Source organism: Spirosoma validum, from assembly GCF_014699035.1.
Lineage (GTDB): Bacteria > Bacteroidota > Bacteroidia > Cytophagales > Spirosomataceae > Spirosoma > Spirosoma validum.
Genome location: NZ_JACXAA010000001.1, coordinates 807,052 through 864,722 on the forward strand (window position 1 = coordinate 807,052; position 57,671 = coordinate 864,722).

Genomic DNA, 57,671 nt, shown 5'->3' on the forward strand with positions numbered 1-57,671 from the left:
ATCTACGTAGCATTCCGAACGTTTATGTTTGGCCTGTTTGCCTCGTTCGGCACCATAGCGATGCTGTTTTATAACGGCGTGATGCTGGGGTCGTTCCAGTATTTTTTTTACGAACGTGGCTTACTTCTCGATTCAGTGCTTAAGATCTGGATTCACGGTACGCTCGAAATTTCGGCGATTGTCATTGCGGGCTGCGCGGGGCTGACGGTTGGGAATAGTCTTCTGTTTCCAGGAACCTACTCAAGACTGGAGTCCTTCAAGCGGGGCGTCAAGCAAGGGTTGAAAATTGCAATTGGGCTGGTACCAATTTTTATTACGGCCGGCTTTCTGGAAAGTTTCATTACACGTCTGACCTTACCGGCTGTTGTAAGCGGAGGTATTATTCTGCTGTCGGCTGCTTTTATCATCTGGTACTTCATTCTATACCCAATCTCACTTAACCGCAAAATCGTGTCATGATCCGTCTCTTTCAGCAACGTGACTTTGGCAATAAGATCAACGCTACGTTTCAGTACATTATCGAGAACTTTCGCAGTTTGGGGCTGTCGCTGCTTTACATTGTTGGACCAGTTGCGCTGGTGGCTGGTATCGCAACCGGGGTGGTACAATCGAACATGATGAGGCTGATAGGTGAATCAGCTAACGCTAAAACCGACAACCCGTTCTATGCTTTTCAGATGTTAGGTTTTTTCGCATCACCTTCGTTCTGGCTAGCGATGTTTTTCAGCCTCATGGCTAATCTGGCCGTTATCCTGACTACGTACGCGCACATGAAGGTCTATGACCGTGCAGACGGCAGGGAAATAACGGTGCCGGATGTCTGGGCCGAAGTCCAGCCTGTGATTGGCCGGGGAATTCTGATTTCGATTCTGAACTCGATTATTATTGGATTTGGCATTCTTTTCTTCGTCATTCCGGGCCTATATCTCGCCGTTGCTCTTTCCCTGTCATTAGCCGTTATGTCGTTCGAAGAAACTGATTTCGGCTCAACCTGGACCCGTTGTTTCCAGCTCATCCGCGATAAATGGTGGTCTACGTTCGGTTTGATTTTTGTTATGAGCCTCATCGTCGGACTCATCGGGCTTGTCTTTGCAGTACCGACCGCAGTCATCGCCTTTTTGACCAGTGCCAAGATGCTTCCCGATGTTTCAGTCGTTTGGCTTGTATTGGGCAACGTTATTAATCTGGTTGGAAAAACAATTCTGAACGTAGTGATCTATACAGCCGTTGGGTTTCAGTACACGAATCTGGTTGAACGGCAGGAAGGTCGCGGGATGATCTCAGCCATCGACTCCATTGGCACTACGCCCACTCAGCCCCGTTCAACGGATGATGAAACGTATTAACACTCAATTTTGCAGAAATCCACGGCGATTTGTCTTTCCGCTTCATGTAGTACTATTTATCACGACATTGCTTTTTTTCGGCACATGTGATCTGTACGCTCAGAAAGCCGCTGCGCCAGACGATCGTGCATCCACGCATGTACGTTACCCCGCACCTGATCATCTGCGTGATCTGCAAACGGACCACAACTATCAATATGGACATGAAGCACCCCCGCCCGAAAATCCGATAGCGCGTTTATTTGCCTGGCTTTTTGGAAAATTCGCTAAGTTTCTGGCTAGTGATGCCTATCAAAACGTTTGGCAGTACGTTGTTCTTGCGGCTATAGCAGGTCTGGTTATCTATCTGTTAATAAAGGCGGAAGCATTAAACTTTCTGTTTCCGAAGAAAGCGCTATCTGATCGTCTGAATTACGAGAATCTAGCTGAAAACATCCACGAAATCAACTTCGATGCTGCTGTTGACGAAGCGGTTACTCAGCGAAACTTCCGACTGGCAGTCCGACTGCTGTATTTACAAATACTTAAACGACTAACTGACAGCAATCTAATTGATTATAAGTCTGACAAAACCAACCGTCAATACGTGTATGAACTAGCCAAGTCACCCGTTCAAGCTGATTTTGAGCAGTTAACACGCCAGTTCGAATTTGTGTGGTATGGTGATTTTCCGGTGGATGATAGTCGTTTTCAACAAATTAGTCAACATTTTCGGGAGTTTAACCGGACGCTTTCTTCATCAACTCCTGTAAACTAAGAATCGATTTTGCCGAAGCCGAATAAATACCTGCTTATCCTGCTCGTGACTGTAGTGGCCTACGTGCTTTTTGACTATTACCGGCCAAAGCCAATCGACTGGAAGCCAACGTACCGAAACGACGATAAAATCCCGTTTGGCACGCAGGCTTTATTTGAGTTACTGCCAGACGTGATGAAGCCATTATCGGTAAAACCAGTTCGACTGCCCGTTTATAATTTTCTGACCGAAACCGATCTTTCGACGCGAAGTAATTATCTGTTGGTGTGTCATGATCTTACTATTGACCGCTCCGAATTATCGAAACTTCTGGCGTACGTTAAGCGGGGAAATAACGTATTTATATCGGCCTATGTACTTCCTGATTCACTGGGAATAGCGCTGGGGTTTAAAGCGGATGAAAAGAATCAATCTAAAGCGGATACTACGTTACGTCAGAACTTTACGAATTCGCAATTACGGAAAACGAGTGGCTATAATTTTTTCCATGATGACGGCCGTAATTTTCTGATTATCAAAAAACCACAAAACACAACGGTACTGGGACGTAACGCGCGCAACGAGCCCGTTTTCATTCGCATTCAATATGGGAAAGGCCAGTTTTTTATCCACAACTTACCGCTGGCGTTCACAAACTACTATGTACTGGACCCAAAAACATCGGACTATGCCTTCAAGGCCCTCTCCTATTTGCCAGTCCTGCCTACGTACTGGGATGAGTATCAGACACAGGGCCGGTTTGATGAAGATCAGCAATCCATTTTCCGATACATTCGCTCGCAGCCTGCCCTGAACTGGGCTTATTATTTAGTAGCGTTTGGGCTGATTTTCTACGTAATTTTCGCGGGTAAACGAACGCAGCGCATTATCCCGGTGATCGAACCCCTGGCCAATACGTCGCTGGATTTTGTTAAGACCGTTGGGCGCGTGTATTTCCAGCAAGGCGATCACCATAACCTGGCTCAAAAAAAGATTCAGTATTTTCTGGCCGAACTTCGCGAACGCTATGGACTGAACACAACGACTTTAGACAAAGATTTTACGGAAACATTAGCTCAAAAGAGTGGCGCGTCGATTCAGGAAACGGCTGACTTAGTACGGCTTCTGCGTGATGCGCAAAAAAGTATTTCGCTTTCAGAGTTTGATTTACTAACACTCAATAAAGCAATAGAGAACTTTAAACAGTCAGAACCAGGATTGAGCTGATTTTAGGATTCATATGATTTTGCTTTGGGCAAGTGATCAACAAAATCCGTTTAAGCTGTGGAATCCCGGTTCAAAATCAGTTATGGATACATTCGATTCCCGATTAGACCTTACTCCGCTCAACACAACTGTCGACGCGATTCGCGCTGAAGTCGGCAAGGTTATCGTTGGGCAACACCAGACGGTTGATTTGCTCTTAACGGCGCTGCTTGCTGATGGGCACGTTTTGATCGAGGGAGTACCTGGGGTAGCAAAAACATTAACGGCGAAGCTGCTGGCAAAAACCATGTCGGTCAATTTCAGTCGCATCCAGTTTACGCCCGATCTGATGCCGTCCGACGTATTGGGCACATCCGTTTTTATGCCCAAAACGGGCGACTTCACGTTTCGACAAGGGCCTATCTTTTCTAACCTCGTACTGATTGACGAAATCAACCGCGCTCCGGCGAAAACACAGGCAGCCTTGTTTGAAGTAATGGAGGAACGGCAGGTGACGAACGACGGGACAACGTATCATCTTGACGAGCCATTCATGGTACTGGCTACGCAGAACCCCATTGAGCAGGAAGGTACGTATCGACTCCCCGAAGCGCAACTGGATCGATTTCTCTTTAAAATCGTAGTTGGTTATCCAGACGCAGCCGAAGAAGTTGATATCCTCCGGGGTCATCATCAACGCCGGAATTTGACGGATGCACTCGATGCAGTCAGCGCGGTGCTTTCCGCCGAGCAGCTGGCTTCGTTACGTAGTCAAGTCCATCAGGTGCACGTCGAGGATAATTTATTCGATTACATTGCGCAGATTGTGCAGTCTACGCGCGCGAATAAATCGCTTTACCTGGGGGCGTCACCCCGAGCATCGGTGGCGTTACTAAATAGTGCAAAAGCACTTGCTACGCTCCGGGGTCGCGATTTCATTACGCCCGAAGATGTGCAGGAACTGGCCACGCCCGTGTTACGTCACCGCATATTGCTTACGCCCGAACGAGAAATGGAAGGAGGCACAGCCGATGAAGTCGTATCGCAGTTAGTCAAAAAGATTGAAGTGCCCCGGTGAGAAATGAGTCATGAATGATAACTGATTTTGCAAGAGTAGCGTTTGATCGTAGATTCCTTAAGCTGACTTGTCTAAGGAAACGATGGCTTTTTGTCCTTCAGGCTCCATTATTCATTATCAGTCACTCATCCAGCTTCGCTCAAGCGCTAACGCGTGATCAGTTCGTGGGTACGTGGATCGGTGTTCATTCAGAATGGGATACTGACTTTACCTGCCCCTTAGCAACCTATATCCAGTTAGATGCCGACAGTACGTATCATTTCGGCATGGTCGATGGCTCAGCAGGCAAACGCACCTCGACCTGGGCATTTCATGGCGAAAGCATGCGTTTAGATACAATTCGTTTTGCACCCGGACTCGTTTCTATCCAGAACAATTTACTGCGAATCGGCGCTAATTACCCCATGGTTTTTCGCCGGTTTACTGACGTAGCGATAGACTCTATTCTTGTACACAAACAGTTGAGTGGACGTGTTTGGCAATCAGATAGCCTGACTATTTATTTTTATACCGATGGCAAAGTAGCGCTGGAAAATCCTGCAACCAAGCAACGTACTGCTCACTACTGGCAAGTAAAACGGTTTGGTCAATCCATCTTTTTAGTCATTCAGGGAAATCAGTACACTCGTGATCGAGGCTATAAGCCACTTTGGCAGATCGTTAGCTTATCCCCCCATCAACTGCAGGCTACTGGCTGGAACGGATGCGCTGTCGCTAAAGAAACGTTTCGGTTGGTTCGAAATTTACTGCCCGGCGAGACGTGTCGCCCCAACGGTTTTCAGCCTTGCTCCAATTGTTTTTCGAGCAGATGGAGAGAGGGATCACTGAGCCGTTCAGATAAGCGGTACGATCTGGTCCATCTGTTCAGGAAGACCTACCAACCCATTAGTCAACCGGGTGAATCAGGGCTAATTCGAATTCGATTCGTTGTGAATTGTGAAGGCGAGCAAGGATTGTTTGAGCTACGCGGTTTTGATGAGAGTTACTGTCCTAGAATGTTTAACCCTCAAATTACCAACCAATTAGTTGCTATTTGCCGCAACCAGGTAGCGACCGACCCGTCACTTCGCAAACCAAATAATCCCGATGAGTGGCTGCTGGACGTAGCGGTTTCCCTTACATTTCGACTTCAGGATGGTCGTTTAACCGATATTCTGCCATGAAGCGACTCTGTTACCTCTACTTGTTTCCTATATCGGTGATGGCTCAGCAGAACGGTGAGCGACTTTTAAATGCGTTTGCCTCAGAACTGGCGGGTAATCGATCTGCGCAAAAGCAGTTCTTCTTTGCAGAAAGGCGAGAAAAGGCGCGTATGGATACGTTATCGGCCACTGCAGACAATTACCGCTATCGTGCGCTTAATTACTTATGGCGTCGTGATTACGAACAGGCAGTCGTGTGGCTGGAAAAAACGTGTGCGTTGTATCCAAAAGAACACGGCTTCGTCGGCGAACTCTATCTTTCCGAGTTACATGATTACCCTCGGGCACTTGCTCACTTCGACGCTTACGACGCACTGACGCCTGCTTTCAACGATATGATCAGTAATAGTCCCGTAAGTTATTTGCGTGGATTAACGTATCGTAGCCTCGGCAATCACGCTAAAGCGCTTGAGCAATTCTCGACTGGCATTGATTCACTGGTGGCTAAGCATGGCACGGAATGGGTCAACTACCGACATTACGTTAGTCGGGCCGTTAGCTACATGGCTATGCAGCAGCCTGATAAAGCTTTGTTGGATCTAGATCACGCAGCTAAAAATTTTAACCGGTCGGCACTTGTACACTATCAACGTGGACGTGCGCTCCTCCAACTGAACCGAACGTCAGAAGCCCAGACAGCCTTTCAGGATGCATCTTTTTTTTACAAAGCATTCCGGGCGCAACGAACGGGCGATTATCAGGAAGACGTGTTTAATCCTATTTATGAGCCTGAAATTGACTCAGCTCTCGCCAATCTAAAAACCCAAAGCCGTTGACTCTTTTTCGCTCTCTCTTCGTCGCAACGCGCTTGTGGTTTTCCTTGATAGCCATCGTGCTCTTATTTGTGGCGGCCTATGCTTTCCCAATTTTGTTCCCGTTGATGCAGGTTGTCTTCGCTGTTTTTATCATTCTGATAGGTATAGATGGCTGGCTCCTGTTTCGGAAGAATACAACCGGTAAGCCTGCCTTTTTCGCACGACGTGAATTACCAGAACGCCTATCAAACGGCGATGAAAATCCGCTGACAATTTACCTGGAAAACCGCTATACGTTTCGGGTCGATGTGGATGTGATTGATGAAATTCCATTCCAGTTTCAACGGCGGGACGTATTGTTTCGAGCCCGACTCAACCCACGAGAAACGCAGGCGATCCGCTATGAACTGCGCCCCACACGCCGGGGTGAATATAGCTTTGGCGCTGTAAACGTGTTCGTTCTGTCGCCATTGGGGTTGCTGAAGCGCCGTTATAAATTTGAGCAGGGTAAAACGGTAGCCGTTTATCCGTCGTTTTTGCAGATGCGTCAGTACGAATTACTGGCAGCCACAAACCGTCTAAGCGAAGTGGGTGTCAAGCGTATCCGACGTATCGGCCACAGCATGGAATTTGAGCAGGTGCGCCCCTATACAACTGGCGATGATATCCGGACGATCAACTGGAAAGCTACTTCCCGGCGTGCCCATTCGCCGAATACAGCGCTCATGATCAATGCGTACCAGGATGAACGGTCACAGCCGGTTTACTGCCTGATTGATAAAGGGCGTGTTATGCAGTCCCCATTCGATGGTTTGTCGCTCCTTGATTACGCCATTAATGCCAGTTTAGTGCTGAGTAATATTGCGCTCATGAAACAGGATCGGGCTGGCATTCTAACGTTCTCCGATCATATTGGCCAACTCCTCCCTGCCGACCGCCGATCGGGACACATGCTCAAGATTCTTGAACTGCTTTACCGGCAACGAACGCGTTTTCTGGAGACCGATTATGAAAACCTATACGCCAGCGTTCGGGCACACATTCGTCAGCGAAGTTTGTTGCTGCTATTCACCAACTTTGAGACTGTAAGTGGCATGCACCGACAATTACTGTACTTGCGCCGATTAGCCAAGGATCATTTGTTATTGGTAATTTTCTTCGAAAATACAGAGTTACGAAACCTATTGGATACGCCAGCTGCCGATACAGAACAGATTTATTTCAAAACGATTGGCGAGAAATTTTCCTTTGAGAAGAAGCAGATCGTCAAGGAATTAGCCCAGTACGGTATTCAAACCATTTTGACTGCTCCTCAAAATCTTACGGCCAATACGATCAATAAGTATCTAGAATTGAAAGCACGAGGAATGATTTAATATAGACTGGCCGAGCTACCGCCTTAATTATTCCCCAAGCTCCCTTTTACCGATTCGTAACCAGATTTCAGTCGCCCCATCTCTTTCGCCAGGAAAGCTTGCAGCTGACGATTAAACTCTTCCTTTTCGTCTTCGGATAGTGACGCGTATAAATCTTTTAATTCCTGATTGATAGCGGTCCGTTCAGCGTCTGTAGCGGCATTTATAGACCGGTAGTGGTATTTTCTAAAATCGTATTGCATGTTACTCTTCAGGCAAATTGGCAAAAATTTCTTTCAATGGAACCTCAAAACCATCTATACTAATTGGTTCATCAGGAACTGTATACGAGATTTCTATCCAGACATTAGCTTGTTCAGTATGTCGGCATACAATCACTTCGTGGGCAAATGGGTCTACAAATACAATTTCCTGAACAGTTTCCATCTGCTCGTATTTCCGACGCTTGGTGCCTAAATCATAATTATAGGTTGATTTCGAAAGCACTTCGATAATTACATACGGATTGATAATGATTGATTGAGATTTATCCTGAAAGACAGGCTTGCCTTTTATAACCAGAACGTCGCCATTATAATGGCCTTTTCGCCCGTCTTTTCGAATGCCAGCATTACTACCTAGTACGTAGAAAGGTTTCCCCAGATAAAAACCCGTGAGCAAATAATTTATCCGGCTTACTAAAAGTTCGTGGATAAAAGCGGCTAAGCCCATTATGATAACCTGTTCATTACAATACTCGACGCGGTATTCTGTTTCGGGTAAGAAGTCTTCAAATTCTTCCCAAGATGCAGGAATACTGACTACTTCTCCAGCCTCAAGTGTTTCCACCTGCTCCTCACTCAGCCGTATTTTCTCTAGCGTCTGCATATACTACATCCGTCTGCTTTTTAGTAAAGATAACAATAACCTGTTATAAGCAAAAAGCCCTTCCTGTGAGAAAGAGCCTTAGTTTTACTTTGTATCGTTATGATTTCATCATCTCCTGATGCGCTTTCAATCGCTGCTTCTCAATACGTCCCGACACGATGATACTGACTTCATAAAGCAGTGTCAGTGGTAAGGCAACCAGTACCTGGCTATAAATATCGGGCGATGGTGTAATGATACCCGCTACGACCAGAATAACGATCCAAGCGTGTTTTCGATACTCACGCATGAACTTTGGCGTCAGCACACCAACTTTCGACAGAACGAAGGCGACCATTGGCATCTGAAAAATGAGCGCACAACCCAGGGAGAGCGTTACCAGTATGCCAATATAAGACGTAATGTCGAACTGGTTTTTGATTTCAGGCGTAATCTGAAAGTTAGCCAGGAAGTTGATCGCTAGTGGTGAAACAATAAAATAGCCAAAAAGCAACCCTGTCAGAAAGAGTAAAGAAACGAAGAACACGGCACCACGAGCAGCCTGTTTTTCCTCCATCCGCAGACCCGGTTTGATGAACCGCCAAACTTCCCAAAAGGCGTAGGGAAAGGCAAAACACAGTCCAATAATAGCCGATGAAGTCATCGCCATAGTAAACTGGTCTGACACGCCTAGTGATTGCAATTCAAAGTTGAGTTTCTTCACACACAAATCTGCATACCCTGTTGTGTCCGCTAGTTTACACATCATTCGATACGTCCAGAAATTGGGATTTTTCGGTCCCATAATTACGATTCTGAAAATATCGTCGATGTAGATAAAAGCCAGAATAGCAAATATCAAAATGGACCCAACGGCCCGGATGATGTGCCAGCGGAGTTCTTCCAGATGGTCCAGAAAGGACATCTCCTTGCCTTCGGACTCGATCTCTTCGTCAGTCAGTTGATCTAATGGCATTGTTGTAATTGCGAATGATTGAATGATTGAATGAGCGAATGAATGAGTAAAACGTTGTGTCAGCCATTCACTCATTCAATCATTCACAATTAACTTTTGTAGAGGGGAAATGCTTTCATCCACTCGTTGATTTCTTCTTTAACGGTCGACAGAATCGCTTCGTTGTCGTGATTCATCAGCACTTTGTCGATATATACGACAATTTGCTCCATGTCCGATTCTTTCAGGCCGCGTGTTGTCATAGCCGCCGTTCCTACCCGGATACCAGAGGTCACCATGGGCGATTTATCATCGAACGGAACCATATTTTTGTTAATCGTAATATCGGCTTTAATCAATGTATTCTCAGCCAATTTACCCGTCAACCCTTTCGAACGCAAATCAATTAACATCAGGTGGTTATCCGTACCGCCCGAAATGATCTGATACCCTCTGTTCAGTAAAGCAGTTGCCATTGCCTGCGCGTTGGCCTTCACCTGGACCGCGTAATCGTAGAAATCATCGCTTAAGGCTTCTCCGAAACCAATGGCTTTGGCGGCAATAATGTGCTCCAGTGGGCCACCCTGCGTACCTGGGAAAACACCGGAATCCAGCAACGACGACATCAGGCGCGTTTCACCTTTCTGGGTTTTAACACCAAACGGATTCTCGAAATCATTCCGCATCATGATGATACCACCGCGCGTACCACGTAGCGTTTTGTGCGTCGTAGTCGTCACAATGTGTGCATACTCCAGCGGATCGTTCAATAAGCCTTTAGCAATCAACCCAGCCGGGTGCGATACGTCGGCCAGCAAAATCGCGCCTATTTCATCGGCAATGGCGCGAAGGCGGGCGTAGTCCCAGTCGCGGCTATAAGCGGAAGCACCGCAGATAAGCATTTTAGGCTTTTCCCGTTTTGCGGTCTCTTCTACTACGTCGTAATTAATAACCCCGGTTTCCTGCTCAACGCCGTAGAAGGTCGGACGGAAATATTTACCCGAAATATTCACAGGCGAGCCGTGCGTTAAATGGCCACCGTGTGACAGATTAAATCCCAGAATGGTATCGCCTGGTTGCAGACAGGCCAGAAAAACAGCCGTATTGGCTTGTGCACCCGAGTGCGGCTGCACGTTTACCCACGTAGCGCCGAAAAGTTCTTTAGCCCGGTCAATGGCGATTTGCTCAATCTGGTCTACTACTTCACAACCACCATAGTATCGTTTGCCGGGCAGACCTTCCGCATATTTATTCGTTAACACACTTCCAGCCGCTTCCATAACGGCAGGCGACACGAAGTTTTCGGAAGCAATCAGTTCGATTCCCGACTCCTGCCGGTGTTGTTCTTTAGCAATCAAATCAAACACCTGCGTATCGCGGGTGGTAGAGGTGACGGTCGTCATCAGAATGAGCGTTTTATTTAGTTAATAGCCAGCCGATTACTGAACAGCCAGGCAAATAAACTGGCCAACAGCCAGACAGCTACACAAAGGTACGTAAGATGAAGAAGATTTTGTGGACCAAACAGACAAAACTGCTCTATATCTATAAAAGCCATACGAAGGGTTGTGGATTGTACAGATATCGTTCAGGCAGTGGTGATGTATACTTGTGATTCGCAATTGTTTATACGGTAAATAAGATTCATTTCTGTCTTATGAACTAAACTTTCATTCGTTTTAAAAAGAGCCACTTCTTGCTATGGAAGCCCTAGCCGATAAAGCCCTCCTGCTGAGTCAACTTGACGAACCGTATACGCTTAATCCGGAAGCGATTGCATTCTATCGACAGAATGGTTACGTTAAGCTCAAACACGTGTTGACTCCGGCCGTTCTAAGTTATTACGGCGACATCATTACCGATCTGGTCTTTAAGCTTAATACGCTCGTTAAACCTATGGAGGACCGTACGACCTATGAGCGGGCTTTTCTGCAGATTATGAACCTCTGGCGGGAAGACGATCAAGCCAGAGAATTCGTTTTCTCGAAACGACTAGCCAAAATCGCTGCTGATCTGATGGGGGTTGAGGGCGTACGAATTTATCACGATCAGGCACTTTATAAAGAACCGTCGGGTGGTATTACCCCCTGGCATGCCGACCAGTTTTATTGGCCATTGGCATCTCCCCATGCCGTGACCGTCTGGATTCCATTACAGGATATACCGATGGAAATGGGGCCACTGGCTTTTGCCGAAGGTAGTCAGCACGTTGAAATTGGGCGGAATATCGAAATTAGCGATGAGAGTGAAAAAACATTGGAGGTTACTTTACGAAAGCGGAATTTCAAGGTTCATGATACCCCCTTCGAACTTGGCGAAGTGAGCTACCACGCCGGCTGGACGTTCCATCGTGCTGGCCCGAACACCTCAGATCGTCCGCGGAAGGTGATGACGATGATCTACATGGATAAAGACCAGATTATAACACAACCACGTAATAAATTCCAAACGGCCGATCATGTCACATGGCTCAGTAGTGTTCCTGTGGGCAGCAAACCGCAGGATGAGATGAATCCGATATTGTTTAGTTATTAGACAGAAATCGACCATCAATGGTGGTCAGATGATAGCGGTTCAACATTTACCACGATCATCTGACCACTATTGGCTTTTTATGGAAATATTTTTGCGGTATTTCTGTTGTCCTATCAAATCAACAGTTACCCAACGCGGTATGAAGTCTATTTTCGCATTCGTTGCCTGGCTTTTTGTGAGTTTAACGGCAACGGCGCAGATTCGTAAAGATCCAACTCTCTGGTCAGCCAAAATCGATAAACAACCCGCTAAAGTCGGTGATGTTATCAGCGTACGTATTCAGGTAAGTATTGCCGATGGCTGGCACATGTATTCCAATGATCTTAACCCTGATATTGGTCCAGTGCCTACTTCACTTAAATTTCCAAACTCTGATTCCTATAGCCTTGTCGGAAAAGCTGTGCCTGTAGGCGTCGAAGAAGTTTACGAGGAAGTCTGGGGAGCGAAGGTCCGCCAGTTTTCGAACAAAGCAGTTTTTCTCCAAAAGATTAAAGTTTTAAAACCTAACGCTACGTTCGCCGGAACGGCGGAATACCAGGTTTGCTCTACAAAAGATGGAGTATGCTTGCCTCCAGCCGAAGCTGAATTCACGACCGACATCAAGGCGACGGCAATGGCAACAACCCCGGCTGCTACTACGACAGCGGTTGCGTCCAATCCCAAAATTACATCCGCTGTTACCGAAACCGTTAACGTAGCAGCGACGCCCGAATCCGTCTCCGCTAACGTAGCAGAAACAAACAAGCAGCCTGAATCTGCTGTTAAAGAGACGATTAACAGGCCAGAAGCGGTCGTAAGCAAAACAGCATCAGAGTCTGGAGATGGCTCGCTGGGAGGTTTTTTGTTAGCCGCATTTCTGTCAGGTTTGGTGGCCTTATTAACGCCCTGCGTGTTTCCGATCATTCCAGCAACCGTCAGCTTTTTTACGAATCAGCAGGGTGGCCAATGGAAAGCATTGCTCTATGGGGCTTTCATTATAGGCATCTACGTTCTGGTTGGCACAGTCGTATCGCGTTTTAATGGTCCGGCTTTTGCCAATTTCGTTAGTACGCACTGGTTGCCGAATATTCTTTTCTTCGCGACTTTCTTCATTTTCGGATTATCGTTTCTGGGATTATTTGAGATCGTTCTACCAAATTCTCTTATAAATCAGGCTGATGCTCGTTCGGAAAAGGGAGGGATTGTCGGTATTTTCTTTATGGCGTTTACGCTGGTTCTGGTCTCATTCTCCTGCACCGGACCCATTGTCGGAAGCCTTCTGGTAGCATCGGCAGGGGGCGAAGTGATCAAACCCATTTTGGGCATGGCAGCCTTCTCGTCGGCGTTTGCGATTCCTTTCACGCTATTTGCAGCTTTTCCACAATGGCTGAAAAACCTGCCTCGCTCGGGTGGCTGGCTCAATTCAGTGAAGGTTGTGCTGGGTTTTCTGGAACTGGCACTTGCACTGAAATTTTTAAGCGTAGCCGACCAGGTCTATCACTGGGGCTTGCTCGACCGCGAGGTGTTCTTATCCATGTGGATTGTCATATTTGCCCTGATTGGCTTCTACTTTTTAGGAAAACTTCGCCTGCCGCATGATAGCGAAGTCAAATACATCAGTGTGCAGAAGCTGTTACTGGCGATTGCTACGTTCTCGTTTGTCGTTTACATGATTCCAGGTTTGTGGGGCGCCCCTCTGAAAGCTCTATCGGGTTATTTACCTCCTGAAACGTCGCAGGATTTCAATCTGCATGGACAACGGGGATCTAGCAATGGACAAAGTGCCGGACCGCAAATCGCAGAGAATATCAGATACGCTAATCTGTTTCATCTACCGCATGGGCTGCAGGGTTTCTTTGATTACAAACAAGCACTGGCCTACGCTAAAAAAGTAAACAAACCTGTCTTTATCGACTTCACCGGCCACGGCTGCGTTAATTGTCGCGAAATGGAAGCTCGCGTCTGGTCAGATCCGGCGGTAATGGCGCGGCTACAAAATGATTTTGTTTTAGCAGCGCTCTACGTGGACGATAAAACCGAACTGCCCGAAGCTGACTGGTATACCTCTACGTATGATCAGAAAGTAAAGAAAACCATTGGTGCACAGAACGCTGACTTGCAGATTACGAAATACAACAACAATGCTCAGCCGCATTACTGTCTGGTCAAAAGTGATGGTACGTTGCTGGTATCTCCAAAAAATTACGACCGTGACGTAGCAAACTTCGTAGCGTTTCTGGATTCGGGGAAGGCAAAGTTTAACCTGTAGCCTGAACGGCCACGTCTGGGTGAAAGAAATGCAGTTTTACCCCCGGACGTGGCCATCCAGGCTACAAAACAAAAATCCCCGCCAGAATCTGGCGGGGATTTTTGTTGAAGCGCTACGTCCGTTAAACTACAGGCTCAGGCCGAACGTTCTGGTTTTGTGCCTGTACCAATTCTAAATCTGGTTTCGACTGGTCAGCTACGGTTACGCGACCACGCTCTTTGCGAACAATGCGCGAGAAAAGTGAAATCTCCTGATCGAACAGGAACCGGAAGAACAGCCGCACAAACGACGTGTGATATTTTAACGTATCGTAATACTCAGGGGCCGATTTCTTGATTTCCGGTAGTTTATTCCAAGGAATAGACGGAAAATCGTGGTGTTCATTATGAAAGCCTACATTGAGGTTAGGTACATTTAATCGGCCGTAGTAACTGTAGGTTTCCTGCTGGGGATCGAGTGTCAGGAAATGCTCCTGAATCCAGCGCGCACCCAGTGGATGGAACCCAACCGAGAAGAATAGGCACAGACCTAGAAATATCAGCGCTTTCCAACCGAAGAGCGTTACAATCAATACGTCGAAGGCAAGTTGAACAACCGTGTTCGTAATGACCCATTTGTCAAACACAGCCAGTTCCTGCATCCTGAGGGTACGAATGCCCTGGAAAATCGGAAAAAACAGCAGCCAAAGTGCTTTACCAATCGAGTAATTATTGATAAGGCGGGCCTCATACCAGTCTGGCAAATCAGCATCCAGCTCATGAACACCCTGAAAGGCGTGGTGCTTGATGTGAAAATTTTTGAACGAGAGCGCCGTAGGAAATACTGTTGGCAGATTGGCAAAAATAGCCGCCCACATATTGGCAGCCGGTTTGCGGAAAATCAGATTATGAGCCGCTTCGTGGATACAGACGAACAAGGTATGGGCCGGGAAAGCACCAATAAACCAAGCCGCTGCTACGACGACCCACCAGGATTGATCACGAACAAGATAAGCCAGGCCAGTCATCATTGTTACGCACCCCAAAATAACCCAAAACGTCGTCGGATTTTTCTGACCGATCAGCTTCTTAATTTCGGGGTGCGATTTAAGAATCAATCGGGTACGAGTGCGATGAGGTTCAGTAGCGTTTGAACGAACAAAATCGGTGAACTTTGACATAGATGAGGTGTCGCTAAACAACGGGGCCGCCCGCGCGGTCTGAAAAAAGTGAACAGTAAAATTAATACAATTTCAACCAGTAACGCTACAACTACATCCGAAAATTCCCTGATTTTAATCCTATTCTCATCTATAACAAGAAAGGCGAAGCTAAGAAGCCTCGCCTTTACTGATTCAGGTTGATTCAACAAAAAATAGATACTATTAACGTAGTGAATGGTGAGATGGAACTTAATAACCTATCGGAAACGAATAGCCCAGCGACACTGCCACACCGCGGTTCCGAACATTAACATTGACAACAGGCAACTGAATTTGACGGGTGAAGCCCTGTGTATAACGACCCTCGATAAAGAATTTTCCGACACCAGCGTCCATAGACAGCCCTAACCCACCAACCGCCCCAATATCCCAGCGGCTCAGCATATCACCATAATTAACGTCGACGTCAATGGGCTGGGTCGTGATCAGTGCGGTGGCACGAGTGCGAATACGACCATCAAGGGCGTAACTCACAGCTGGGCCCGCAATCAAATACGGCTGCACAGGGCCATCACTCAGGTTAAACTTAGCTAATAATGGAATTTCAATGTTTTGTGATTGATACGCTATAGTTGCGCCAAGTGGTAAATTAAACCCACCCAGGTTAATATCGAGGCTTTGTTTTACGGAAACACCTTTCTGAACATAAGATATTTCGGGACGGAACGATACGCGATCGCTTAACGGAATATCCAGAAAAATAGCGCCAGTTGGACCAGCCGTTGGATGAAAGCTAGGCGTTAAACTGCCGAGATAATCGGGTTTAGAAGCAAACCCCCAGTTTGCTCCACCTCGAATACCGAGCTGAACTTGGGCAAAAGAAGTTTGGGCAACAAACAAACCTAAGAAGGCAATGACACCGGCAAGCACAATTCGTTTCATGGTTCTGAAGGGAAAATAGAGTGAAAAAGGGAAACCTGAATCTGTTTGTGTAAAGTGTCGGCAATAGGCTAAACGATTTTGTTAACGAATACAGTGGTTAGAGAAGTAGCCAGGCAAAAGGATTAATCCCGTCTAAAAAAATTTACGCATTCTGACTAAATCTGCGGATTTAGTCAGTGTTTTCGGACCAGGCAGGTCTGTCAATCAGCCAGTTGTGTTTTTTCTTGAAAACATTGCAGTAGCCTTGTAACTTTACTCACTACCTACGATCCTAAATCTGACAATGAAGTACATAAAGCCGACCAAATTCAGCTACCTGCCGAAGTTCCTGATGCCGTTGGATCTGCTTGGACTGTTTGAATGTGACCCTTTTGGCAACTCGCTCTTATTCAGGCGAATAATAATCGGTTTGGTCGGTTGGTTAACGTACGCCCGCTATACGGTCGTGAACCGGATTCAGATTGAAGGCACAGAGAATTTAGAAAATCTGCCAATTAACAATGTCCTGTTTCTTTCTAACCACCAGACGTATTTTGCGGATGTCATCGCATTTTTTCAAATTTTCTGTGCGGTAAAATGGGGGTTTCAAAACACCATTGTGCCTCCTGTATATCTACTTGGGCCGCGAGCGCGTCAATACTACGTAGCAGCTTCTGAAACGATGCAGAAGGGCTTTGTTCCCCGGGTTTTTGCCGCAGGTGGCGCGTTAACCATTGAGCGATCGTGGCGGGCAGAGGGGCGTGAGGTGCAGCGGTCCGTTGATACGTCGGCTAATGACAAAATTGCGAAAGCGCTGGCGCATGGCTGGGTGGTTAGTTTCCCCCAGGGTACTACTACACCTTATGCTCCCGTTCGAAAAGGGACAGGGTACCTCATCAAAAACAATGAGCCAATCGTTATACCTGTTGTGATCAACGGCTTTCGTCGGGCTTTCGACAAAAAGGGATTACGATTCAAAAAACGGAACACGCTGTTGACCGTACAATTTAAAGCGCCCCTCTCCTACAGCGCCGACGATACCGTTGATGATCTCGTCGCTAAAGTACGGCATGCCATTGAGCAGGATTCACCGGAATGGGCTCAGGAACAGAGTTAATCAATCCTAACGTGCCCCAGGCTGAAGACCCACGCTACGTTCGCACTAGCTATAGATTCCTAACACTCTACCTGACGTAGCATGAGACCTTTTTTCGCAACAATATCCAGCCTAAGAATCAGTCTGGCATCGGCGTTTCTGTTGGCAGTTACGCTGTCTGTTCCCAGTTGTAATAGACCCGATAAAAATTCGTCCGGCAGTGATTTTGCCCGCGTCGTGCAGGATACGAACCCACCCGTTGAGCCTTTATCGCCGGAAGCCAGTATCAAAAAGATTCAACTACCGCCGGGATATCATGTGGAGTTGGTAGCCAGCGAACCGATGGTTCAGGAACCCGTTGCGATAGCCTGGGATGGCAACGGCCGTATGTACGTAGCGGAAATGAATACGTACATGAGGGATGCGAACGCGACTGGCGAATATGCACCCACAAGTCGGATTAAACGTTTGGAGGATACGGATGGCGACGGAAAAATGGACAAATCAACCATTTTTATCGATAGCCTTGTCTTACCCCGCACTATTTTGCCGGTGGGTGATCAGTTGCTGGTAGGCATTACGAATATTCAGCATATCTGGAGCTATCGGGACACCGACGGCGACGGAAAAGCCGACGAGAAAAAGATAGTCTTTCGAAATGACGCGATTGATTCCCGAAACCTCGAACACCAGAATGGCGGCTTAGTATGGAATATGGATAACTGGATTTACCCCAGCCGCGACAATCTCCGCTACAAATACAAAAAGGGCAAACTGCTGGCCGATACGTTGGTCGACAACATGATCGGCCAGTGGGGCATGACCAGCGACAATTATGGACGACTGTTTTACTCAGAAGCGGGTCCTGGCTTGCCCGCCGTACAGATTCAGCAAAACCCAGCCTATGGCGCACTGAACTTTGCCGATCAGTATTCAGACGATTTTACGAAACCCTGGCCCATTATTGGGAATGTCGATGCGCAGGGTGGCCGGGAAGCCTTACGTCCGGAAGACAATACACTGAACAAATTTACGTCAGGTTGTGGCCAGTCAATTTTCCGGGGAGATCGACTACCCGCCGATATGCAGGGCGATTATTTTATTCCAGAGCCTGTGGGACGTATCATCAAACGGGGGAAAGTGATTAACCGCGATGGCAAAATTTACATCGAAGATGCTTATAAAGAGAAAGACTGGCTGGCATCTGCCGATATGAATTTCAGGCCGATCAATACGTATACCGGCCCTGATGGCTGTTTTTATATTGTCGATATGTACCACGGCATCATTCAGGAGAGTGAATGGACGAAGCCGGGTTCATACTTAGGCAAGGTTATTCAGCAGAAGGGATTGTATAAAAATCGGGGGATGGGCCGAATTTATCGCGTAGTACACGACGATTTCAAGCGCGATACGCGTCAGCCCAATATGCTAAATGAGTCAGGCAATCAACTTGCTACGTACCTGGATCATCCGAATGGCTGGTGGCGCGACAATGCCCAACAATTGCTAATTTTCCATAACGATCAAGCTGTTGTACCGGAGCTTAAACAAATAGCGATTGGCGAAAAAGGGCCGTTACTAAAACAACCTAGTTCGCTGGCACGTATCCACGCTTTGTGGACACTGGAAGGCTTGGAAGCCATCGACAAACCAACTCTCTTTAAGGCATTTACAGATTCCGACGCGCAGGTACGTAAAGCAGCGATCTGGATTAGTGAGTTTTATTTAAAGAAACATGATCCAGAAGTGATCGAGAAATTAGCCACGTTAAAAAACGATTCCAGTCCGGATGTACGTATCCAGTTAGCCTTGTCACTACGTAGCCATAAAATGCCGCGTACAGATGCGCTGGTTAGACAGTTGTTAGCTGATAATGCGAAGAATGAGTTGATGCAGTTTTCGTTCGCTACGTTTACCACGAGCCAGAAAATGCAGCAGGCCGAATTGGAACGTACCCGTAATTTAAGCCCTGCCGACCGGGAGTTGGTAACGAAAGGCGCTACGATCTTTAAACAGCTTTGTGCTACGTGTCACGGTCCCGACGGAAAGGGAATAAACGTTGCCGGGAGCCAGACGATGCCCGCTCCGCCCCTGGTTGGTTCACCACGCGTAAAAGGCGATAAAATTTTGCTGATCCAGTTATTATTGAATGGCATGAGAGGGCCCGTAGACGGCAAAACGTATACCGATATGATGCCAGCGATGGGTAGCAACGATGATAAATGGATTGCGTCGGTATTGAGCTATATACGTAACAGCAGCGAATTAGGCAATAAGTCGTCGGTTGTTACGCCAAACGAAGTAGCGGATGTTCGCGTCAATACGCCCGTGATTCCAGGTGGAATGACTCAGCAGGAACTGGAGATTTTCAAACTAGGCCGCGCGGAACGAACCAACTGGAGCAAACCCGATGCTAAATCGGATAAATAGTTATGAACCTACTTTTGAAGAAAATCCTTCTAGGATGCCTCTTTGTGCTGTATACGCCCTGGCTTCTAGCCCAGGAACCCATGTATACGAACCGCATCGGAATGGAATTTGTGCTGATTCAGCCGGGTAGCATGGTTGTTGGTCGGTTTCAACCTCCTTATCCGAAACCGTCCCAAACCGCTTCAACACGGAATGAATCAGGTATGCAATGGAGCCAGAAAGACTATCAGCTTGCGGAGAAGCTCGTTAAACAGGATACTCGGCCTGGATTTTCAGTGAAAATCAGTCGTCCGTATTACATCGGTAAATTTGAGGTAACACAGGCTCAGTGGAAACAGATTATGGGTACAAATCCATCAACGTTTCAGGGAGATAAAGTTAGGGATGATGCCGATCAGCATCCAGTCGAGCAGGTTATGTGGCAGGATACTCAGAAGTTTATAACAAAGCTCAACTCACTGGACAAAGATCATCACTATCGTTTGCCTACCGAATTTGAGTGGGAATATGCTGCCAGAGCCGGTAATGAAGATGATATTTCCTGGAAAAACATTCAGGCAGCCGCGCAAATGGGTTCTGCTACGACTGGGAAAGTAGGACAAAAAGCACCGAATACCTGGGGTCTTTACGATACTTTAGGCAATGTCTGGGAGTGGGTTCAGGATTATTACAACGAGAAAATCTTCGCCGATCCTTCGCCACCCCGCTCGGGAAAGCAGCACGTATTAAAAGGCGCTTCATTTGTCGGCGATGTAAAAAACGCTACGTATATGACGCATGCGGCCGGTCCGGGGAATGGGTGGGATGTCGGGTTCCGGGTTGTCATGGAAGTGAAGTAATCCATTCAGAACGTAACAGCCATGCATGTAGTAAAGCAAATTGGTCTTCTGCTATTCTTTCTAATCACTAGCCTGGCCAACGCTCAGACTGGAAAAATTCCGGCAGGTTTTACGCCAATTTTTAATGGAAAAGACCTGAAAGGCTGGCATACAAGCCGAACCTCACATCAGGGCACAACGGGTAATTTTTATGCAGAAAATGGCGTCATTACGTTGAAGCAGCATCCGTACGGACAGGGCGGCATTTTATTGACTGATAAGAAATACGGAAATTTTGAGCTGTATCTGGAAGCTAAAGTTGACTCGTTCTGCAATGGGGGAATCTTTATCCGTTCCACGGAAAGCGGTATGGCTTATCAAATCGAATTAGCAACACCCGGTGGATTAGGTAACTTGTTAGGCGAACGAATGAATGTAAGCAAAGGCGCTCAAGCTACAACCATTGCCAAGGTCTGGAAAGCAAACGATTGGAATTCGTTCCGTGTTCGTATGGAAGGCGACGTTCCCCGAATTCGGTTGTGGGTAAATGGCGAACTAATGTGGGACGTAACAGAACCCGTCAATGATTTCGCAGCTGGCGCCACAACCGGTATGGTTGGGTTGCAGGCACACTGGTCAGCGGTTTATTCACCAGCCGCTGAAGCCTTTAATATGGCTGGTTCCTGGAAACCCGGCGCAGCTCACCGCTTCCGCAACATTGCGATTAAAGAACTTTAACGTAGGTAGCGTGGGTCTTCAGCCCGCGTAGCCGTCAGGCTTAGTTGTACGCTTATTCTTTTACCCTAACGGCTACGCGGACTGAAGACCCACGCTACACTCTTAGTCGCTACTACAAAAGCCACCGGAAGAAAATATACAGCGTAAACGAAAGCAGTATTGAAACGGGCAATGTAAGCACCCAGGCCAACGCAATGTTCCGTATCGTGGAAGCCTGCAGGTTTTTAACGCCTTTACTCGCCACCATACTCCCCGCAATTCCCGACGACAATACGTGGGTGGTACTAACGGGTAATTTGAGCCAGGAGGCAACCCCAATCATCGTGGCTGCCACTAATTCAGCCGAAGCTCCCTGCGCGTACGTCAGGTGTTGCTTACCAATTTTCTCCCCTACGGTTACCACAATCCGACGCCAGCCAATCATGGTGCCTAAGCCCAGCGAAAGGGCGATCATCAGAATAACCCAGAAGGGTGCGTAGTCCGTAAACCGACGTAAGCCACTTTCCTCGCTGAGACTCTTGTTGAGTACCGCCATTTGACTGGCACTGATATTAGCCCCTTCGTCGGCGGTAATCTTACGCATATTGCTGTTGATCAGCAGCAAATCTTTCCGTACATCCAACCGCTTTTCGTTCGGAATTTTATTGTCAACCAGAGGACCGTTGATTAACTGTTTGAGATCGCTCAGTTCAGCACGAGTTTGCGTTAGTCGATCACGATTAGCGGGCGAGAGTTGATTTGGATTCAGCACCGCAATGGTCTGTTCGATACCCACGATATTCGTTTGCATCAGACGCGGATCCAGGTCGGATTTCACCGCAAAGTGATAAGGCACAACACCGATCAGGATAAGCATAATCAGACCAACACCTTTCTGGCCATCGTTGCTGCCGTGAAAGAAACTGACCAACGAACAGGTTGCAATCAGCACACCCCGAATCCAGGTTGGTGGCTCGCTGTTTTTCTTGGGCTCTTTAAAAAGCTGCGCCTTCACATCTTCGGCTACTACCCGACGTAACACGAACATCAGAACGATGGCCAGACTGAAACCCAACAAAGGCGATAACAGCAATGCTTCCCCTGTTTCGATGGCTTTATCCCAGTTAACGGCGGCTCCGGTTGTATTATCAGGTAGGGTCGAGAACGCAAGACCTACGCCCAGGATTGAACCGATAAGTGTGTGCGAACTGGAACTGGGAATACCAAAATACCACGTACCGAGGTTCCAGATAATGGCGCTCAGGAGTAACGCCAATACCATCGCTACGCTGTGATAGACGTTTTGATCAACCAATAACTCTACTGGCAGCAGGTTTACAATACCCATTGCGACGCCAATACCGCCCAGCAAAACACCGGTAAAATTGCAGATCCCCGACCACACAACAGCGACAGTCGGCTTTAGCGAATTGGTGTAAATAACCGTAGCAACGGCATTAGCCGTATCGTGGAAACCATTAACAAACTCGAAGGCACAGGCAGCGAATAAGCTGATGAAGAGGAGGATAAAAACATCCGTTTCTAATCCAAACATAGGTGGGGTATCTTCTGAAAACAGGCAAACAGTAGGTCTGTAAGCCAATGACTGCCACAAAAGTACGTCAAACTACGTACAGCAGTATTACCAAATTGTTAAGACACGTAGCGTAACCGGAAAGCGACGCCAATCTGCCCAAGTCGAGCCAACAAAAAAGCGACTTCTCAGCCGCGTTTTTCATACTACTTTTTACCGGCTAATTGTCCACAAGCGGCATCAATATCCTTGCCCCGGCTCCGACGTACATTGACGGTTACCCCTTTGCTATCTAAGTAACCAGCGAATTTATCCAGCGTTTGAGAATCCGTATTTTTGAAATTAGCCTCGGCAATCGGGTTGTATTCAATGATATTTATTTTGGCAGGAACGCGCTTCGTGAATTTCCAAAGCTCCTGGGCATCCTGCAACGTATCGTTGAAATTGTAGAAGAGAATGTATTCGAACGTAATGCGAGTACCCGTCTTTTTGTAAAAATAGCCCAGCGCATCGCCCAGCGCCTGAAGCGTGTTGCTTTCATTAATGGGCATGATCTGGTCACGCTTCTGGTCGTTGGCCGCGTGGAGTGACAGGGCCAGATTGAATTTCACCGCATCGTCACCAAGCTGACGAATCATTTTGGCAATCCCCGCCGTCGACACCGTAATCCGCTTCGGCGACATGCCCAGGCCATCGGGCGACGTAATACGATCTACCGATTCCAGTACGTTTTTATAGTTTAATAACGGCTCACCCATCCCCATGTAGACAATGTTCGAGAGGGGTGCGTCGTAATTTTCCTTCGCCTGGCGATCAATCGCTACGACCTGGTCATAAATTTCAGACGCGTCGAGATTGCGTTTACGATCCATGTAGCCCGTTGCGCAAAATTTACACGTCAGCGAACACCCTACCTGACTTGACACACAGGCCGTCATCCGATCCACATCGTCATTACGTAGCGCCGGAATCAAAACACCTTCAACCAGATTGCCATCAAAAAGTCGGAACGATGATTTAATCGTACCATCGCTGCTACGTTGTTCCTGATCAACGGTCAGCGGCCGAATCTCGAAATGTGCTTTTAGCAGCTCCCGCGTCGGCATTGACAGGTTTGTCATCTGCTCAAACGACAAGGCTGATTTTTTCCAGAGCCATTCCTGAATCTGCTTAGCCCGGAAACCTTGCTCGCCGTGCTGCGTGAGCCAGTCTTTTAACTGTGAAGATGATACTTTGCGGATGTCTTGTTTTTCCATTTTTGAATGAGCGATTGAGCGAATGAATAGTGACTTGCGTTAGCTATTCGCTCATTCACTAATTATTTTTCTGCCCGCCATTGCTTCCCAGCCTCAAGGCCTTTCGGTACCCATACAGCGGCTTTGTCCATTACAATCGGAGCAATCGGCCGAATGTACGGATAGAGAAACGCGCTTTCAGTATGGTGAGTGGGAATTTTGACGTTCATATAGCTTAACAACCAAAGGATTACACTAATTCCAAAGATCCATGTAAAAAGTCCTACTGTTGCTCCTGCTACGCTATCGAACGTACCAAGTATAGAATATTTCAACGACCGTCGAATGGCAAAGCCCATTTGGTTGATCATCAGCACCGTCGGGAAGAAAATTATTGAGAAGCCCAGCCAGGGTAGAATTTTTCGGGCGATTTCACGACTGATATACGGACTGAGCAACTCAATTCCGAACGACAGAAACTTAAACCCGACAATCATGGCTATGACAAACGCAATAACCGCAACGATCTCTACCAGAAGACCTTTGCGGTATCCGTTAAAAGCCCCCCAGGCAAGGGGAATCAGCATCAGAATGTCAAGTGTATTCATAGCAAAGGGCATGGGGTTCGGGGCAGAGGGTAAGAGGAGTTTTACCCTCTGCCCCATGCCCTTTGCCCTATGCTAGTAACGTTTTTACCATCGCCGAGATAGCTTTACCATCGGCTTGCCCAGCGAGTTCTTTTGTCGCTGCGCCCATTACTTTACCCATATCTGATGGAGCCGATGCACCAACGCGGGATATAATGGCCTGGAGTTTTTCTTTCAGTTCATCCTCCGATAATTGCTTAGGTAGATAATTTTCAATGACCGCAATTTCAGCTTCTTCTACGGCTAATAAATCAACACGGTTCTGCTGCCGATAAATATCGGCAGAATCTTTCCGCTGCTTTACAGCTTTGGTAAGGATACGGGTTTCGTCTTCGGGTTTAAGATCGCCGGACTGGCCCTCTTTGGTTTCTTCGAGCAAAATCATCGACTTCACGGCACGTAATGCGCGAAGTTTATCCGAATCTTTAGCCAGCATAGCCTGCTTGATATCGGCGTCAATTTGTTGTTTCAGAGACATGTATTCTAAGGATGAATGATGAATTAAATAGAATGAATGTTCGTACCACGAACCATCTACTTCCTGACAAAGTTACAAAACCAGGAATCGTTAATCATTTCTAATTTATAATCGGACCGGCGCACCGGTCATTATTTCTGATCGTGACTCGCTTATCTGTCAATATCAATAAAATCGCTACGATACGTAATGCCCGTGGCGGCAACAATCCAGATCTGGTAAAAGTAGCGCTCGACTGTGAACGCTTCGGCGCACAGGGTATTACGGTTCACCCCCGTCCCGATGAGCGCCATATTCGGTATCAGGACGTACTGGATTTGAAAGAAGTGGTTACGACTGAATTTAATATTGAAGGGAATCCCGACGAACGGTTTATTGAGTTGGTCAAGCGCGTCAAACCGGATCAGGTTACCCTTGTACCGGACGCGCCCGACGCCATTACGTCCAATGCAGGTTGGGACACCATTCGCCACGCCGATCACCTTCGGCAACTCGTTGATACGTTTAAAGCCGACGGTATTCGCGTATCGATTTTTGTGGATGCGGATGAACGCATGGTCGAAGGAGCCAAAGCTGTTGGTACAGACCGTGTTGAACTCTACACCGAACCGTATGCGGCCCATTACGCCGAAAATCGCGATGCCGCGATTGCACCCTTTGTACGAGCCGCGCAACGAGCGAACGAGTTGGGCATTGAACTAAATGCAGGACACGATCTGAGCCTGGAAAACCTGCGCTTTTTTGATGAGCAAATTCCTGGTTTAAAGGAGGTCTCTATTGGCCATGCCCTTATCTGCGACGCGCTTTATTTTGGATTAGACAACACCATCCAAATGTACCTACGCTGCCTGGACAAGAATCAGTAGCATATTAAGCGGGTTGGCCTGATGTTGCTAAATAATACTATCCTATCCTAATAAAATCAGGCTAATCATTTCAATCAACAAATCCTATTGGATCGCTGGAGCGGTTCAGCCGGCCAGTGGTGTTTTGCGATAGATGGAACGTAGCGTTAATGCTAAATCCCCTAATCGAACCGTATCATCAGGCGAATTATAATCCGTAGTAAGCCATTGATTAGGTTCTGTTGTTCGGGCGACAACGGAAACAGCCATTTTTGACTGGTCAACAAAAAGCACGTACTGTAATGAAGAAATGGTTTTATAGCAATCCAGTTTGCCAGCTTTATCAAAGTTCTTAGTTGATTTTGACAACACTTCAACAATCACCTCTGGGTTTTTATAGCTAACTGTCGATAAGCGACCACTTGGTAATTTTAGATAATCGGGTGAGCCTTTTAACACAGACAAATCAGCATTAAATTCCGACTGGCAATCTGGAACAAAGATTTTTACATTACTGGCTAAGACTGTATAATCGTCCAAATTGTCATAGTAAATACTCAATAATGCGATTAATCTTGATACTAAACCTTCGTGCAGTAAGCTTGCCTGCCCTATCGAAATAATTTCTCCTTCGTAATAGTCAATGTTATAAGGAACCACTTCTGCCAGTTCCAGATACTCCTCCCATGTAGCCGAGACACGAATGATGTCTGGCGCTTCATCACGTTCTTGAAGCGTTATTGGAATTTTGGGGGCAACTGCTTCCATTTTTCAGAGGAGATCTATTAACGTAAATATACTTATTTTTTCTTTGAGGCACTCATCCGTCGGATCACCTCGCGCTTCTTAAATCCCAGATGCCAGACAGCAAATGGAGTTGTTTGTTTGCCAAAGCAAGCTTCGCAAATTGGGTTATCAGCCGGAATGGCCGCGTTGTAAACGAATGATGTATCGCTGGTTTTCTGGATGTTAGAAATTGTTGGCTGTTTCTGCTTCGTACTGTACAGATAGGCATCCAGTATTTCGCGCTCTTTCGGATTCAAGGCTTTATTGTGTATGTCAGCAGCACCCAGTAGGCGAATATCCAGGACGTAGCGTTCGGCGATGGCTTTGGTACGGGGCAAGTTTTGTAACTGACATAATTTACTACGTTCAGCCGGGTCGGTTGTTTTCTGGAGCTGAGTTGTTAACTCTTTTTGCACGGTGGCGCTGACTTTTTCACCCAGGTTGTCGATTGTCTCAACTAAATCAGAATCTTTGATACGTTTAATTTTCGAATCGGCCATTTCTTCCTTCAGCTCGTTCGTATAGTGCACCCGCTCAGGATTACAGGCAAATAAAAGGCTGATTGACAGACTACATAGAAGCAAAGAACGTATCATAAACAGGAACTTAATGCGGTTACGTTTCGTCATTTGTATACAAAAACGTTCCCACGAGCCGCTTGGTTGCACCTTGCAATAATAACGCCTAACTCTCGGTAGGCCGAACCACGCGATTTTCGTAATTTTGTTTTTATAATCTGTCAAACCATTTTATTGTTCTCCGTCCCCTTGCTACGTGTTATGGCCGGAATGACAAATCCCTAACTATATGCTTGACCAGTTAGAAGCCATTCGTGAACGCTTCAACGAAGTATCTCAGCAAATTGTGCAGCCTGAGGCCGTTTCGGACCAGAAGCGGTTCATGAAGTTGAGCAAAGAATATAAAGATTTAGAAAAGATTGTCGTGCAGTATCAGGCGTATACGCAACTGCTCGAAGAGATCGAAAATGCAAAGCAAATCATCGCGACCGAAAAAGATGAAGATTTTCGGGAATTAGCGAAAGCTGAACTGGATGAACTGTTGCCGCGTCGGGAAACATTGGAAGAAGCGCTCAAAGAAATGCTGATGCCCAAAGATCCGAACGATAGCAAAAACGTCATTCTCGAAATTCGGGGCGGCACCGGTGGCGACGAAGCGGCTATTTTTGCGGGCGATATTTTCCGGATGTACCAACGATTCTGCGAGAAAATGGGTTGGCGTATGTCGCTTGTCGATTTCACCGAAGGCACATCGGGCGGTTATAAGGAAATTGTCACCGAGATTGAAGGGGAAGATGTGTATGGCAAGCTCAAGTTCGAGTCGGGTGTACACCGTGTACAGCGCGTACCGGCCACCGAAACACAGGGGCGGATTCATACATCAGCTGCCAGTGTAGCCGTTCTGCCTGAAGCCGAAGAAGTAGACGTTGAAATCAACATGAACGACATTCGCAAGGATACGTTCTGTTCGTCGGGAGCGGGTGGTCAGTCGGTTAACACGACGTATTCGGCGGTTCGGCTTACGCACATTCCGACGGGCTTGGTCGTACAGTGTCAGGACGAACGCTCACAGCTGAAAAACTTCGACAAGGCGCTGACCGTGCTACGTTCCCGGTTGTATGAAATTGAGTTGCAGAAGCACAACGATGCCATTGCTTCGCAACGCAAAACGATGGTTGGTAGTGGCGACCGTTCCGACAAAATCCGGACCTACAACTATCCGCAAAGCCGCGTAACTGACCACCGCATTGGCCTAACAGTTTATAATCTTCCGGCCGTTATGGATGGCGACATTGGCGACTTTATCGAACAGCTGCGCATCGCTGAAAACGCCGAGCGTCTGAAAGAAGGCGCAGCAGCTTAGGCTTATAATGTAAAAAACAGCGTGTATAGTGAAGAGTGGATTTATATCTGTTCTTCACTATACACGCTGTTTTTTGCTCCTTTTTATTCCACTCCCTTCACCCGCATCGGCAATGTGTAAACAGATTCCGTAGCGGTAATGAATAACGTAGTGCGGTCTTTTCCGCCGAAGCAAACGTTGCCAACCCAACGAGACGGTACGGGAATATTGCCCATTTTTTTACCAGTTGGGTCATAGACAGTCACGCCCTTGCCCGATATGTAGAGATTTCCCTGACTATCCAGTGTCATCCCATCCGATCCCTGCGAAACAAAAAGCTGGCGATTGGTTAACGTACCGTCTGGATTGATCTGGTATTTATACGTTTTGCTATCCCGAATGTCCGCAACGTATAACGTTTTCCCATCGGGTGTACCCACAATACCGTTAGGCTGTTTCAAATCGTCATCAACGATTACCGCTTCTTTCTTTCCTTTTGGTAGGTAATACACTTTCTGTCCGTCGATATCCGGCTTTTTTCGCTCCCAGTAGTCGCGCTGGTAATAAGGATCTGTCATATAAATACCACCTTTGGGGTCAATCCACAAATCGTTAGGGCCGTTCATGCGTTGCCCTTTAAAATCGGTGAGCAGCACCGTAACTTTTTTGTCTGGACTAATCGACCACAGTTCGTCTTTTTCATCCGCGCAGGAAATTAGGTTGCCTTTCTTGTCGAAATACAAGCCATTCGAACGGCCCGCTTTATCCATATAGAGCGACAACTTGCCATACGTGTCGTACTTCCAGATTTTATCGTTTGGCTGATCGGTGAAGTAGATATCCCCCTTTTTGTTCACGGCCGGACCTTCCGTAAACGTAAACTGCTTCGAGATTTGCTGCAACGTAGCACCCGGCGCTACAACGGACACTGAATCGCTGATACCGGCCGAATTTGACTGACCAAATCCATTGGTTGTTATTGCCAGTACAGCCGTTAAGGCAAGGATGGAACTTTGAAAATTATTCATTGATAATGGAGAAATAAGTTGACTAGCAAATGGAAACGATGGTTTGTCGATCATTCCTGTTTTACTCGTCAAATTGAATGCTGGTTAATTTGAGAATTCGATCATTTGGTTTTGTTCGTTTGATAGCAAAGAAATAAACGTCGTGTTTACCTGAAATGGGCTTATCAACCTTCCCGGTTATGGTTTTTAGTTTATCAAACGAATCGGTTGGTCCATAGGCCGTTGTGCTAATAATTGGTCCCGCCTGCGAGTCGATGCGCACTTCTATTTCACCCGATTGATCGCCTGATCCATATTCGTACGTAAACTGTTTAATCCCAGTTAAATCGATATTTTTCAGAAATATATACGACTTGTGAGCACCCGGGGAGAGATTATCCTTAAACCGCGCGAACCCAACATGGGCATCAGCATAAACGGCCATAACTTTGGCGTTACGTAACGTAACGACATCAGTACCTGTAAGCGGCCCAATCACTTTGCCACCTTTGTCCGTATACGATGCCACCATTGTATACTGGCCGCGTAAATCATTTTTCGGATGGTCCTTTAGTGACAGACTACTTTGGTTAGGCAGCGTAACTAGATCACGCTGTTTATCGGTCAGTGAGAAAATATACTGAACCATCTCCTGAGCATCCGATGAACTCAGTTGCGGATGTGCGCTCATTACGTGCTCTTTCCCCCAATTGCCACCGCCCCCATTGATAATCTTTGTTGCCAATTGCTCCACTGATCCCGTCTGACTCTTGTACTTCTGCGCAACAGCTATGAATGATGGTCCTACCGAAACCTTATCGACAGTATGACAGGCTTTACAATCGCTGCTCGCCATTAGCGTTTTCCCGAGCGAATTGGTTTCGATCACAGACAGCGTCGGTACCTTTGTCGACGTATTCTCCAGCGTACTTGGCTGAGGATTATAGGCATACATAACTTTAATCCGTTTTGGGTCAATCGCTACGTCTTCCTTGTCCTTAACTTTGACAGCGTAAGTGAATGGCTTGTCTTTCCAGAAAAAAGATTTATTTCCAGTACTTGTAATCACTACGTTCGGTTTCGTATTCCCAACTTTAACTAGTAACGTATCACTGCCCATCATACCGGCCCGATCCGTCACTTTCAGAATAGCTTTGTACGTACCCGGTTTTGTGTAGGTATACGTAGCGTTGGGCGTTGTGGCGCCAACGTTTTTTCCATCGAACAACCATTGATACGTAATCTGGTCGTCATCGTCAAGGTCTTTCGTTCCCTGACTGGCGAACGTAACACGTAACGGAGATTGACCATCTGCTTCGCGTAAAATTGGGAGTTTCCGACGTTCAGACGTCAAAAAAACGGATTTATCAACCTGAGCCTGTGCGGCTGAATCCACAATGCTTGCCTGGACAATGGGAGCTCGATTACCCGTATTGTATTCAATTTTCACCAGACGAGCGTCTTCATTATCAGCGCCATAAACGGAACCGTATTCGAGCATGTACATAACGCCATCTGGTCCAAACGCCAGATCAATCGGTCGCCGGAAATCACCATTTCCGGCCATGAACGGCTCACTACGCACGTAATTCTCCTTTTCGTCGAAACGTAACGCCATAACCCAGTTTCGCATCCAGTCGAAGACGAACAAAGAACCATCGTAGTAATCAGGAAATTTGTTTGGTGACGTAGCATTTTTGTTGAATGTGTAAAATTCACCCGCCATTGCGCTACGTCCGCCCAGACCTAGTTCAGGAAATTCATCTGAAGCTGCGTACGGATACCAGATCATAGCAGGTGTAGCCGGTGGCAACTGGTTCAGGCCCGTATTATTCGGTGAACTGTTAACCGGTGCAGCCGGATCGAATTTAGGGCCAGCGGTTTTAGTCGCAAAATCCCATTTCGGATACGCGTAATTATTCCCTACGAAATAAGGCCAGCCAAAATTACCGGCCTTCTTCGCCTGGTTAAACTCGTCATAACCCCGTGGTCCCTGAACGCTTTCTTTCCCGGCATCGGGTCCAATTTCGCCCCAATACACAACCGATGTTTTCGGATTAACCGCGATACGGTACGGATTTCGGCACCCCATTACGTAGATTTCGGGACGCGCTTTAGCGCGGTCCGACGGGTCGGTTCCTTTCGGAAACAGATTTCCATCAGGGATGGTGTAATTTCCGTCTGCCTCGGGATGGATACGTAGCACTTTCCCTTTCAAATCGTTGGTATTGGCCGCTGACCGCTGCGCATCCAGGCTGTAATATTCTTTTCCAGGTCGCTCATCAATTGGCGCATAACCATCTGACGGGAACGGGCTGGAACCATCGCCGGTAGACAAGTACAGGTTCTCATCTTTATCCCAGGCTAGCGAACCGCCATGATGTGAACCACTGTTTTTCTGAACCGGCACTTTCAGTAGGATTTTCTCGGATGCTACGTCCAGTACGTTCTCGGGGCTTACTTTAAAACGTGACAACTGAAAACCCAGTGTCTCTTCGGTTAATCCACCGGGAGCGTAGTAGAGATAAATGTACTGATTCTGAGAAAAATGCGGATCAAGCGTTATGCCAATCAAGCCCGTGCCGCCCATGATCGTAACCGGGAATTTGTGTATCAGCGCATGCTTGTTCGTATGCGTGTCATATACGGACAAATTGCCTGACATTTCCGTAAAAAACACCCGTCCGTCAGGCGCTACGGCTACCTCCATTGGCGCATTCAGGTCGTTAACCAGGACCGTTTTTACGAACCGGTTCTGCTCCGGCGTTACTTTTGAATAAGATTTGCGATAGTCCAATGGTTTATTGTTACCTATAGCGTACTTAATTCCTTCCAAAATGTGCGACAGAAAAAGCGGTTCGCTAAAACTCTCGTCGGTATGGCCGCCACCTGTGTAAAAAGCCCGTCCACCGTCGAACTCGTGGTACCAGCTAATGTGGTGATTAGCGCCATTCGTGCCCCCATCGTACGAGCTTTCGTCCAGATCAGCCAGGACTTTAATGCCCGAGTAAAACGATCGATAGTTGTACCATTCGTCGATACGTTCCCAGCGGTCAGGCAGCATCTTCGTAGCTTGGAACGATTTATCCGTTACGTCAACTGTGGCTTTGCGCACGTTCGGATTGTGCGGGTGGCTGGAGAAATGAGCGCCCATCAGTTTGGCGTACCAGGGCCAGTCGTACTCAGTATCAGCGGCAGCGTGGATACCAACATAACCACCCCCAGCCTGAATGTAGCGCTCAAAGGCAGCTTGCTGCTCCCCGTTCAGTACGTTTCCGGTAGTGCTGTTGAAGATAACTGCCGCGTACTTTTTCAGATTATCGTCGGTAAACAAAGCCGCATTCTTCGTTGTATCGACCTGAAAGCCGTTCTCCTGACCCAGCTTTTGGAAGGCTGCAATCCCAAACGGAATGGACGTATGTTTCCAGCCTTTTGTTTTTGAAAATATTAGGACACGGGGCGTATCTGCTGACTTTTTGATGGTCATTCCTGTATAAAGAAATAACGTAAAGCCAAGCAGGCTAAGGGTACAAAATTTACCGATAAAAGACATGGTTCCGGAAAAGGCTGGGTACTACTTTTCTCTGAAAGTCTGCAAGTAAGATCTTATACCGGTTTTCCATCCAGGATTCATTTTTACTACGTTTTTTCAGGTGTGAGCCATTTACCCACAGTTGGAGGAGTGTACGAATGCATCTGTTGTAATAAGTCTTCGATCGTATTGCTGATTAGCATCATATCCCGATTTACCTGTTTAAGCAAACCATTGGCTACCATCGTATCTGCTAGCGTCAATAGCCCGTCGTAATAGCCATTAATATTCAATAGAGCGATGGGTTTTTTATGCAGACCCAGTTGACCCCAGGTCAGGACTTCAAAATATTCTTCCAACGTACCGTAGCCGCCGGGCAGTGTAATCACCCCATCTGACAGCTCGTGCATTTTTGTTTTGCGCTGATGCATTGACTCCACCAAAATCAGCTCTGTCAAGCCTTCGTGAGCAATTTCTTTCGTTTGAAGGAATGTAGGCAATACACCGACTACCTCTCCTTGCAGAGATAGCGCTCCATCAGCGACAGCGCCCATTAACCCTACTTTAGCCCCTCCATAGACTAGTCCAATATGACCCGTAGCTAACTGCTGGCCAAGTTGATAAGCTAATTCCATAAACGCAGGATCATTACCGGGACTAGAGCCACAAAAAACGGCAATTCTTTTCATGAGATTTTAAATTTTACAAGTATATGAGTACCAATTAAGCAAAACAAAATAGTTCAATATCAGTATTTTATATTCGTCAAACGAAAAAAGCCCGACCATTTCTGACCGGGCTTTCATTAGTTACGTTACCTTATCCCTGGATGTTATCAGAGCTCAGTTTAGCCCCTAAGTATTCACGGTTCAGACGAGCAATGTGATCGAGTGAAATTGATTTAGGACACTCAACAGAGCAGGCACCGGTAAAGGAACAGGCCCCAAACCCTTCAGAATCCATTTGCGCTACCATGCGTTCGGCCCGCTCTTTGTGCTCCGATTTACCCTGCGGCAAAATGGCCAGTTGGGAAACTTTAGCCGATACGAATAGCATAGCTGAAGCATTCTTACAAGCGGCAACACAAGCACCACAACCGATACAGGCCGCTGCGTCCATGGCTTCATCAGCAATCGTACGCGGAATCAGAATCTCATTAGCATCAACCGCTGACCCAGTATTAACCGATACGTAGCCACCTGCCTGAATAATTCGATCAAAGGCCAAACGGTCTACTATTAAATCTTTGATAATCGGGAACGCGCGTGCTCGCCAGGGTTCAACCACAATCGTATCGCCGTCGTTGAACGAACGCATGTGTAATTGGCACGTTGTTGCCCCCGTTTGCGGCCCGTGTGCCCGACCATTGATATACATCGAACACGTACCGCAGATCCCTTCGCGGCAGTCGTGGTCGAACGCGACAGGCTCTTCTCCTTTCCGGGTCAGCGAATCGTTCAATACGTCGAACATTTCCAGGAACGACATATCTTCCGATACGTTATCTAATTGATATTCTACCAGCTTACCTGGCGTATTACTATTTTTCTGTCTCCAGACTTTCAGTGTAATTTTCATCTTACAAAAGTTGTAAGGTTATAAAGCTGTAGAGTTGTAAAATTTATGGTCAATGTGCCACTACTTAACTTTACAACTATAGGCTCCAATAACTTTATTTATAACTCCGCTGTGTCAGTTTCACGTTCTCGAATTCCAGTGGTTCCTTGTTGAGGAGTTCCGGTTTGTCTTCACCCTGGTATTCCCAGGCAGCTACGTACGTATAGTTCGCATCATCACGAAGAGCCTCACCATCAGGGGTTTGGTATTCCTCGCGGAAGTGACCGCCACAGGATTCGTTCCGGTTTAACGCATCATCTACCATCAACTCGCCTAATTCTATGAAGTCGGCTACGCGTCCGGCCTGCTCCAGACCCTGGTTCATTTCGCCGGCATCGCCTAACACTTTACTATTTGTCCAGAATTCTTTTTTCAGCGCCTGAATTTTCTGTTTAGCAATTTTCAGGCCGTCTGCAGAGCGCGACATACCACAGTACTCCCACATGATATGGCCAAGTTCCTTGTGTAAATCGTCAACAGGACGTTCGCCTTGAATTGACAGGAATTTATTGACTTGCGCCTGAATTTTCTGTTCAGCTTCTTTGAAGGCAGGTGCATCGACCGGAAGTTTGTCCGCAGGACCAATCGTTGCCAGGTAATCACCAACTGTATACGGGATAACGAAATACCCATCAGCGAGCCCCTGCATTAACGCCGAAGCACCTAGCCGGTTCGCACCGTGATCGGAGAAATTGGCTTCACCAAGCGCATACAAACCCGGAATCGAAGTCATTAGGTTGTAATCGACCCACAGACCGCCCATTGTGTAGTGAACGGCGGGGTAGATCATCATCGGCGTTTCATAGGGATTCTCACCGGTGATTTTTTCGTACATCTCGAAGAGGTTACCGTATTTGGCCTCAATGGTTTTGAGCCCATCGCGCTTGATGGCATCAGCGAAATCCAGATAAACAGCCAGCCCAGTCTTCGCAACGCCCCGTCCCTCATCACACATGTTCTTGGCGTTACGTGACGCTACGTCGCGGGGTACAAGGTTACCAAACGATGGATACCGACGTTCGAGGAAGTAGTCACGCGCTTCTTCACCCAAGTCGCTTGGCTTTATCTGGCCTTTCCGAATTTTTTCAGCGTCTTCTTTCGTTTTCGGCACCCACACCCGACCGTCGTTACGTAGCGACTCTGACATAAGTGTCAGCTTCGATTGGTAATGACCTGATACAGGAATACAAGTCGGGTGAATTTGCGTAAAGCATGGATTCCCGAATAATGCTCCTTTTTTGTGAGCACGCCAGGCGGCTGTTACGTTACATCCCATCGCATTGGTTGAGAGGTAGAAAACGTTACCATAGCCACCTGTGCAGAGCAATACGGCATGACCCGAATGCGATTCGATTTTACCTGTAATCAGGTTACGAACAACAATACCCCGCGCTTTTCCGTCCTCAACAACGAGGTCTAGCATTTCCGTACGGGTATAGAGCTTCACTTTACCGTTAGCAACCTGACGGCTTAGCGCTGAGTAAGCACCCAGCAACAGCTGCTGCCCTGTTTGACCACGAGCGTAGAAGGTACGTGATACCTGTGCACCCCCAAACGAGCGGTTAGCCAACGTACCGCCATATTCACGCGCGAATGGAACACCCTGCGCTACGCATTGATCGATGATGTTAACACTTACTTCGGCCAGACGGTATACATTACCTTCACGAGCGCGGTAGTCACCACCTTTGATGGTGTCATAGAATAGACGGAATACACTGTCCCCGTCATTCTGATAGTTTTTAGCTGCATTGATACCACCCTGGGCGGCAATCGAGTGCGCCCGACGCGGGCTATCCTGATAACAGAAAGCCTTTACGTTATAGCCCAACTCTGCGAGCGAAGCTGCTGCCGATGCCCCAGCCAGACCAGTACCGACTACAATAATATCGTACTTGCGCTTATTGGCTGGGTTAACCAGTTTCAGCGCAAATTTATGCCGTGCCCATTTCTCGGCTAAAGGACCTTCGGGGATTTTAGATTCCAGTTTCATGTGTCCAATTGTGAGTAAGTGAATGAGTAACGGTCCGACGTTTCGGTGAGTGCATAAAAACGATGCGTCAGCTATTTACTTATTCACAATTCACTCATTAAATAATATGGTGAACCTGTAAATACACATAGATTGGCATGGCCGCAAAGGCTGCCGGAATAATGATGGCAAAGAAGTATTTGCCCAGAAATTCAATAAGGGGCGTATACTTTTTGTGCCGGATTCCCAGCGTCTGGAAACCACTCTGAAAGCCATGCCATAGGTGATAGCCAACAGCAACCATGCAGATGACATACAACGTAACGTACCACAGTTCTCCAAATGCAGCTTGTACAACGCGGTATAAGTCTTTGTACTCTTTTCCATCATATTCAGCCATGGGCACTGATCCGAAGTGCATTTCGAACCAGAAAGTGCGCATGTGAATAATAATGAAAAGCAGGAGTACAGTACCCAGAATCCCCATGTTACGCGAGGACCATTCGCTGTTCGCTTCAGGTTTGCTATACGCATACTTCACTGGCCGCGATGCCTGGTTATGGCGCGTCAGAATGAACGCCATCAGGGCATGGACCAGAATAGACGTGTACAACAGGTACGATACGGTCATAATCAGCGGATTATGCGTCATGAAGTACGTATACTCGTTGAATGCCCGTCCACCGTCACCTTTAAATAGCTGGAGATTCCCAGCTGCGTGAATAATCAGAAATGAACATAAAAATAGTCCCGTCAGCGACATGATAACTTTTCGACCGAGGGAGCTGGACAAGGTTTGTGTTACCCAAGCCATAGGATGAACGACACGAAATTTAGTGGTAAACGATTGAAAAAAAGCCGGTTTGAATGGCGCATCAAAGCTAAAGCACAAACCCGATGGAAACAAGATTAAGCGCTGTTATCAGCTAGTTTATAACTTATTTACAGTCGATATAAATTGAGTAAATCGGTTACTGTACTAACCGTATGTTAAAGTTGATAGTTTACTTAATAATGGATTTTTAAAAAGAAGTTATGGTCGTACTAATTTCTGAGTTGATTACAGCTCGAAAGCTTCCTTAAATGACTGACTGTAAGATTTTTACAATTAGTAGAACAATTTCCTTTTTGAACAATCCTAATTATCCAGCTATTTTGCAGCTGGTTGTTATTTCACTCACGAATCGATACCTACGATGAAAGCATACCTATTTCCTGGCCAAGGCTCCCAATTTCGGGGTATGGGTCAGGATCTTTATCAGAACTCTCAGTCAGCGCGTCAATTATTCGATCAGGCAAATGACGTATTAGGTTATGACCTGACTAAAATTATGTTTGAAGGTTCTGATGACGACCTTAAGCAAACCATTTATACCCAACCCGCTGTTTTTCTGCATGGCGTCGTGCTGGCGATGACCACTAATTCGTTTGCTCCCGACATGGTAGCAGGGCACTCATTGGGTGAATTAGCGGCCTTAACGGCAGCTGGGGTACTTTCCTTTGCCGATGGTCTGCGATTGGCTTCTGTACGGGCAACGGCCATGCAGCGGGCCTGTGAACTGGCACCATCGACCATGGCAGCGGTGTTGGGCCTGGCCGACGAGGTAATCGAAAAAGTATGCGCTGATATTACGGAAGAAATTGTCGTGCCGGCTAATTACAATTGTCCGGGCCAGGTTGTTATCTCGGGAAGTGCCGCTGGTATTCAACTGGCAGAAGAGCGCCTGAAAGCAGCGGGTGCCAAGCGCGTTGTGCCGTTGGCGGTTAGTGGTGCCTTTCACTCGCCTTTTATGGAACCAGCCCGTACTGAATTTGCCGAAGCTGTTGAGCGTATGCCATTTAATGCCCCCCGGTGCCCGGTATACCAGAACGTAAACGCTCAGGCCGTGACCGACCCTGCACAGATTAAAGCTAACTTAATTGCTCAGTTGACCTCACCGGTACGCTGGACCCAATCGGTTGAGAAAATGGTAGCTGACGGCGCAACCGATTTTTTTGAGTGCGGGCCGGGCAAAGTACTACAGGGTCTTGTAAAGAAAATTAGCCCGGCTACCCCCGTTTCGAGTATATGACATATAAATAGTACGTTGGGAATCAACCAGAAAGCTATTTAGAGAAGCAAAAAATTCTTTTTTTTAATACGATATTTGCTTTTAACACTACGGAGCCGTTATCTTTGCACTCGCAATTGCAAAACAGCCCGATAGTATAAGGGTAGTACAACAGATTTTGGTTCTGTTTGTCTAGGTTCGAATCCTGGTCGGGCTACCTTAAAAACCCTAAGTATTTGATATACAAATACTTAGGGTTTTTTTATTTTTGGGTGTGTACGGAAAGACCTTCACATCTTTGAAACTATGAATATCTGACGTTTAATATCTTTTTCACGAAAAAGCTTTAAAGAAAGAAATCACTAAGCAGTTCATTGATGAAAACCGTATAGCTATTGGTTGGGGTAACGTTGGACCTTTAAGCCATTAGCAATCGAAAAAAGAGGTTGGTGATGTTATCAGGAGCAATTACAAAAACTTAAGGAACTCAAATGTTGGCGGCCCTAGCCTATGGCACATGGTCGCAAACGTCTTAATTGGCGATTTGGTAACTACTGATGCTCAAAAGCTGTAGGCTCAAGTTGTCGAAATAACTGGTGAATAAGAATGGAATAATAAACAGCCCATCTTCGCCGATACTCTTCATTATTTTCATCAGAGGAACATTAAGCTTCGCAGCGATATCAATTCCGATCAACTTATAAATACAATAGGCACAAGACCAGCACCGAGACAAACTGCCCAACTGATTCTATTCTATTATGGCTCATTCGTGCAGCAATTACAGCCAAATAGGTAGTTTTTGTAAGCAACCTTTCATTCGCTTTGCCTTCCTAGCATTGTTGCTTACCCTGTATGAATGTAAGCAGCCGTCGGTTGATGTATAAAACAACACCACACCAACCAGAGACGATAACTTAGTCCTTGGTAATCCCGATGGAGCCAGGACAAGTGATAACAATCCAAATGCTTACCTCATCACGCGCTCAACGCATTCGCTTTCTTTCAACAACCCAACGGGTATTGCCAACTGGTATAGCTGGCACCTTAGCGCAGCCTGGAAAGGATCAGCCACGCGGTACGCAGGTAATTTTATTCCGGAAACCCTATTGTCTTCTGGCTTGTATGTAGCCAGGCACGCAGACTACACCAACACTGGCTTTGACCGTGGTCACCTTTATTCCAGCGATGATCGGGACAGTACGGCCTTTGTGGACTGGACAACCTACAAACGGTTTGATACGGCTGACGTAGAAGCCCGGAAAGATGCCTACCAGCGGTTGACTCGGACTAAGCAAGGAAGCGAAGTAGTGGTAAATGGCAAACGAATTGGCTTTCCAGAGTTGTAAAAAATGGAGATGTCCGTAATTCGACATGCCCTTCGAATTACGTTATACGAACCAATAAAGTATTCGGCTATTTCAAAGGGTTGCATTTGAAACGTGGCTTCTATGTCACGTAATGTTTAGATTGATTGAAAAGCATTTTAGTATCTGTTTAGTGAGCTATAACTACCTGTGATTAGTAGTAGTTTACAGTAATTCGTAATCTAAAAACGAGTACTCGACTACCATACAAAACCGGCAAAAAGTGCAGAGTTGTTACGTATTGTATTCATGTTACTCCGCAATGGTCTATAAAAAGGGCTACTTGCCTGCCCCCTATTAGAAAAGGCCCTATGCCCCTTATTTTCCACTTGTTCACAGCCCACCCCCGTAAGCCCTGTAGATAAACCAGATAAAAAGGTGTTTTTTTGCCCGACGAAGTCGACTTATCATACTCCGCATCGATAAAAAAGGGATTTCTCTGCAGAAGCAGTAGTTAGGCAATCAGCACAAGAAAATAAAAGGTTGTTTTGGAATCTGCATAACCTACACTTCCTACACGTTTCAACTACGGTTTAAGACTAGCAGATGTCGTATCTAACTGAGTACTCAATAGGGCTTCCAATCTGGCTACTTTTTTCGCCAACTCCTGCGTCGATTGCCCACCTTGACGCGAGGCTTTTAACTCCGCCCGAAGCTGCTGATTATCGGCTTTTAGTTGCTGTACCTCTTTGATCAATGCCTGAATCGCAATCAGGTTTACCCCGTCGAAATCCGCCTGATTTATTGACTTGTCTTCGCCAATGGTACCCAGTGCGTCATGACCAAAAGCGGTAAAAAAATCCTGAGCCATGGGGCCATAATGACGGTATTGTTTGGCGTCCTGACCTTTGTAGTTCCAAGAGCCTAAGCGCATACTAGCTATCTTTTGTAGAAAGCCAGCCCCATCGACTGATCGGAAGTTCTCCTTACGGGTTGAGTCTGAAATAGTCGTCCAGGCGTTACCGCCTGGCGCAATCTGTAGACCGATGGCCGCCGTCTGGCTGGTAGCGCCAGAACTATATAAAATGTACCCACCCGAGAAGCGCATCATCATCTGGTTATTGGCGGAACTACGGTACGAGTGCGAGGGGTCGTGATCACCCATAGCAAATGAACCTACCTTGCCGTCAGTCGACACGAACGAACCCATGGCTGTGGTGTAATCGCCAATAGCCCGAGTCTCATCGCCCATGGCTGTGGAGGCTCGCCCACTGGCGGTCGTCAGATACCCCATTGCTGTAGAAATATCTCCGCTGGCCTGGCTATTAGAACCCATCGCTGTTGAATAAGCACCTTCAGCAGAGGAGGCACTACCCATTGCTGTGGAGGCATATCCATCGGCCCTAGTTCCATGCCCGAAAGCAGTTGCATTAGTGCCCCCAGCGTGAGTAGAATTGCCCGCTGCCAGGGCGCAATTCCCACTGGCAACAGTAAGAAGTCCCATAGCCGTAGCTTCTTCTCCGCTAGCTTGGGTGGCATCACCCAGCGCTGTAGAATAATTACCCATCGCCCAGGCCCCATTGCCAACGGCCGTTGAGTTTTCTCCATCAGCTTGTGCGCCATTGCCGATGGCTGTTGAGTTATTGCCATTGGCGGTACTCGTACGACCCATACTGGTTGTATAGTCGCCACGAGCACGGGTATCAAGTCCGCTGGCAAACGAATACGCACCTACATTATTTTTATCCCAGGAGGCAAACGTTTCACTCCCTCCCGAGACTCCTCCCGCTCGAAAAGCGCCCTTGCTACCATACCAGATGAGCTTGGGATAGAATATGTTTTGCGAACTAAGGGTACCCGTGGTATCGTACCCAAACAGGACAGTTTTGCCGTAGAGCACGTTGAAAAAGGCTCTAGGCGTAGTGATGCCTATACCCACCTGGGCATAGCTGAGGGTGACACAAAGAAGAAACGAAAGGACTAACAATAGAATTGATTTCATGGCTATGGGGCTTATTAAAACAAAGCTTACAAGGTATGAAAAAGCCCCGACTGTTTGCCGGGGCTCTCTTATTACTGTGCTGCCACGGGCTCAACCGTCGGACAGCTTTGTAGGGTTTAACTAAGCAGAAAGCTAGCCAATTGCGCCTGCCTCTTACTGCTGAAAATACTCCACCTTGTCCGCATCGATGTTGTTGTTGGCGCGGCTCTCCCCACCACCCACCACTGTCGCACTACAATTGATCATACCCGTAGTGCTGCCCGCACTAAGCTGCCCCGTCAAGCCAAAGCTGAGCTTATCGCCAGCCGCAACCGGTTGAGTAGTGGTTAGAATATAATAGTTCGCATCGCTACTCAAACTCCAGCTTCCGTTCTGTACGCTCCGACTGTTGACACTAGTTAGACTCTTATCCAGACTCAACGTCAGCTTGGCATCTTTGGTCACCTTAACCGTAATAAGTCCACTGCTGCTGACCCCGTTATTCTCCACCACATCCACTACTACGCTCATTGGGGAATTACCGTACAGCAGTCCAGGCCGGGCGTAGAGCAGCACCGTCAGATCAGGATCGGTACCCACGGTAGCTATGCTGGTAGCCGTACAGCTGTTAGCATCGGTGACCTTGACCGAATAGGTGCCCGCGCTCAGACTGCTGATTGAACTAGTACCATCGCCGGTCGGACTACCTGGTGTCCAGTCGTAGGTGTAAGTGGGCGTACCCCCACTGACGGTCACCGAAGCCGTGCCGGTACTGGCCCCTAGCTGACCCACGTTGGTATGGGTCATACTTAGCAAGGGACTATTCGCGGCTCGCACCGTGGCCGAACCGCTCATCAACTGTTGGCAGCCGGTGCTAACACTCGTGGCCAGCACGGTATATTGGCCGGTAGTCGTCTGATTGGCAAAGACAAGCCCACTACCAGTGCCTGCTACCGGGCTGGCCACAGGCGAACCATCCCGGCGCAACTGGTAGGTAACACCCGGCTGCGAGCCTGATAGTGTCACCCCCACCCCGGTACTGGTGGGGCATAGAGCGCCCCCGCCGGAGACCGTATACGAAACAGGCAAAGGATTGACGGTAATGGCCGCCAGCGTGGTCGTCACGCTGGTTGCGTCCGTGATGACCACAATCTGATACGAACCGCTTTGTAGGGCAGCCTGGTTAAAGCGAATGACCGCTTGGCTGGTCGTGAGCTGGGCCAAGGACGTCTGATCCCGGTAGAGGGTGGCGGTGAACGCGTCGGATTGGTTGAGACTAACACTGAAGCTGGCGGGCTGGTTGGCTCCACAAACGGTAGTCACCGACTGAAACTGACCCGTAATCCGCAAGGGTCCCTGGTATTCGTAGGCACCCAGATCGATGCTGGTTCCCACCAGCCGAGGGTTGCCGGCCAGATCGGTGGGAGTGGTATTAAAGCCGCTGTTGCCCGCGTCAATAGCCGGCGAGGTAGCGCTAAGCCGGGGGTTGCTCCTACTCACAAAAGGCGAAGTGGTGGTGGTCCGGTTATTGCCCGCGTTGGTAAAATTAGTTATCTCTGGCTCCAGCAGGCAGTAACTCAAGGCTACCGCCCCACCGGACTGATTATAAAACGTAGCGTCACCCCCATTGTTAAACAGCACGCAGTTGGCCAAAATAGCGTTGCTGTTAGCCATGTTGAAGATGGCCCCGCCAACGAAGCTGTTGCCTAGAAAGCTGCAGTTGACCAGCGTCGAGCTGCTCCGGTTGTCTTGGCACATCGCCCCACCCACATTGGCCCAGTTGTTATAGAAACTACAGTTAGTCAGCAGCGGGTTGCTCAGATTCGTATTGTAAATGCCCCCGCCAGTGCCCCCCGAATTAACAAACGCCTGGTTACTCAGAAAGTGGCAGTTGTTCAACCTGGGACTACTGGCAGTATTGTAGATGCCCCCGCCATACAATGCTTTATTATTTTGAAAGCTACAGTTCGTAATGGTTGGGCTGGCGTGATCATTGTACATGCCGCCCCCTGACGAACCGTATCCGCTCGCAATCACAAAGCCGTCAAGTACAGCCGAATTACCCATATTCTGAGCCGTAACGACACGCAACGAGTTATCATAATCGTTGCGTGGGTTACCAAGTTCGCCCGATAGAATGGAGGCTTGCCCGCCTTGCGGATCGAAGCCGGGACGCTGACCCAGGGTAGTTTCCGTGCCCACAAAGCCTCCGTAGATACCTACCCTATCCTTCAGCCCAAAACTTGCATTGGGATCGGTACCTGGTGTGTAGGTACCGGCGGCTACCCAGACCTGATCACCGGATAGGGAGGCTCTAATCATGGCTTGCAAGTCAGCAGAGGCATTGGCCCAGGAGCTGCCTGCGCCCGTACCCGTGGCCGTGGGCTTGACATAGCGGATCGTCTGGGCCTGCAGATAGCCACTGGCCCCTAGCAACAGCCAAAAAGGTATAAGTCGTAAAAAACGGGAGAATGAATAGAGCTTAGCCATAGAACGTAGTAGTTGGGTAAAGTGGGTTGCAGGTAGGCATGGAAGACAGGGAACTATGCTTCTGCTGGTTAAAGGGGGACGTAAGCCGATGGTGTCCAGGCAAAATAAACCAGGCAAACGCTTCTTTGCTGGGGGATGTATGCGAATAACCGCTGGTGGTAGGTGAATGACGATATTGGGTAGGCGAAGGGGTATTATTGCCCGTATGTGATGAAGTGATTGCCAATTCGTATTAAGCCTGCACGGGTTAGATCGGTGACTTACGAAGCCAGAAGAGAGAGTCTAGCTGTATACTCCCTCTTTCTCCATCCAACCACCGGACTTGGTTATAAGGCTCGGCTGAAGAATGAAAAGATGTTTTTAGTCCTGCATTTTCCAGTATATCCTACATGGATACGACTTCTCATTTGCCCAATAGTGACTGAACTGCCTGGCCCAAAGCAGGATCAGCTGGTGAGTAGTAGATATAATTATCCCGGTAAACGCTGTTGATGAGTCCTTTGTCGCGCATCTTGATCAAATACCTCGGTAATAACGCCTGGTCGATGGATAGGTGATCCATGAAATCCTGCTGACTTAGCAACAATATAGTCCGCAGCCGAATCGGGGGGAGCCAGTAGCTTCAACAACTTGGCCATCCGCGGGGAATCATCGTGCGTACTGGCGTTCATCGTGAGTCGAGAAGGTGAGCAAGTTATCCATTCTAATCGATAAACATTCCCGCTTGCAGCTGCAGACATTGGCTCTCCTCGACAAATTCCCTTACTTTGATACCCTATTCCTCTTGACCCCTAAAACCATGATAACGCCACTCGAGCCGCTCGCCGACTCAACCCAAACCAGCCGATTAGGCATTCTGCATTTGAAACGCTACTGGGCGAAAGCCATGGCTAACCGCCAGGGTCAGCTCGCCAGCGATTTGATCGAAGCTGAATGGAATCTGGATGTAACTCTGCTGAGCGCCCTGGGCCTGGGCCTTGAACAAACCATTCGGTACCTTTACGCCACCAACCCCAGTTTCGCTGAGTTCGAGGATTGGATCCTGACGACAACTGGTGGACCGACTGCCAATAAACTCAGCAGCTTCAATGAATTGATTCTGGGCAGGTCTTCGCCGGTGACTCAGGACGCTGGTCCTATCCTCTCGGCGGATGATCTGGCTCACTGGGATGCGCAGGGGTATGTGATTGTTCGCAATGCCGTCTCTCGGGCCCACTGCGAGGAGACAATCCAGCTCATCTGCGAGTTTCTAGACATCGAGCGCTACAACCCCCACACCTGGTACCGCCCTAACCCGGCCTGGCAGGGCATCATGGTCCAGTTGTTTCAGCACCCGCGTCTAACCAGCAACCGGGAGTCCAGCCGCATTCGTTTGGCCTATGAGCAGCTTTGGAAACGTACTGATTTGTGGGTGACCAGTGACCGGGTGGGCTTCAATCCTCCTCAAACAGTCGACTGGCATTTTCCAGGTCCTCATCTTCATTGGGACGTTAGCCTGGATCTACCCATCCCGTATGGCTTGCAGGGGCTCCTGTATCTCTCGGATACAGCCGCTAACCAAGGAGCCTTTACCCTGGTGCCGGGTTTCCAGCATCGCATCGGCGATTGGTTGGCAAGTCTTCCAGCCGGCGCTAATCCCAGAACTCAGGATTTACAGGGATTAGGCGCGATCCCCCTCTCAGCCAGTGCCGGAGATTTTATTATCTGGCAGCAGGCGCTGCCTCACGGTAGTAGTCCCAACATGGCCAACGAGCCGCGATTTGTGCAGTATATCAATTATGCCCCGGCGGACGTGGAAACCAGATCAGTCTGGAAATGAGGTTTGACAGTTGTTTTGTCAATAAACAGTAAGCTCAACATGTCCGGTGGTAGTGAGTCAGTTGAGCTTACTGTACGTCAGTCAAAAATTAACCTTGCTTAAAAGACTCAGATGAAGAAGACTGCCCTCACTGCTGAAAATACTCAATCTTATCGGTATCAATGTTGTTGTTTAGTCTGAATTCCACAACCGTCGAAGGCAGCACCGTCGCACTAACCGTTATTATGCCTGAAGAGGCCCCTGGGTTCAAACTGCCTGTCAAGCCAAATGACAGCTTATTGCCGGCCAGTATGGGCTGCGAAGTCGTCAGGATGTAATAATTCGGGTTTGAATTATCGAGGCTCCAGATACCGTTTTGCACCGAGCGGCCATCAACCTGGGTTAAGCCAGGGTCAAAACTTAGGCTGGCTTTTGAGTCCTTAGAAACTCTGACGCTGAAGCTTCCGCTCGTAGTAACCAAGTTCAGTTCGACCACATCGACTACCAGGGTGGTGAGTTGACTGCCGTTAACAGTGGAAGGTCGGACGTAGAGGATGGCCGTCAGATCTGGTGGAAGAGCGGTTTCATAAGCCCCCCGATCAATGGTGCCATTCTGAATCCGCACATTACCGGATAAATCAGTGGGGGGGCCAGCTGCATTACTGTAGAGTTGATTGCTACCGGAGTTGATACCGGGGGAAGATAGTTTCAGCTTTGAGTCATTGTCCGAAAGGAATGGAAAGGTAAAAATTGTCAGATTATTCGTCCCAGCGTAATAAAAAGCGGACTGATCGATGAGGCAGTAATGTGCCGTTAGGAAGCCATTATTAAAGCCAGAAAACGTCTTTGTCTCCCCGTTACCAAACGCCACACAGTTGATGATAGTTGGGGTGCAAACCGCAAAATAACCCGAGTTATACATCGCTCCCCCATCGTCATAGGCAAAGTTATTCCGGAAGGTGCAATTGGTAAACATCGGGTTGGTCGTACTTTGTTCGTAAGCATCGTTAAAGATCGCTCCGCCGGTTGTTGCCGTGTTACTCTGAAACGAGCAGTTGGTTAGAGCGGGATTGCAAATACCACCTACGTAGCTTTCGTTGTAGATTGCCCCGCCAAATATGGACAGATTATTTTGGAATGAGCAGTTACTCAGTGTTGGACTACTGGTATTCGTATAGGAAGCCACATTGTAGATGGCTCCACCCCGATATAGGGCAAAGTTACCGGTGAAGACGCAGTTCCTGAGTGTAGGGCTACTATTCATGTTATAGAGCCCACCTCCTCTTGCTTCCTGTCCTTCATCAACTCTGTAGGCATTGGTAATGACAAAGCCATCCAGGATAGCCGTCGCTGTCAGTCCTTCCGGGTTGACAAGGATATGATAGCTGTTGTCGGTTTTGTCGCCAGCCTGGCCGATGTCCCCGCTGAGTGTACTACTGGAGGGGTTGGCGCCAATCGCTGGGCGTTGACTCAACAGAGACTCGTTGCCGACAAAGCCGCCATAAATAGCGACCCCGTCTTTCATGGCAAAACTAATATCCCGAGCCGTGGTGCTGGTCGGTTTATAAGTACCCGCTGCTACCCAGACTTGCTTTGTACCCTCGGCATTGATCATGGCCTGCAAATCCGAAGAGGCATTGCCCCAACTACTGCCATCCCCATCGCCCGTAGCCACGGACTTAACGTATCGAACAGGCCCGTTACTCTGAGCAGTGAGCTTCAGTTGAAAACAAAGGGTATATAGCAAAAGTAAAGTTGATCGTATAAATGGGTTGGAATGAAAAGGCCATAGTAAAAAGCGGGCTGATAGTAGGTGTACGGGCATCGTGTGGAGGATTAGGAACATAATGATCTCAGCACTAAAGTATTTAACTTAGTCAAATGAAGACTGAAAATGAATTTTGCTACTCAATCTAGATACCGATTCTGTTTGCTAACTTCACCTAGAAAAGCCCCTAACTGTTTGCCGGGTCTGTTCTAGGTCACTAATCCAAATTGTTTACATAATCCGCGAATTAAGCAAGTTATAGTCCTGGCCGGGCTACAATGGAAGCCTAATTGATCTATTAATGGATCAATTAGGCTTCCATTGTAAAAAATCGAACCAGTCGATAGAGAAATATTACGAATATTTTTTTTGTGATCGTTTAACCTATTTCCCCAGAAATTACGTATAATTACTAGTCATTTCTACTCTGTCAATGGTAGTAGGGTATTTACTCACAATGGCTTCGCCAATAATCCACAGCTAATTACTATCAACCCCATTGTAAAGATTCACTTAACATGAGCAATCTAGCCGTAACTGTTTGTCCATATGAATCTCATTACTGTACTTATCTTTTCTGTACTCTGTCAATTAATCATGGCAACTACGTTTTTTAAAGAAGCGGTTACAACGCCATTAGGAACGTATTGCCGGGTCAAATGTGCTCTGGCAGGTACACTGTACCTGTTTTTTGGAGCTCTTTTAATCTGGTTATTGTACACCTCTCAACTATACTAACGAACTTTATTAACTACCCGCCGGACTGCTATTGTACCTTTGTTATTCTTATAGCATATAAAAAATTAAAGCCGCTTTCGTAAAAGCGGCTCAGACTCATCTATAGAATACAGGACCAATAGCGGCCCCGGAAGAAAATACAGGCAAATCTATTCAAAGAGGTTTTTGATATCGATCCGACGATGCAACTGCTCTTCATCTTTGAAGGGTAGCATTACGCGTACCTGCCCATGTTCGTGAACGGCTTCAATCTGATCAACATCAACAAAAGATGGAATATCCAGCACACGCAAAAACATTGGTACGGCTAAACGTTGACTACTGTTTTCGTCTTTTTGTGTAGATGTGCTGACCAATAACGTATAGAGAACGAGCTTGCTACCCTCAACCAAAACGTTAAATGAATTTGCTTTAACGCCGGGAGCAGCTAGGGTAATAACCAAGCGTTCATCTTCACGCTCAACGTTTATCGTGGTTTGAGCTGATCCACCATAGAGCGTATTCAGCAAATCAATCTGACCGCCTGTTCCCTGAAACACATTTTCTATCGCTTTCATAATGGTGTTGTTTACTGTTCAAGTACTATACTATAGACAAACCTCGTGCCTAAGCGTTTAATCCTCTATTTTACGCCAAGCTGTCAGCATATATTCGTCCGCGTTTAGTTAAATAATGCCGTTTTGGCACTACTGAGACGTATTTGGATAGTATTCAACGCATTATCTATCTTACGTGTATAGCCTAACAGTGTTGCGATTTATGGGCTAGGTGTGGCCTACTTTCTACATTTTACCACAGTGAGTCATTTTATAAAGCTGATCTTCATACTGTATCTTTGTTAGATCATGCATATTCGAATTGGAACGCGAAGCAGCCGGTTAGCAGTCTGGCAAGCGGAATACATACAAACGTTGTTACGTCAGGACGGGGTCACTTCTGAACTGGTCTTTATTGAAACGAAAGGTGATTTGGTACTTGATCGATCATTATCGAAAATTGGCAGCAAAGGTATCTTTACGCAGGAGTTAGAAGACCAGCTACGCGACGGCAGCATCGACATAGCCGTCCATAGCGCTAAAGATCTTCCGTCGAACTTACCTTCCGACCTGAGTATTATTGCCTTCACCGAGCGCGAACGACCGAACGACGTACTGGTTAGCCGGGATAAAACCTTATCGCTGAGTAGTGGTCAGTCGTTTCGAATCGGTACGTCCTCCACGCGTCGGGTGGCTATGCTTAAACATTTCTGTCCACACTTGACTACGGTCGATATGCGTGGAAACCTGCAAACGCGTATTCGTAAGCTCGATGAGGGTCAGTGTGACGCACTTTTGTTAGCCTATGCTGGTGTCCACCGAATGGGGTACGATGATTTGATTGTCGAGCATTTGCCCATTCATGAATTCACACCAGCGGTTGGCCAGGGGAGCGTTGCGATTGAAGTCGCTACGTTCTCGTTGGATAAAGAGGTTAGTGAAATCCTTACGCGCTTGATCAATCACGAGCCAACGGCCGCTTGTTTACGAGCAGAACGAGCTTTTCTGGCGCGATTGGAAGGTGGATGCAGCATTCCATCGTTTGCACTAGCCCAATGGACCGATGACCAAACCATTAGCCTGACAGGTGGTCTGGTTAGCTTAGACGGTAGTCAATTACTCCGGGAGACATTTACTGGAGTATCCAATGAATCACCCGCCTTAGGCCATGCACTGGCAGAAGCTATCCTGGAACGTGGGGGCGATGAATTACTACAAACCATTCGCGAACAATTATGACCATTAAAATCGCTACGTCTGACGACGATATCAAACGGTGTTTACCTGCCATGTTAGCGCTACGTTCTCACCTAACACCTGAGTCGGCATTTGAACGAATTCGTTTTCAGCAGGATAATGACGGTTTTATACTTGCGTTTGTAGAAGAAGACGATTCGTCAGAACCTGTTTATGCTGTTGTCGGCTACCGCTTCCTGAATTTTTTATACAGCGGCAAAACCATCTACATCGACGATCTATCCACCTTGCCCGAAGCCCGTGGGAAAGGATACGCCAGCAAACTACTTGACTTTGTTGTTGAACAGGCGCAGCAGGCGGGTTGTCAATGCGTTTCTTTGGATTCGGGTCAGAATCCAGCTCGTTACGATGCTCACCGGCTCTATCTGAATAAACGATTTAATATTGTCAGTCACCACTTCAAACTGGATTTGCAATAGCCTTTCAATTCAGTAATTTGCATCTGCTTTCCCTGATAAGACGGCTATCAACCTGCGGCTATGAATCTTTTCCGAATTAGTTGGAGTAATCTGCGCGATAAACCGCTAAGCAGTTTTTTGAGCGGGTTGCTGATGACTTTTGGCATCACAATCATTTCGTTATTGCTATTGCTCAATAAGCAGTTGGATGACCAGTTTCGCAAAAACATTAAAGGCATCGATATGGTGCTGGGCGCCAAAGGCAGTCCACTTCAACTGATTTTATCCAGCATTTACCAGATTGATTCGCCCACTGGAAATATTCCGCTCGAGGAGGCTGAACGATTGACCCGTAATCCAATGATCAAAACGGCCATTCCATTGGCCATGGGTGATAATTATCGGTCGTTTCGGATTGTTGGTACTAACCAGAAATACCTTGACCACTTTGGCGCAACCGTTGCCCAAGGGAAACTCTTTCAGCAGAATCTGGAAACGGTTATTGGCCCTCGGGTTGCCGAGGTTACAGGCTTAAAAATCGGCGATACGTTTGCCAGTTCACACGGGTTGGATGAAGCCGGCGAAGAACACGCCGATTCGAAATATAAAGTTGTTGGCATTTTGAATCCAACCAATACCGTAACGGATCAGCTTATTCTTACTCCTATTTCGAGCGTATGGGCTATTCACGAGCATGGCGAGCATGCCGAAGGTGAAGCCCATGAAGAAAGGCATGAGGAACACGCAGAAGGTGAGGCCCACGAAGAGGAACATGAAGAAGCTCCGCGTGAGATAACCAGTATGCTCATCAAGTTCCGGAATCCACTGGGTATGATGCTGGCCCGCGGGATCAACAGTAATTCCAAACTTCAGGCAGCTCTGCCGAATATTGAAGTAAACCGGTTGTTTTCGTTGTTGGGTGTAGGGGTTGAAACGCTACGTGGTCTGGCTATCGTTATCATGCTTATTTCGGGGGTCAGCGTGTTCGTATCGCTTTACAATTCTCTGAAAGAACGACGGTATGAAATGGCGCTGATGCTTTCCATGGGAGCGACGCGGGCGCAACTGTTTGGCATGCTTCTGCTCGAAGGTTTAGTGTTGGCCCTGATTGGCTTTATACTGGGCATTCTACTAAGTCGGATAGGTCTGTGGCTATTTTCGAGCAGTGTTTCATCAGAATATCACTACAACCTGGCGGCCTTTGGTATTCTGCCCGAAGAGTGGGTACTGTTAGGTGTCGCTATCCTGATTGGCCTGCTAGCTGCCGCGTTGCCTGCATTGGGTGTTTACCGAATGAACATCTCAAGAACGCTGGCAGAAGAGTAGTGTGGATCGCCGGTCCGCGCTACTACCCTACTACGTTATAAATCACTACAGGTTCGGCTTTATTTTTTAAGCTCACCTCGCCGATACGCTCGCAGGTGAAGGATTCGGCAATTTGTTGCTGCGCCGATTCAACAATGACGATTTGACCGGCCTGCGCCACGGATTGCAACCGTTGCGCTACGTTAACGGCGTCGCCAATAACCGTGTAATCTAACCGACGGAGCGTAGTCGAACCAATATTACCCGATACCATTTCGCCCATGTTGATCCCGATTGCCACTTTCGGGTGATAAGTCGGATGATTCGGCAGATTATCTTCCAGGCCGTCTATCTGAGCGCGAACAGCCAGGGCAGCTTCAATCGCCCGATCAAGGTGATATTCCCCCCGGAAAACGGCCATAATGGCATCCCCCATAAACTTATCCACGTGCCCGCCCTGAGCAATAATCTCTTTGACCATCAGGTCGAAATACCGATTGATCAGCCGAACAATTGTATCAGCTGATTCCCGTTCCGAGAGAGCCGTGAAACCACATATATCGATGAAGAGTACGGAAGCCTCAACAATTTCGCTGGAAGAGAGAGCCGTTTCAAATTCAGATCGGCTCATAAACGTCAATACCGACTCATCGACGTACATTTTGAGGATATTATTTTCTTTGATGGCCTGTACCGTTTTCCGAAGCTGACCGATATAGTCCATCGTTTTCTGCATTGTCAATTCCAAATCCTCGAAATTGACAGGTTTCGTCACGAAGTCGAACGCGCCCCGGTTCATCGCTGTACGAATATTATCCATATCACCATAGGCCGACACGATGACAGCTTTAAGCATTGGATTTGTTTCGTGCAGTTTGACCAGTAAGGTTAAGCCGTCCATACCAGGCATGTTGATGTCGGTAAGTACCATATCGACATCAGGCTCCTGGTCCAGTACCTGTAGAGCTTCTGTACCGTCGTGGGCAAACAGGAATTCGTATTGTTTCTCTCGAATTTGACGTCGAAATTTCTGCTTGATGAGCAGTTCAAGGTCCGTTTCGTCGTCAACCACCAGTATTTTAGCGTTCATGCCAAATCATGAAGTTTTTGTTTCAAAAACGCAAAATCGAGGGGTTTTGTCAGAAAATCATTAGCCCCTAATTGAAGTGCCTGTTCCTGGGAGCCAGGATCGCCATAGGCAGTAATCATCATCACAACCGGAGAAGGAGGTATGTTGAAATCCTCCCGAATATGACGTAATAACTCGAACCCACTCATTCCGGGCATGTTAATATCGGATAATATCAGAACGACCTCCGATGAATGGTCCGACAGATATGAAAGCGCTTCTTCGCCGGATTTTGCAAAATCTAACAGAAATTCTGCGTTACGAATTTCGCGACGAAAACGCTGCAGGAACAGATCTTTCACATCGGGTTCGTCGTCAACGACTAATATTTTTAGCATTAGGTCGGGCTCTGATTAAGATTACAATTGGTATAATTAAGCAGGAATCGTAAGAATAAACTTCGTTCCTTCGCCCTCTTTACTCTCTACAGCCAGTGTGCCATTATGCCCTTTCGTAACAATATCATACGCCATGGACAAGCCAAGTCCGGTTCCTTCACCGGTTGGTTTAGTGGTAAAAAACGGCTGAAATATCTTTTGTTTTACTGCCTCGGGAATACCCGTTCCGTTATCAGCAACGGTAATGACCACTTGACTATCAATACAGCGCGTACTCGCTGATACCGTTGGCTGATAGCCCGATACACCCTGTTTCTGACGCTGCTGAACGGCATAAAACGCGTTTGTAAACAAATTGAGCAACACCCGTCCCAGTTCCTGCGGTACAACGCTGATTTTCCCCAGAGACGTATCGAAATCCGTCTGGAACGTAGCGTTGAACGTTTTGTCTTTGGCCCGCAAACCGTGATAAGCCAACCGTAGGTATTCATCACAGAGAGCGTTAATGTCCGTAGGTTCGCGCTGGCCAGTATTGCTGCGCGAATGTTGCAGCATACCTTTAACAATGGAAGCAGCCCGACCACCATGATGGCTAATTTTCTGAAGATTCTGCTTCAGATCAGTCAGCAATTCGGCTTCCAGTTCGGTATCGCGGTCGGCTTTGGTTTGTTCCTCGCTTAGTTCGTCAATCAACTCAATACTGACTTCGGAAAAGTTATTGACAAAATTCAGCGGGTTTTGAATCTCATGTGCAATGCCTGCCGTCAGCTCTCCCAGCGAAGCCATCTTTTCGCTGTGAATCAATTGATTCTGCGTCGCTTTCAGTTCGGTAAGTGTCTGTTCTAATTCTTCTTTCTGACGAGTGATCTCAGCTGTTCGTTCAGCAACTAAGTATTCGAGCTCGTTCTTTTTTCCTTCGATAATACGGCGCTGTTCGGCTTCCTCTTCACGCTCCTGCTGTACTTTGGCAAACGCTTTTTTCTGATTATTGGCAATCAACATAAACGTAATAAGCCAGAAAAACGAGAAGGTCGATCCTGCTTCAAAATAGACCTTCGTGCTTTTATAAAAATCAGGCGATATAAATCTCAGCACATCGCGTATGACAACCAGGATAGTATAGGGCGCTATCGCTAGCAACAGCGTTCGGGCCGGGCGAATATGATACAGTTGACGAACCGTATAGGCAACGGCACCAAAAATAATCAGCCAGAACCAGGTTAGCCATGGTTTTGGAAGCACTTCCCCAATCGTCATCAGGACAAGCCCTAAAACCCAGACTTTACTCAGGTATACATCCCAGGCTGGCAGCTGTTTGGGCGTGTCCAGAAATTTGCGGATGTAATTGATGACCGCAATGGCAATGCCAATTGCTATGTAGGAGCTTCCATCTGACCAGTTCATACCGGTTGTTTTTTAGCGTTGACCGACTGAGAAGCAATCAGTTCGTTCTGCCGACGAATGCGGCCCGATAAACTCTTGACGATGCTACGTAGTACTTCGCCCCGTTCTTCCATCAAATCATAGAAATCATCCTGATCGATACGTAACAATCGAACATCTGTAATCGCTTCAGCCGTGGCGGAGCGAGCTTCAGTATCCAGCAGCGCCAGCTCCCCAAAGAAATCACCCCGACTAAAACGAGCTAATTCAATTGCGCCATCCAGAATAGCCACTTCGCCCGTGTAGATCACGTACATCCCTGTACCGAGATCACCTTTATGAAAAATTGGCTCGCCTGCCTGATGCTCTTCTTCTTTCATAATGGGCGTAATGCTGGCCAGTACGTTTTCGGGCGTTTGAGAAAACAGACTAGTCTGAGCAAGCAACAAAACGCGGTCGTAAGCTGGAATCTGGTCGGTAGCGTGGGTGGAATGACTCATAAGTAAAGGAGATAGGACAGCAAAACGAGACTGTAATGACTGACGGGCTATTGCGGCATCGGCATCGGGCAAACTTCGCAGAACTTCGCTAACCGTCCAGGCTGAAAAAACAGTCTCACCCATCCGCAAAATAAACGCCTTTATGGGTTCAGTTTCCTGAAACGGTTCGAGTTCAACATCCAGAATCCGAATTTTTTCGGAGCGAGGTAAATCTTCGACTAATACCTGTAACGTCTGGTACGTAGCTCTCGGAATCAGGTTATCAAGCATTTCTAACGCGTTCGCCCGACGCTCCCGGGCCGGATGCCCAACGCCCATCCGCGCCCCGGCAATTGTATCTGTATCATACAACTGCGCGAGTACATCGAATAACCGCTGTGCCAATACGGCCAATTCGTAATCAAGCGTTTCGGTCAGGCCAGGTTCGGCGAGACTTCCATGTAAAATTCGCTGAGCCAGTTGTACTTCTTTGTGCATGAGCACACGGAAGATCGCATCGTCAGCGGGCTCATTCGGGAAATGACGTAATGCTCGTAGCGCAGCGCTACGTACCACCAGATCCGATTGCTGCGCGAGTTCGTTCAGAAGCTGACGACTTGCGGGAATATGAATAGCCCCACAAATAGCCGCTATCCGCTCTGTCGCTAATCGATCATTTTCTTTCTGCAATACACGCTGTAACGCGGGAATGGCTTCGGCTCCGCGCGATTTGAGCGCCTGCGTAACGGCGCGACCAATTGTTTTATCAGTTAGTTTATCCAGCAAATACTGCATCAGGCCCGCATCCGACAATTGGCCAGCCGCCTTAATAGCGGCTTTCACAACGTCAGGATGTGCACTTTCCAGTTGTCGACTTACCGACGTAGCAAACGCATTCAGTCGCAGATCAGCAATTAAGGTCAAGGCTATCTGCTGATACAACGGCTTTGGATCATTAATTAGCTGAGTCAGCACCGACTGAGCGGTTGCATCATTCGAATTCAGTTCCAACACACCTTTTATAGCTCCCTGCCTGATGTTTAGATCGGTGTGGTGAATCAGCGGAGCCAGCTCACTTGCTTCCGCATTAATTCGTCGGCCCAGCAAATAAGCCGCCTGCTGACGTAGCAGAGGTTCATCGTCGGTCAGGGCAATGTGCATTAATTGACGAACGGGTAGCGACTGTTTTTGATGAGCAGCAGCGGCTAAAGCCCGACGGCGCACACTGGCATTAACATGAGCCAGCAGCCCGGGCAGATGCTTTCCTAATTCAGCTGAATCGTGAGTGTCAAGCCAGCTGATGGCTGTTATGACATCGTCGGACCGATTACTATTCAGTTGACTAATAGCGCTTATCTGAGCGGCTTTTGGCATTGCTAACTGATCGCTTTCTAGGAACCGACGGCCAATTGCATCATTCAGTTCGAGCAGATAACGCTGGTAAGTATACCGCAACAGCCACACTGCACCAGCCAACAGGGTAATCCAAACCAGCGCACCACCCGATTCGAACGTAGTGTGCAACACAAAAATCAGGAATCCGGCAAGACCTAATCCAATCGGCTCATAAAGTCCTTTTGCCAGGGTATGCCCTTTAAGACGTTGAGGAGGTAACAGCGGTTGAAATAAAACCAAAAAGACGGGATCAAATAAGGCCCGGCGCACGACTTCAAAAATCAGGTACAAACCACAGAAATAGACGAGTAGCATGGTCTCATCGGCCGCCCAGTACCGTAACGCGACCAGACCGACCACACCGATCAAAGCGACCCAGGGCAGGACCAATAGTGA

General features: G+C 47.5%; 50 protein-coding genes, 1 tRNA gene and 1 pseudogene (2 of these 52 only partly in view). 23 read left to right on the plus strand and 29 right to left on the minus strand.

Annotated features, from left to right (window positions below; all coding sequences use genetic code 11):
- From IC230_RS03215 to IC230_RS03250, 8 genes are all read left to right on the plus strand, one after another.
- Positions 1-459, plus strand: the 3' portion of a protein-coding gene (locus IC230_RS03215; RefSeq protein ID WP_191037512.1) for a stage II sporulation protein M. It extends 486 nt beyond the left edge of the window; only the last 459 of its 945 coding nucleotides appear in the window; its start codon lies beyond the left edge, outside the window; its stop codon occupies positions 457-459.
- Entirely contained in the window at positions 456-1,346 is an 891-nt protein-coding gene (locus IC230_RS03220; protein WP_191037513.1) for a hypothetical protein, read from the plus strand. Before IC230_RS03215 ends, IC230_RS03220 begins: the two co-directional genes overlap by 4 nt.
- The gene (locus IC230_RS03225) at positions 1,330-2,103 is read left to right on the plus strand and encodes a DUF4129 domain-containing protein (protein ID WP_191037514.1); all 774 of its coding nucleotides are present in this window, start codon (positions 1,330-1,332) and stop codon (positions 2,101-2,103) included. The genes IC230_RS03220 and IC230_RS03225 overlap by 17 nt, the downstream gene beginning before the upstream one ends.
- A gap of 9 nt (positions 2,104-2,112) precedes the next feature.
- On the plus strand, positions 2,113-3,309 hold the full coding sequence (locus tag IC230_RS03230; protein ID WP_191037515.1) for a DUF4350 domain-containing protein: 1,197 nt from the start codon (positions 2,113-2,115) through the stop codon (positions 3,307-3,309).
- Positions 3,310-3,391: 82 nt separating this feature from the next.
- The gene (locus tag IC230_RS03235) at positions 3,392-4,366 is read left to right on the plus strand and encodes an AAA family ATPase (protein ID WP_191037516.1); all 975 of its coding nucleotides are present in this window, start codon (positions 3,392-3,394) and stop codon (positions 4,364-4,366) included.
- Between the two features lie 164 nt (positions 4,367-4,530).
- Positions 4,531-5,529, plus strand: coding sequence for a hypothetical protein (locus IC230_RS03240; protein ID WP_191037517.1), 999 nt, complete (start codon positions 4,531-4,533; stop codon positions 5,527-5,529).
- Positions 5,526-6,344, plus strand: coding sequence for a tetratricopeptide repeat protein (locus tag IC230_RS03245; protein ID WP_191037518.1), 819 nt, complete (start codon positions 5,526-5,528; stop codon positions 6,342-6,344). The genes IC230_RS03240 and IC230_RS03245 overlap by 4 nt, the downstream gene beginning before the upstream one ends.
- Positions 6,341-7,699 carry a DUF58 domain-containing protein gene (locus tag IC230_RS03250; protein WP_191037519.1) on the plus strand — a complete coding sequence of 453 codons (1,359 nt, stop codon included), beginning with the start codon at positions 6,341-6,343 and terminating at the stop codon, positions 7,697-7,699. The genes IC230_RS03245 and IC230_RS03250 overlap by 4 nt, the downstream gene beginning before the upstream one ends.
- 23 nt (positions 7,700-7,722) lie before the next feature.
- Here IC230_RS03250 and IC230_RS03255 read toward each other — a convergent pair whose 3' ends face one another.
- From IC230_RS03255 to IC230_RS03275, 5 genes are all read right to left on the minus strand, one after another.
- Complete coding sequence (locus tag IC230_RS03255) at positions 7,723-7,941, minus strand: hypothetical protein (RefSeq protein ID WP_191037520.1); 219 nt, start codon at positions 7,939-7,941, stop codon at positions 7,723-7,725.
- A 1-nt stretch (position 7,942) separates the two neighbouring features.
- Positions 7,943-8,566 carry a Uma2 family endonuclease gene (locus IC230_RS03260; protein WP_191037521.1) on the minus strand — a complete coding sequence of 208 codons (624 nt, stop codon included), beginning with the start codon at positions 8,564-8,566 and terminating at the stop codon, positions 7,943-7,945.
- Between the two features lie 97 nt (positions 8,567-8,663).
- Complete coding sequence (gene tatC / locus IC230_RS03265) at positions 8,664-9,521, minus strand: twin-arginine translocase subunit TatC (RefSeq protein WP_191037522.1); 858 nt, start codon at positions 9,519-9,521, stop codon at positions 8,664-8,666.
- A gap of 89 nt (positions 9,522-9,610) precedes the next feature.
- Positions 9,611-10,903, minus strand: coding sequence for a serine hydroxymethyltransferase (locus IC230_RS03270; RefSeq protein WP_191037523.1), 1,293 nt, complete (start codon positions 10,901-10,903; stop codon positions 9,611-9,613).
- A 17-nt stretch (positions 10,904-10,920) separates the two neighbouring features.
- On the minus strand, positions 10,921-11,058 hold the full coding sequence (locus IC230_RS03275) for a hypothetical protein (RefSeq protein ID WP_191037524.1): 138 nt from the start codon (positions 11,056-11,058) through the stop codon (positions 10,921-10,923).
- A gap of 143 nt (positions 11,059-11,201) precedes the next feature.
- On the opposite strand from IC230_RS03275, the gene IC230_RS03280 reads away from it, so the two are divergent.
- Together IC230_RS03280 and IC230_RS03285 are read left to right on the plus strand one after the other, a co-directional pair.
- On the plus strand, positions 11,202-12,035 hold the full coding sequence (locus IC230_RS03280; protein WP_191037525.1) for a phytanoyl-CoA dioxygenase family protein: 834 nt from the start codon (positions 11,202-11,204) through the stop codon (positions 12,033-12,035).
- A gap of 139 nt (positions 12,036-12,174) precedes the next feature.
- Positions 12,175-14,283, plus strand: coding sequence for a protein-disulfide reductase DsbD family protein (locus IC230_RS03285; protein ID WP_191037526.1), 2,109 nt, complete (start codon positions 12,175-12,177; stop codon positions 14,281-14,283).
- A 121-nt stretch (positions 14,284-14,404) separates the two neighbouring features.
- On the opposite strand, the gene IC230_RS03290 is transcribed toward IC230_RS03285, so the two are convergent.
- Both IC230_RS03290 and IC230_RS03295 read right to left on the minus strand, forming a co-directional pair.
- Complete coding sequence (locus IC230_RS03290) at positions 14,405-15,442, minus strand: fatty acid desaturase (RefSeq protein ID WP_191037527.1); 1,038 nt, start codon at positions 15,440-15,442, stop codon at positions 14,405-14,407.
- A 231-nt stretch (positions 15,443-15,673) separates the two neighbouring features.
- Positions 15,674-16,366: a porin family protein gene (locus IC230_RS03295; RefSeq protein ID WP_191037528.1), complete on the minus strand. Its 693-nt coding sequence runs from the start codon at positions 16,364-16,366 to the stop codon at positions 15,674-15,676.
- Positions 16,367-16,649: 283 nt separating this feature from the next.
- On the opposite strand from IC230_RS03295, the gene IC230_RS03300 reads away from it, so the two are divergent.
- The 4 genes from IC230_RS03300 (at position 16,650) to IC230_RS03315 (ending at position 21,430) form a co-directional block, all read left to right on the plus strand.
- Complete coding sequence (locus IC230_RS03300; protein WP_191037529.1) at positions 16,650-17,462, plus strand: lysophospholipid acyltransferase family protein; 813 nt, start codon at positions 16,650-16,652, stop codon at positions 17,460-17,462.
- An 81-nt stretch (positions 17,463-17,543) separates the two neighbouring features.
- Complete coding sequence (locus tag IC230_RS03305) at positions 17,544-19,874, plus strand: DUF7133 domain-containing protein (protein ID WP_191037530.1); 2,331 nt, start codon at positions 17,544-17,546, stop codon at positions 19,872-19,874.
- A 2-nt stretch (positions 19,875-19,876) separates the two neighbouring features.
- Complete coding sequence (locus IC230_RS03310) at positions 19,877-20,713, plus strand: formylglycine-generating enzyme family protein (protein WP_191037531.1); 837 nt, start codon at positions 19,877-19,879, stop codon at positions 20,711-20,713.
- A gap of 21 nt (positions 20,714-20,734) precedes the next feature.
- On the plus strand, positions 20,735-21,430 hold the full coding sequence (locus tag IC230_RS03315) for a 3-keto-disaccharide hydrolase (RefSeq protein WP_191037532.1): 696 nt from the start codon (positions 20,735-20,737) through the stop codon (positions 21,428-21,430).
- A gap of 112 nt (positions 21,431-21,542) precedes the next feature.
- Here IC230_RS03315 and IC230_RS03320 read toward each other — a convergent pair whose 3' ends face one another.
- From IC230_RS03320 to IC230_RS03335, 4 genes are all read right to left on the minus strand, one after another.
- A complete protein-coding gene (locus IC230_RS03320) occupies positions 21,543-22,964 on the minus strand; it encodes an inorganic phosphate transporter (protein WP_191037533.1) in 1,422 nt (473 codons plus the stop codon).
- A gap of 185 nt (positions 22,965-23,149) precedes the next feature.
- Positions 23,150-24,199, minus strand: coding sequence for a 23S rRNA (adenine(2503)-C(2))-methyltransferase RlmN (rlmN, locus tag IC230_RS03325; protein WP_191037534.1), 1,050 nt, complete (start codon positions 24,197-24,199; stop codon positions 23,150-23,152).
- A 62-nt stretch (positions 24,200-24,261) separates the two neighbouring features.
- Entirely contained in the window at positions 24,262-24,786 is a 525-nt protein-coding gene (locus IC230_RS03330) for a CvpA family protein (protein ID WP_223860225.1), read from the minus strand.
- A gap of 67 nt (positions 24,787-24,853) precedes the next feature.
- Positions 24,854-25,303 carry a GatB/YqeY domain-containing protein gene (locus IC230_RS03335; protein WP_191037535.1) on the minus strand — a complete coding sequence of 150 codons (450 nt, stop codon included), beginning with the start codon at positions 25,301-25,303 and terminating at the stop codon, positions 24,854-24,856.
- Between the two features lie 143 nt (positions 25,304-25,446).
- Between IC230_RS03335 and IC230_RS03340 the strand changes: the two genes are divergently transcribed.
- Positions 25,447-26,169, plus strand: a complete 723-nt coding sequence (locus tag IC230_RS03340; RefSeq protein ID WP_191037536.1) for a pyridoxine 5'-phosphate synthase — start codon at positions 25,447-25,449, stop codon at positions 26,167-26,169.
- Positions 26,170-26,274: 105 nt separating this feature from the next.
- Here IC230_RS03340 and IC230_RS03345 read toward each other — a convergent pair whose 3' ends face one another.
- The gene (locus IC230_RS03345) at positions 26,275-26,916 is read right to left on the minus strand and encodes a Uma2 family endonuclease (RefSeq protein WP_191037537.1); all 642 of its coding nucleotides are present in this window, start codon (positions 26,914-26,916) and stop codon (positions 26,275-26,277) included.
- Positions 26,917-26,948: 32 nt separating this feature from the next.
- Positions 26,949-27,530, minus strand: a complete 582-nt coding sequence (locus IC230_RS03350) for a hypothetical protein (RefSeq protein ID WP_223860227.1) — start codon at positions 27,528-27,530, stop codon at positions 26,949-26,951.
- 211 nt (positions 27,531-27,741) lie between these two features.
- Between IC230_RS03350 and prfA the strand changes: the two genes are divergently transcribed.
- The gene (gene prfA / locus IC230_RS03355) at positions 27,742-28,815 is read left to right on the plus strand and encodes a peptide chain release factor 1 (RefSeq protein ID WP_191037539.1); all 1,074 of its coding nucleotides are present in this window, start codon (positions 27,742-27,744) and stop codon (positions 28,813-28,815) included.
- Positions 28,816-28,898: 83 nt separating this feature from the next.
- On the opposite strand, the gene IC230_RS03360 is transcribed toward prfA, so the two are convergent.
- The 6 genes from IC230_RS03360 to IC230_RS03385 all read right to left on the minus strand — a co-directional run bounded on the left by IC230_RS03360 (position 28,899) and on the right by IC230_RS03385 (position 37,736).
- Positions 28,899-29,822: an SMP-30/gluconolactonase/LRE family protein gene (locus IC230_RS03360; protein WP_191037540.1), complete on the minus strand. Its 924-nt coding sequence runs from the start codon at positions 29,820-29,822 to the stop codon at positions 28,899-28,901.
- 61 nt (positions 29,823-29,883) lie between these two features.
- Positions 29,884-33,354 carry a ThuA domain-containing protein gene (locus IC230_RS03365; RefSeq protein WP_191037541.1) on the minus strand — a complete coding sequence of 1,157 codons (3,471 nt, stop codon included), beginning with the start codon at positions 33,352-33,354 and terminating at the stop codon, positions 29,884-29,886.
- An 86-nt stretch (positions 33,355-33,440) separates the two neighbouring features.
- Positions 33,441-34,022: an LOG family protein gene (locus IC230_RS03370; RefSeq protein ID WP_191037542.1), complete on the minus strand. Its 582-nt coding sequence runs from the start codon at positions 34,020-34,022 to the stop codon at positions 33,441-33,443.
- A gap of 130 nt (positions 34,023-34,152) precedes the next feature.
- Positions 34,153-34,911, minus strand: a complete 759-nt coding sequence (locus IC230_RS03375; protein ID WP_191037543.1) for a succinate dehydrogenase/fumarate reductase iron-sulfur subunit — start codon at positions 34,909-34,911, stop codon at positions 34,153-34,155.
- A gap of 94 nt (positions 34,912-35,005) precedes the next feature.
- Positions 35,006-36,943, minus strand: a complete 1,938-nt coding sequence (locus IC230_RS03380; RefSeq protein ID WP_191037544.1) for a fumarate reductase/succinate dehydrogenase flavoprotein subunit — start codon at positions 36,941-36,943, stop codon at positions 35,006-35,008.
- A gap of 97 nt (positions 36,944-37,040) precedes the next feature.
- Entirely contained in the window at positions 37,041-37,736 is a 696-nt protein-coding gene (locus IC230_RS03385; protein ID WP_191037545.1) for a succinate dehydrogenase cytochrome b subunit, read from the minus strand.
- Positions 37,737-38,118: 382 nt separating this feature from the next.
- Between IC230_RS03385 and fabD the strand changes: the two genes are divergently transcribed.
- The 3 genes and pseudogenes from fabD to IC230_RS03400 all read left to right on the plus strand — a co-directional run.
- The gene (gene fabD, locus IC230_RS03390) at positions 38,119-38,994 is read left to right on the plus strand and encodes an ACP S-malonyltransferase (RefSeq protein WP_191037546.1); all 876 of its coding nucleotides are present in this window, start codon (positions 38,119-38,121) and stop codon (positions 38,992-38,994) included.
- Between the two features lie 125 nt (positions 38,995-39,119).
- Positions 39,120-39,190: transfer RNA gene (locus IC230_RS03395), tRNA-Gln, on the plus strand.
- A gap of 754 nt (positions 39,191-39,944) precedes the next feature.
- Positions 39,945-40,322: pseudogene (locus IC230_RS03400) on the plus strand (DNA/RNA non-specific endonuclease); the annotation flags it as partial.
- A gap of 544 nt (positions 40,323-40,866) precedes the next feature.
- Here IC230_RS03400 and IC230_RS03405 read toward each other — a convergent pair.
- From IC230_RS03405 to IC230_RS03420, 4 genes are all read right to left on the minus strand, one after another.
- Positions 40,867-42,282 (minus strand): tail fiber domain-containing protein, encoded by a 1,416-nt coding sequence (locus IC230_RS03405; protein ID WP_191037547.1) that lies wholly within the window; start codon positions 42,280-42,282, stop codon positions 40,867-40,869.
- A 153-nt stretch (positions 42,283-42,435) separates the two neighbouring features.
- Complete coding sequence (locus IC230_RS03410; RefSeq protein WP_191037548.1) at positions 42,436-44,751, minus strand: choice-of-anchor Q domain-containing protein; 2,316 nt, start codon at positions 44,749-44,751, stop codon at positions 42,436-42,438.
- Positions 44,744-44,977: a hypothetical protein gene (locus IC230_RS03415; RefSeq protein WP_191037549.1), complete on the minus strand. Its 234-nt coding sequence runs from the start codon at positions 44,975-44,977 to the stop codon at positions 44,744-44,746. Before IC230_RS03415 ends, IC230_RS03410 begins: the two co-directional genes overlap by 8 nt.
- 177 nt (positions 44,978-45,154) lie before the next feature.
- A complete protein-coding gene (locus IC230_RS03420; RefSeq protein WP_191037550.1) occupies positions 45,155-45,313 on the minus strand; it encodes a helix-turn-helix domain-containing protein in 159 nt (52 codons plus the stop codon).
- 237 nt (positions 45,314-45,550) lie between these two features.
- On the opposite strand from IC230_RS03420, the gene IC230_RS03425 reads away from it, so the two are divergent.
- Positions 45,551-46,570 carry a phytanoyl-CoA dioxygenase family protein gene (locus tag IC230_RS03425; RefSeq protein WP_191037551.1) on the plus strand — a complete coding sequence of 340 codons (1,020 nt, stop codon included), beginning with the start codon at positions 45,551-45,553 and terminating at the stop codon, positions 46,568-46,570.
- A gap of 127 nt (positions 46,571-46,697) precedes the next feature.
- On the opposite strand, the gene IC230_RS03430 is transcribed toward IC230_RS03425, so the two are convergent.
- Both IC230_RS03430 and IC230_RS03435 read right to left on the minus strand, forming a co-directional pair.
- A complete protein-coding gene (locus IC230_RS03430) occupies positions 46,698-48,296 on the minus strand; it encodes a choice-of-anchor Q domain-containing protein (protein WP_191037552.1) in 1,599 nt (532 codons plus the stop codon).
- A gap of 908 nt (positions 48,297-49,204) precedes the next feature.
- A complete protein-coding gene (locus IC230_RS03435) occupies positions 49,205-49,612 on the minus strand; it encodes an Hsp20/alpha crystallin family protein (protein WP_191037553.1) in 408 nt (135 codons plus the stop codon).
- 288 nt (positions 49,613-49,900) lie between these two features.
- Here IC230_RS03435 and hemC point away from each other — a divergent pair, with 288 nt between their 5' ends.
- Genes hemC through IC230_RS03450 form a run of 3 tightly spaced genes read left to right on the plus strand, consistent with a single transcriptional unit; the run spans position 49,901 to position 52,572 of the window.
- The gene (gene hemC, locus IC230_RS03440; protein WP_191037554.1) at positions 49,901-50,830 is read left to right on the plus strand and encodes a hydroxymethylbilane synthase; all 930 of its coding nucleotides are present in this window, start codon (positions 49,901-49,903) and stop codon (positions 50,828-50,830) included.
- Entirely contained in the window at positions 50,827-51,267 is a 441-nt protein-coding gene (locus IC230_RS03445; protein WP_191037555.1) for a GNAT family N-acetyltransferase, read from the plus strand. The genes hemC and IC230_RS03445 overlap by 4 nt, the downstream gene beginning before the upstream one ends.
- A gap of 60 nt (positions 51,268-51,327) precedes the next feature.
- Positions 51,328-52,572 carry an ABC transporter permease gene (locus IC230_RS03450; RefSeq protein ID WP_191037556.1) on the plus strand — a complete coding sequence of 415 codons (1,245 nt, stop codon included), beginning with the start codon at positions 51,328-51,330 and terminating at the stop codon, positions 52,570-52,572.
- Positions 52,573-52,594: 22 nt separating this feature from the next.
- On the opposite strand, the gene IC230_RS03455 is transcribed toward IC230_RS03450, so the two are convergent.
- The 4 genes in view from IC230_RS03455 to IC230_RS03470 are tightly spaced (at most 36 nt apart) and all read right to left on the minus strand, a layout consistent with a single transcriptional unit that may run on beyond the window.
- Positions 52,595-53,641, minus strand: a complete 1,047-nt coding sequence (locus IC230_RS03455; RefSeq protein WP_191037557.1) for a response regulator — start codon at positions 53,639-53,641, stop codon at positions 52,595-52,597.
- The gene (locus tag IC230_RS03460; RefSeq protein ID WP_191037558.1) at positions 53,638-54,018 is read right to left on the minus strand and encodes a response regulator; all 381 of its coding nucleotides are present in this window, start codon (positions 54,016-54,018) and stop codon (positions 53,638-53,640) included. Before IC230_RS03460 ends, IC230_RS03455 begins: the two co-directional genes overlap by 4 nt.
- Positions 54,019-54,054: 36 nt before the next feature.
- Complete coding sequence (locus IC230_RS03465; protein WP_191037559.1) at positions 54,055-55,422, minus strand: sensor histidine kinase; 1,368 nt, start codon at positions 55,420-55,422, stop codon at positions 54,055-54,057.
- Positions 55,419-57,671 carry the 3' portion of a cyclic nucleotide-binding domain-containing protein gene (locus IC230_RS03470; protein WP_191037560.1) on the minus strand. The gene runs 930 nt beyond the window's last position, so 2,253 of the gene's 3,183 nt are visible here — the last part of the coding sequence; the start codon falls outside the window, past its right edge; the stop codon is at positions 55,419-55,421. The genes IC230_RS03465 and IC230_RS03470 overlap by 4 nt, the downstream gene beginning before the upstream one ends.

What these genes read in the sequence shown, in the direction of transcription:
- IC230_RS03220 (WP_191037513.1), top strand. Translation starts at nt 456, where the DNA reads ATGATCCGTCTCTTTCAGCAACGTGACTTTGGCAATAAGATCAACGCT.
- IC230_RS03225 (WP_191037514.1), top strand. Translation starts at nt 1,330, where the DNA reads ATGATGAAACGTATTAACACTCAATTTTGCAGAAATCCACGGCGATTT.
- IC230_RS03235 (WP_191037516.1), top strand. Translation starts at nt 3,392, where the DNA reads ATGGATACATTCGATTCCCGATTAGACCTTACTCCGCTCAACACAACT.
- IC230_RS03245 (WP_191037518.1), top strand. Translation starts at nt 5,526, where the DNA reads ATGAAGCGACTCTGTTACCTCTACTTGTTTCCTATATCGGTGATGGCT.
- IC230_RS03255 (WP_191037520.1), bottom strand. Translation starts at nt 7,941, where the DNA reads ATGCAATACGATTTTAGAAAATACCACTACCGGTCTATAAATGCCGCT.
- IC230_RS03260 (WP_191037521.1), bottom strand. Translation starts at nt 8,566, where the DNA reads ATGCAGACGCTAGAGAAAATACGGCTGAGTGAGGAGCAGGTGGAAACA.
- tatC (WP_191037522.1), bottom strand. Translation starts at nt 9,521, where the DNA reads ATGCCATTAGATCAACTGACTGACGAAGAGATCGAGTCCGAAGGCAAG.
- IC230_RS03270 (WP_191037523.1), bottom strand. Translation starts at nt 10,903, where the DNA reads ATGACGACCGTCACCTCTACCACCCGCGATACGCAGGTGTTTGATTTG.
- IC230_RS03275 (WP_191037524.1), bottom strand. Translation starts at nt 11,058, where the DNA reads ATGGCTTTTATAGATATAGAGCAGTTTTGTCTGTTTGGTCCACAAAAT.
- IC230_RS03280 (WP_191037525.1), top strand. Translation starts at nt 11,202, where the DNA reads ATGGAAGCCCTAGCCGATAAAGCCCTCCTGCTGAGTCAACTTGACGAA.
- IC230_RS03285 (WP_191037526.1), top strand. Translation starts at nt 12,175, where the DNA reads ATGAAGTCTATTTTCGCATTCGTTGCCTGGCTTTTTGTGAGTTTAACG.
- IC230_RS03290 (WP_191037527.1), bottom strand. Translation starts at nt 15,442, where the DNA reads ATGTCAAAGTTCACCGATTTTGTTCGTTCAAACGCTACTGAACCTCAT.
- IC230_RS03295 (WP_191037528.1), bottom strand. Translation starts at nt 16,366, where the DNA reads ATGAAACGAATTGTGCTTGCCGGTGTCATTGCCTTCTTAGGTTTGTTT.
- IC230_RS03300 (WP_191037529.1), top strand. Translation starts at nt 16,650, where the DNA reads ATGAAGTACATAAAGCCGACCAAATTCAGCTACCTGCCGAAGTTCCTG.
- IC230_RS03305 (WP_191037530.1), top strand. Translation starts at nt 17,544, where the DNA reads ATGAGACCTTTTTTCGCAACAATATCCAGCCTAAGAATCAGTCTGGCA.
- IC230_RS03310 (WP_191037531.1), top strand. Translation starts at nt 19,877, where the DNA reads ATGAACCTACTTTTGAAGAAAATCCTTCTAGGATGCCTCTTTGTGCTG.
- IC230_RS03315 (WP_191037532.1), top strand. Translation starts at nt 20,735, where the DNA reads ATGCATGTAGTAAAGCAAATTGGTCTTCTGCTATTCTTTCTAATCACT.
- IC230_RS03320 (WP_191037533.1), bottom strand. Translation starts at nt 22,964, where the DNA reads ATGTTTGGATTAGAAACGGATGTTTTTATCCTCCTCTTCATCAGCTTA.
- rlmN (WP_191037534.1), bottom strand. Translation starts at nt 24,199, where the DNA reads ATGGAAAAACAAGACATCCGCAAAGTATCATCTTCACAGTTAAAAGAC.
- IC230_RS03330 (WP_223860225.1), bottom strand. Translation starts at nt 24,786, where the DNA reads ATGAATACACTTGACATTCTGATGCTGATTCCCCTTGCCTGGGGGGCT.
- IC230_RS03335 (WP_191037535.1), bottom strand. Translation starts at nt 25,303, where the DNA reads ATGTCTCTGAAACAACAAATTGACGCCGATATCAAGCAGGCTATGCTG.
- IC230_RS03345 (WP_191037537.1), bottom strand. Translation starts at nt 26,916, where the DNA reads ATGGAAGCAGTTGCCCCCAAAATTCCAATAACGCTTCAAGAACGTGAT.
- IC230_RS03350 (WP_223860227.1), bottom strand. Translation starts at nt 27,530, where the DNA reads ATGATACGTTCTTTGCTTCTATGTAGTCTGTCAATCAGCCTTTTATTT.
- prfA (WP_191037539.1), top strand. Translation starts at nt 27,742, where the DNA reads ATGCTTGACCAGTTAGAAGCCATTCGTGAACGCTTCAACGAAGTATCT.
- IC230_RS03360 (WP_191037540.1), bottom strand. Translation starts at nt 29,822, where the DNA reads ATGAATAATTTTCAAAGTTCCATCCTTGCCTTAACGGCTGTACTGGCA.
- IC230_RS03365 (WP_191037541.1), bottom strand. Translation starts at nt 33,354, where the DNA reads ATGTCTTTTATCGGTAAATTTTGTACCCTTAGCCTGCTTGGCTTTACG.
- IC230_RS03370 (WP_191037542.1), bottom strand. Translation starts at nt 34,022, where the DNA reads ATGAAAAGAATTGCCGTTTTTTGTGGCTCTAGTCCCGGTAATGATCCT.
- IC230_RS03375 (WP_191037543.1), bottom strand. Translation starts at nt 34,911, where the DNA reads ATGAAAATTACACTGAAAGTCTGGAGACAGAAAAATAGTAATACGCCA.
- IC230_RS03380 (WP_191037544.1), bottom strand. Translation starts at nt 36,943, where the DNA reads ATGAAACTGGAATCTAAAATCCCCGAAGGTCCTTTAGCCGAGAAATGG.
- IC230_RS03385 (WP_191037545.1), bottom strand. Translation starts at nt 37,736, where the DNA reads ATGGCTTGGGTAACACAAACCTTGTCCAGCTCCCTCGGTCGAAAAGTT.
- fabD (WP_191037546.1), top strand. Translation starts at nt 38,119, where the DNA reads ATGAAAGCATACCTATTTCCTGGCCAAGGCTCCCAATTTCGGGGTATG.
- IC230_RS03405 (WP_191037547.1), bottom strand. Translation starts at nt 42,282, where the DNA reads ATGAAATCAATTCTATTGTTAGTCCTTTCGTTTCTTCTTTGTGTCACC.
- IC230_RS03410 (WP_191037548.1), bottom strand. Translation starts at nt 44,751, where the DNA reads ATGGCTAAGCTCTATTCATTCTCCCGTTTTTTACGACTTATACCTTTT.
- IC230_RS03420 (WP_191037550.1), bottom strand. Translation starts at nt 45,313, where the DNA reads ATGGATCACCTATCCATCGACCAGGCGTTATTACCGAGGTATTTGATC.
- IC230_RS03425 (WP_191037551.1), top strand. Translation starts at nt 45,551, where the DNA reads ATGATAACGCCACTCGAGCCGCTCGCCGACTCAACCCAAACCAGCCGA.
- IC230_RS03435 (WP_191037553.1), bottom strand. Translation starts at nt 49,612, where the DNA reads ATGAAAGCGATAGAAAATGTGTTTCAGGGAACAGGCGGTCAGATTGAT.
- hemC (WP_191037554.1), top strand. Translation starts at nt 49,901, where the DNA reads ATGCATATTCGAATTGGAACGCGAAGCAGCCGGTTAGCAGTCTGGCAA.
- IC230_RS03445 (WP_191037555.1), top strand. Translation starts at nt 50,827, where the DNA reads ATGACCATTAAAATCGCTACGTCTGACGACGATATCAAACGGTGTTTA.
- IC230_RS03450 (WP_191037556.1), top strand. Translation starts at nt 51,328, where the DNA reads ATGAATCTTTTCCGAATTAGTTGGAGTAATCTGCGCGATAAACCGCTA.
- IC230_RS03455 (WP_191037557.1), bottom strand. Translation starts at nt 53,641, where the DNA reads ATGAACGCTAAAATACTGGTGGTTGACGACGAAACGGACCTTGAACTG.
- IC230_RS03460 (WP_191037558.1), bottom strand. Translation starts at nt 54,018, where the DNA reads ATGCTAAAAATATTAGTCGTTGACGACGAACCCGATGTGAAAGATCTG.
- IC230_RS03465 (WP_191037559.1), bottom strand. Translation starts at nt 55,422, where the DNA reads ATGAACTGGTCAGATGGAAGCTCCTACATAGCAATTGGCATTGCCATT.